The organism is Dactylosporangium sp. NPDC050588 (genome assembly GCF_040654975.1).
Taxonomy (GTDB): domain Bacteria; phylum Actinomycetota; class Actinomycetes; order Mycobacteriales; family Micromonosporaceae; genus Dactylosporangium; species Dactylosporangium maewongense.
The window spans coordinates 1-50,127 of sequence record NZ_JBFAJA010000002.1 but is presented as its reverse complement, the minus strand read 5'-3'; the positions used below and the strand labels follow the sequence as shown (position 1 = coordinate 50,127).

Sequence of the window (50,127 nt, the reverse complement as noted above, 5' to 3'; positions counted from 1 at the left end):
CGTCGCGCTGTCTGGCCCCGCGTCGCGCTGTCCGGCCCGCGTCGCGCTGTCCGGCCCGCGTCGCGCTGTCCGGCCCGCGTCGCGCTGTCCGGCCCCGCGGGGAGGGGCTATCGGGTGACTGGTGTGCGGTCGGGTGACGGCCGGACGGCTGGGGCGAGGGCGGCGACGCCGGCGGCCAGCACCGCCAGGGTCAGCAGCGCCCGGCCCATGCCGACCACGTCGGCGAGCGCGCCGATCAGCGGCGGGCCGATCAGGATCGAGCCGTAGCCGATGGTGGTGACGAGCGCGATCGACTCGGCCGGCCGGTCGGTCTCGCCGGCGGCGCTCACGGCGGCCGGGAACACCAGGCACACCCCGGCGCCCCACAGCAGCGCGCCGGCGTAGGTCAGCGGCACCCACGGCGACAGGACGGTGATGAGCACACCGGCGATGCCGAGGAGGCCGCCCGCCCGGACCGCGCCGGCCCTTCCGAGTCTCGCCGCGGCAGGTGTACCGGCGAACCGCACGACCGTCATCGCGGTGGCGAAGACCGAGTAGCCGAGCGCGGCCGACGCCTCCGACAGCCCGCGCCCCGTGTGCAGGTACAGCGCCAGCCAGTCGCCGGCGGCGCCCTCGATGACGGTGGCGCACAGCGTGAGCGCCCCGATGAGCAGCAGCGCCCGGTTCCTGACCGGCGGGCCGGCCGGCCGCGCAACGGACTCCTCAGAGGAAGGGGCGGGGGAGACGCGCTCGTCCACGTACCGCAGCAGGCCCGCGAACGTCACGGCGGTCGCGCAGCAGGCGGCCACGGCGAAGTGCAGCGCGATCCCGGTGCCGCCGCGGGCCGCGAGGGAGCCGGCCGCCGCGCCGAGGATCGAGCCGAGGCTCCAGCACGCGTGGTACCGCGGCATCCACTCGCGCCCCGCCAGCTGGTCGACGGCGCTGCCCTGCACGTTCATGGCGACGTCCCACGAGCCGTACACCATGCCGAGCGCGAACAGGGCCACCGACAGCCACACCAGGTCGGGCGCCAGCCCCGTGCAGCTGAGGACCACCGCCGCCGCCACCGACATGCACGCGACCCAGGTGCGGCTGCCCAGCCGCCGGCAGACGTGCCCGGTCAGCGGCATCGACAGCAGCGAGCCGATGCCGAGCGCGAGCAGCGCCCGCCCGAGCTCGCCGGCGGTGACGTCGAGCTTGGCGACGACCGCCGGGATCCGCGACACCCACGTGCCGAGCAGCGTGCCGCTCGCGGTGAAGACGAGGGCCGTGCCGAGCGCGGCCGATCGCATCGATGAGGTCCGCTCGCTGCGCATCGCACCATCCTGCCCGATCCGGGCGGGAGCGGCACGGGTCAGAGGTCGTTGGGCCGGCGCATGAGGATGGTCTGGTCGTTGTTCCCCGGCGCCGGCGGACCCGACGGCGGACCAGGAGGACCCGGCGGGAACGGAGGACCGGGAGGACCGGGTGGCGGAGCCGCGGGCGAGCCGTAGACGGTGGACCCGCCCTGATACGGAGGGATCACCGAGGTCGGGTTGTCGCCGCCGGCATTCGGCAGCTGGAACACGCCGGTCTCCGGCTCGAGGCGGTCCTTGCGGCGGAAGTAGAAGAGGCTGCCGACCAGGCCGAGGGCCGCGACGATGGCCACCACGCCGATCCAGAAGCCGAACGACAGGCCGCCCTCGTCCTTGACCGGGGTGGTCTTCGGCTCTTCGCGCGGGATCGCGCCGTTGCCGGCCTCCGGCGGGGCGATCTCCTCGGTGGAGGTGGCGGCCGGGTCGGCAGAGGCGCTGCGCGAGGACTTCACGGACTTCGACGGGGTCGGGCTGGCGCCGGTGACCTTGACCTTGAACTTGGCGTCGTTGTTGCCCGGCTTCGGGTCGCTGACCCTCTGGTTGGCGGCGATCCGGGCGACGATGCTGCCCTCGCCGTCGCCGCCGGTGCGCAGCACGAGCTGGATCGTGCCGTTGATCTTCTGCTTGCCCTTGAGGGTGCCCTGGCAGGTGGCTGCGGTGCGGTTGGGCACGACCTTGCAGGGGTTGGCGGACTCGATCTGGGCGTTGGAGGGGGCGCGGATCGTCACGACGACCACCACGTCGGCGTCGTCGTGGTTCTCCACCTCGAAGCCGACGCTCGCCTTCTCACCGGCCTTGCCCTGGGCGCTGCCGTCGGCCCTGGCCTCGATGTCGGCCTCGGCGGGCGCGGCCTGCGCGGGCCCGGTGACGGCGAGCGCGCCGAACATCCCGGCGCCGACGGCGACGGCCAGCGCGGCAGCCGAGATCCGGCGTCGCGCGCGCATCCGCCGCGTCGAGCGTCCCGCGACGCGTGTCGTCGTGCTCATGTCACCCCCAAGCCGGCCCTCGGCGGACAGTAGCAGGATCCATCAAGGACACCACGCGCGCGGCCCGCGGCGGAGGCGGCCGGACGTGGCGAGCGTCACCCCGCGATCACGCCGGGGGCGGTGCGCTGACGCTCGCCAGGGCCATCAGCAGCGCGATCGCCGCGAATCCGAGGTACGCGAAGCGCCGCCGCCGGACCGTCTCGTAGGCGTGCCACCACGCGATCGCCGCCTCGCACACCGGCCCGGCGACGAACACGGTGCTCCTGCGCCGCGGCACGAGCATCGGGGCGAGGCGGACGGCGTTGCTCACGTACACGCGGCGCGCCGGCGAGGGCTCGTCCGGATGCCAGGCGGTCACCTGGATCTCGTGGTCGTCGTCGCCGGCCCCGTCCTCGCCGAGGAACCAGCGCTCGGACCGGCGGGCGAAGACCCGGCCGAGGAAGTCGTCGGCGGCGCCCTCGTGCCCGAGCCGGGTGCGCTGCAGCTCCAGCCAGCTCCACCGGGCCGCGACGTCGGTGAGGACGTCGCCGTACAGATGATCCGCGTCCGCCTCGGCGCCGACGACGCGCACGGCGTCGCGCCGCAGCGGCTCCAGGTGCCGCGACACGAACGCGACGTACTCGACCGGCGGCTCCGACGTCATCCGCATCACACCATCGTCGCCGCCCACACCGCGGAGCGCCACCCTGTCGGCCTGCCGGCCCATGCCGTGGAGTGCCACCCTGCCGGCCCACGCCGTGGAGCGCCACCCTCACCACCAGCGACGTTCCTGAGGCGCCGAGCGCCGCCCGCCGTTCGCGCAAGGTCAACTGTTGCGTGCGGATGCGATGATCGGCCCCGTGGGCTCCGCGTTACCCGTCGGCCGGGAGGTCCTCATCCCCCGGCAGCTGTCGGTCGCCATCGACGAGGGTGGCATCCGCACGGCTTCCGGCATGCTGCCCGCACTGCTCTACACGACCGAGGGCCTGGAGCGGCACGGCCAGCGGGAGATGGTGTTCGCCGTGGTCCGCACCGGGGCGCCCGCCCCCGGCTACCCGCTGTCGATGGCGCGCACCGTCCACCGGCTCGCCGCCGAGGGCAGGCTCGTGGAGGCCGGCGACGTCAGCGTCTTCAACCAGCCCGGCATCGACATCGACGGCCGGGTCACCGGGTTCGTGTACGCCGCCGCCCCCGAGGACATCCCGTCGACCGTGACCTTCGAGCGCCCGCCGCTGGTCGCGCTGCCGCTGCTGGCCGGCGAGACCGCGGTCGTGCAGCGCTTCGGCCACGCACGGGTCCTGTCGCTGCTCGGCGCGCAGGAGCGGTACTACCCGCACCCGTGGTGGTTCCGCCCCGGCCGCGCCCCGGTCGTCGACGACGCCGAGTTCCGGGCCGCGACGATGCTGTCGAAGGCGCCCGCCTACAACCTGCCGTTCCTGCGGGTCGTGCACATCGGCGACCGGCTCGAGCTGACGATCACCGCGGGCGACCCGACCTCCTACATCGGCGGCGCCGACGAGGAGCTGGAGGCGTTCGAGGAGGCGCTGCGCGAGGCCGACGACGTGTGCGCGTTCCTGCCCGGCCTCGCCGACGCCCCGCAGACCTACGTGTGGACCCCCGGCCAGCGCGGCCCGGCCGCGATCGTGGCGCCCGGCGGCGAGCGCTCGACCCGCATCGGCTGCAACTTCCTGCTCCTGGTCCGCGGCACCGCCGCGCCGACCGCCCGCCAGGTCGAGGACGGCTTCGCGGTGCTGCTGACCGGCGCGATGTACGCCCGGCTGCGGCAGGCGGTCGAGGCGGGCCGCTCGATCGAGATCGGCCTGCCCGCCGGCGCGGTCAGCACCCTCGCGCTGCGGCTGGCGCCCCGCCCCGGCCCCGCGACGCGTCAGGTGGCCGAGGTGCGGCCCGGCCCCGGCGGCCACTGGCCCTCCGGCAATGGAGGCGACGGAGGCGACGGAGGCAACGGAGGCAACGGAGGCGGTGACGGCGGCGACCACAAGGCCGGTGAGCGGTACCGCACCGGCGAGCTCACCATCTACCACCCGCCGCGCGCCGAGGAGGCGGCTCCGGCCACCGCCGACGGCCGGACGCTGCGGCACGTCGACCGGGGCAAAATCGTGCTGCTCACGCCGGAGGAGCAGCTGCGGCAGGCGACGACGGCGGCGGAGCTCGGCGACTTCATCGACCGGGCGAGGGGCATCGTCGACCGCGCGTTCACCGGGGTCCGGCACGGCACCGAGGAGCTCATGGTCGAGTTCCGCCTGGGCCCGTCGCGGCCGGTCGGCGTGCGGATCATGGCCCGGCCGGAGGCGCCGCCGCGCGAGCTGCAGGTGGTCCTGGAGCGCCAGCTGCTGGCCCTGCGCCCGCCGACGATCCGGTTCACCGAGGTCGCCTTCCAGCTGCACCTGCGCCTGTACCGCTAAGCCCGCCGCAGCCGTGCCGCTAAGCCCGCCGCAGCCGGTGCAGCACGTGCGGGGCCAGCGGGTGGTCCGGCGCCAGGCTCGGGTGCAGGAAGTCGTCCGCCGGGTCGCGGGTCATCCCGATCCGCCGCATCACCGCCTGCGAGGGCTCGTTGGTCCGGGTGGTGATGGACACGATCTCGTCCATGCCGGCCTCACCGAACGCGTAGTCGCGCGCCGCGACGGCCGCCTCCGTCGCGTAGCCCTGCCCCCAGGCGTGCCGGGCCAGCCGCCAGCCGATCTCCAACGCCGGCGTGAAGTGCGCCGGGAACCGCTGCCACGCCAGCCCGACGAACCCGATGAAGGTGCCGGCCGCGTCGACGGCCCACAACCCGTAGCCGTGCTCGTCGAACGCGGCCTCGATCCGGTCGGCGAACTCGTCGCTCTCGGCCCGGGTCAGCGGCCGCGGGAAGAACCGCATGACCTCGGGGTCGGCGTTGAGCGCCGCGAACGGCACCCGGTCCTCGTCGCGCCAGCGGCGCAGCACCAGCCGTGCGGTTGTCATCACCCTGCTACTGAGTACGCGATTCCCGGGCCACCTTCAACCCCCACAGGACCAGCGGCACCTGCAGCGGCAGCCGGCCGTAGGCGATCGCACGGCGGGCCGGCGGCGCCTTGCGCCAGTCGACCGCCATCTTCACGTTGGCCGGGAACACCGCCGCGAAGAAGCCGGCGGCGGCGAGCCCGGCCGCCCGGCGGGTGCGCGGGTGGACGAGCCCGGCCGCGAGCGCGAGCTCCGCGACCCCGCTCACGGACGTGTAGGTCCGCGGCGACCCGGGCAGCGACCGCGGCACGATCCGGTCGTAGGGCTCCGGATTCACCAGGTGCGTGACCCCGGCCGCGGCAAGGAGCCCGGCGAGCGCGTACGCGGACCGTCGCGCCCGCCGGCCGTGCCCCAGTGCCGCGACCAAAGGCCGGCTCACGTGAGCCGGACGATCATCTTGCCCAGGTTCTCGCCGCGGAGCATGCCGAGGAACCCGTCGACGGCGTGGTCGATCCCGTCGACGAACGTCTCCGCGACCTTGACCTTGCCCTCGCGCAGCCAGCCGGACATCTCGTCGACGAACTCCTGCCGCCGCCCCCAGTGGTCCAGCACCAGGAACCCCTGCATGGTGATCCGCTTGCTGATCAGCAGCGTCAGGTTGCGGATGCCGGTCGCGTCGGGGTTGTTGTACTGCGAGATCGCGCCGCAGATCGCGACCCGGCCGTGCAGGTTCATCCGGAAGAGCGCCGCCTCCAGCTGCTCGCCGCCGACGTTGTCGAAGAAGACGTCGATGCCGTCGGGCGTCAGCTGCTTCAGCTGGGTGCGGATCGAGCCGTCCTTGTAGTTGAACGCGGCGTCGAAGCCGAGGTCGTCGACGAGGTAGCGCACCTTCTCCGCCGACCCCGCGGACCCGATCACCAGCCGCGCGCCCCGCAGCCGCGCGATCTGCCCGACCAGCGTGCCGACGGCCCCCGCGGCGCCGGAGACGAAGACCGTCTCGTCGGGCCGCATCCTCGCGACGTCGAGGAGTCCGGCGTACGCCGTGAGCCCCGGCATGCCGAGCACGCCCAGGTACGCCGAGGCGGGCGCGATCGCGGTGTCCACGACCCGCGTGTGCTTCGCGTCGAGCAGCGCGTGCTCCCGCCAGCCGAGCCCGTGCAGCACGCTGTCGCCGACGGCGACGTCCGGGCTCTCCGAGGCGATGACGGTGCCGACCGCGCCGCCGTCGAGGGCCGCGTCGACCTGGAACGGTGCCACGTAGGACGGCACGTCGTTCATCCGGCCGCGCATCGCGGGGTCGACCGACATCACGTCGTTGCGCACGAGCACCTGGCCGGGACCGGGCGCGGGCAGCTCCTCCGTGACGAGGCGGAAGTCCTCGGGCGTCGGGAAGCCGGTCGGCCGGGCGGCGAGCTGCCACACCTTGCTGCTGGTCGTCATGCGAGCTCCAGCTTGACGTCGATGTTGCCGCGGGTCGCGTTGGAATACGGGCAGACCTGGTGCGCCGCCTCGACCAGCTGCCACGCGGCGTCCCGCTCGACGCCGGGCAGGGTGACGGTGAGGGTGACGTCGAGCCCGAAGCCGCCGTTGCCGTTGGGTCCGATGCCGACCCGGGCGTTGACCTCGCTGCCGTCGACGGACGCCTTGGCGCGGCGGGCGACGACCCGCAGCGCGCTGTGGAAGCAGGCCGCATAGCCGGCCGCGAACAGCTGCTCGGGGTTGGTCGCGCCGCCGGCGCCGCCCATCTCCTTCGGCACCGCGACGTCCACGTCGATGATGCCGTCGGTGCTGGTGACGTGGCCGTCGCGGCCGTCGCCGGTGGCGGTGACCTCAGCGGTGTACAGGACTGCCATCAGGAGGGCCTCCTTGCAGGTCGGTGAGCGCGCCGGTGAGGCGCACCAGGGTTTCGCGGAGCTCGTCGAGCTCGTCGATGCCGAGCCCGCCCTCGCAGACGAGCCTGCCCGGGACGTCCCGGGCCCGCTCGCGCAGCGCGGTGCCGGCCGCGGTGAGCTGGATGGTGACGGACCGCTCGTCGTCGGCGCGCCGCGCCCGCGTGACGAGGCCGGCCGCCTCCAGGCGCTTGAGCAGCGGCGACAGGGTGCTGGAGTCGAGCCGCAGGGCGGCGCCGATCTCCTTGACGGTCCGCTGGTCCTGCTCCCAGAGCACGAGTAGGACCAGGTACTGCGGGTACGTGATGCCCAGCTCGTCGAGCAGCGGCCGGTATCGCGCGGTGACGGCCCGCGAGGCCGTGTACAGCGCGAAGCAGACCTGCTGGTCGAGTGCCAGAACATCCCTCACGTCCAGAACGGTAGCACGCGATTAAGTCGTGCACGACTTGAGTGACCCATTGACACTTTTGTTTATCCGGGGCAAAGTTCTGGCAGAAGCAACGGAAGGTGCGTTCGGCGCGCTCCTCCCTCCCCGCGATCGCGACGGTCCCGCACAGGCCCGCGATCCATCCGGAAGGAGCACGTCCTGTGCGTATACCTGTTCGGAAACTGATCGCGGCCGCCGCCGTCGCGGCCCTCCTCGCCGCGGGTGGTGCGGCCACCCCCGCGTCCGCCGCCCCGGCGTACAAGGTCCTCGTCTTCTCCAAGACGGCAGGCTTCCGCCACAGCTCGATCCCCAACGGCATCGCCGCCGTCCAGGCCCTCGGCGGCGCGAACAACTTCGCCGTCGACGCGACCGAGGACGCCGCCGCGTTCACGACCGCGAACCTGGCCCAGTACAAGGCGGTCGTGTGGCTGTCGACCACCGGTGACGTGCTCGACGCCACCCAGCAGGCCGCGTTCGAGTCCTACATCCGCGCCGGCGGCGGCTACGTCGGCGTGCACGCCGCGGCCGACACCGAGTACGCCTGGCCCTGGTACGGCAACCTCGTCGGCGCCTGGTTCGCCTCGCACCCGGCGCAGCAGCAGGCGACGATCAGGGTCGAGGACCGCGCGAACCCGGCGACCGCGCACCTGCCGCAGACCTGGACCCGCACCGACGAGTGGTACAACTACCAGACCAACCCCCGCAGCACCGCCAAGGTCCTCATGAGCCTCGACGAGGGCAGCTACAGCGGCGGGTCGATGGCCGGCGACCACCCCATCTCGTGGTGCAAGCAGTTCGACGGCGGCCGTAGCTGGTACACCGGACTCGGCCACACCGAGGCGTCCTACACCGAGGCGAACTTCACCACCCACCTCCTCGGCGGCATCAAGTGGGCCGCGGGGCAGGTCCAGGCGGACTGCCGCCCCGAGACCGGCTACCAGGCGCTGTTCGACGGCAGCCAGGCGAGCCTCAACCAGTGGCGGCAGGCCGGCCCCGGCGGGTTCACGCTCGCCGACGGCACGCTCACCTCGTTCGGCGGCATGGGGCTGCTCTGGTATCCGATGAGCCAGTTCTCCAACTACTCGCTGAAGGTCGACTGGCAGATGCCCGGCGACGACAACGGCGGCGTCTTCATCGGCTTCCCCGACCCTAACGGTGACCCGTGGGGCCCCGTGAACGCCGGCCACGAGATCCAGATCGACGCCACCGACGCCGACCCGTCCCGCACCACCGGCAGCGTGTACAGCTTCAAGGCCCCCGACGCCGCCCTGCGCGCCGCCGCCCTCAACCCGCCCGGGCAGTGGAACACCTACGAGGTCGGCGTGCACGGCCAGCGGGTCGAGATCTGGCTCAACGGCGTGAAGATCAACGACTACACGAGCACCCGGGCGATCCAGTCCGGCTACATCGGCGTGCAGAACGACGGCGCCGGCGCCGACATCTTCTACCGCAACATCCGCATCAAGACCGACGGCAGCCAGCCGGCCACCGACATCGCCCGCGGCAAGACCGCGACCGCGTCGTCGGTCGAGCCCAACAGCACGCTCGTCGCGGCGAACGCGGTCGACGGCAACAGCACGACCCGCTGGGGCAGCGTCCACGCCGACCCGCAGTGGCTGCAGGTCGACCTCGGCGCCTCGTACAACCTCAACCGGGTCCGGATCAACTGGGAGGCCGCCTACGCGAAGGCGTACCAGATCCAGACCTCGCCGGACGGGTCCACCTGGACCAACGTCTACACCACGATCACCGGCGACGGCGGCGTGGACGACGTCACCCTCACCGGCACGGGCCGCTACGTCCGGGTGAACCAGACCCAGCGCGGCACGCAGTGGGGCTACTCGATCTGGGATCTCAGCGTGTACGGCACGCCGGCCGGCACCGGTCCGCAGTCGCTGTGCCGCAACTGCCCGGTGACGGTGTCGTCCGTCGAGTCCGGCAGCCCGCACGCCGGCGCCAACGCCGTCGACGGCAACACCGCGACCCGCTGGGGCAGCGCCTACAGCGACCCGCAGTGGATCCGGCTCGACCTCGGCGCCACCCGCACGATCACGCGGGTGCGGCTCAACTGGGAGACGGCGTACGGCAAGGCGTACCAGATCCAGACCTCGCCGGACGGCAACACCTGGACGAACATCTACACCACGACGACCGGCGACGGCGGCATCGACGACGTGACCGTCAACGGCTCCGGCCGCTACCTGCGGGTCAACGGCACCCAGCGCGGCACGCAGTGGGGCTACTCGCTGTGGGAGCTGGAGGCCTTCGGCTCCTGACCCGCCATACTTCGAAGATGCGCGATCCGGTGCGGTGGTCCGCGGTGGTCTCCTCGGCCACCGCACCGGTCCTGCTCATCGGCGGCTGGAGCGTCGCCGCGGCGCTCCAGCCATCCTTCGACCCGCTCCGCGACACGATCAGCGCCCTGGCCGGCCTCGGCGCCACCGACCGGTGGGTGATGACGGTGGCGCTGCTCGGGGTCGGGATCTGCCACGTCGTCACCGCCCACGGCCTGCGCCCCGTCGCCACGCAGGCCCGGGTCATGCTCGCCGCGGGCGGGGTCGCCACGGTCCTGGTGGCCGCGTTCCCGCTGCCCCGGGCCGGCTCGTCGGGCGCGCATCAGGCGGCGGCGACCATCGCGTTCGCCTGCCTGGCCATCTGGCCGGCCCTGAGCCGCGTCCCGCTCGCGCGGGTGGCCACCGGGGTGCTGGTCACGCTCGTCGTGCTGTTCTCGATCGCGCTCGCCACGGGTGTACTGGTAGGACTCGCCGAACGCCTGGCCGCGGGCGCTCAGGCACTCTGGCCGCTCGCGGCCGTGCTCCTCCTGCGCCGGCTCACCGTCCGGCGGTGATCAGGTCGGCGGCCTTCTCCGCGATCATGTAGACCGGTGCCATGGTGTGGCCGAACCTGTCCCGCTGTGTGCGCGTGCTCCCTACGCTCGTCAGCCTTCCTGGCGGCGAATCACGACATCGAGAATGTTGGGCGAGGAGCGCCAGGAGCTGCTGGACGAGCCCTTCCTCCTCGGCTGCGCACTGATCCCTGACCACTTCGGCGAAGTCTTGGGGAACCTGACATGGGGTGGCAGGAATGGGGGCCAGGATGGGGGCATGACTGGATTTGCCACGCTCATCATGGTGAACATCGATTGTGCCGAGCCGCCGGTGCTGGCGGAGTTCTACAGCGAGATGCTCGGGTGGGAGGTGACGCACACGCAGGCGGAGTACGCGATGGTCAGTGACGGGAAGACGTCGATCGGGTTCGGGCAGATCGGGAGCTACGAGAAGCCGACGTGGCCCGAGGGGCCGGTGCCGAAGCAGTTCCACCTGGACTTCTACGTCGACGATCTCGCGGACGCCGAGGAGCGGGCGGTGAAGCTCGGGGCCACCAGGGCCGAGTTCCAGCCGGCGCCGGAGCGGTACCTGGTGCTCGTCGACCCGGCGGGGCACCCGTTCTGCGCCTGCCTGCGGTCGTAGCGCGCGACGGTCAGCGGGTCAGGGTCGAGGACGAGACCGACGGGGGGCGGGCGCCGAGGAAGTAGATGCCGGGGAAGCCCTGCGTCTCGAAGCCGGCGCTCGGGTTCTTGCGCAGCGTGGAGCTCTCGATGGACATGGTGCCGGAGCGGTCGTTGCTGACGAAGAAGACGGCGCCGCCGCCCTCGTTGGCCTTGTTCTGCTCGACGAGGGTGCCGGCGAGGCGGACGGTGAACTGGTTGCCGTCGCAGTAGATGGCGCCGCCGCTGCCGCCGCCGGGGGTGCCGGGGCGGGCGGGGTTGGCGCCCTTGCCGACGGCGGAGTTGTAGGACAGGACGCTGTTGAGGACGACCCAGGACACGCCGATGCTGCTCAGGGCGCCGCCGTTCGCGCAGACGCCGCCCTGGCCGGCGGCGCCGCCGAAGGTGCTGCTCACGATGTAGACGGGCTGGTTGTGGTACTGGCTGAGCACCCGGATCGCGGCGCCGCCGAGGTCCGGGCCGGTCTGGTCGCAGCGGTTGCGGACGAAGCGGGCGTTGACGACCTTGAACCGGCCGCCGCGGACGAAGATCGCGCCGCCTCCGCCGCCCTCCGTGGTGTCGCCGGTGGAGTTGCCGTCGGCGAAGGTCAGGTTCTGCACGGTCAGCGACGGGTGGTCCTGGTCCTGGCAGTGCGAGGTGGTCCAGCCCTGGTTCTTGTCGCACGTGTTCATGTAGAGGATGCGCCGCTTGCCCTCGCCGCTGAGGGTGACCTTGCCGCCGCCGTCGAGCACGATCTTCGCGCCCTGCACGTTCTTGATCTTCGCGGTGGCCTTCATCGTGATGGTGACGGGCTGCGGGCCGCAGTTGAACGTGATGACTCCGCCGGCGCCGACCGCCGACACGACCGCCTCGGACGTGCAGCTCGCGGGGGTGCCGTTGCCGATGACACGGGTGGGTTTCGACGTGTCGGCGGCGCGGGCCTCGGCCGGCACGGCGGCCCGGCCGTTCGGGTTGCCGTTCGCCTGCGGGGACGGCGGCGCGGCGGAGGTGCTGCCGGGTGCGCTTGACGTCGCCGGTACCGACGATGCCGCCGCGACCGGGGAGGAAGGCACGGGCGAAGCGGGAGCGGCGACATCGCGGGGCGACCCGCCGCACCCGGCGAGGGCGAGAACGACCGTCGTCAGTGCCGCTGCCAGGGCGCGTCGTCGCATCCGGCGATCCTACTCAGCCGAGTCCGCGCTCCCAGTCCACGGCGGCGGCCTCCAGGGCCTGCGGGTCGAGGTCGAGCGTGATCGGGTAGTCGTAGGTGCGCATCCGCTCCTCGCCGAGCCAGGGCGGCGCCGCGGCCAGGGAGAACCCGACCGTGACCCGCGGCTGGAGGTGGTCGTGCTCCTCGAGCGTGAAGGTCAGGTCCGGCGCCGCGAACGCCAGCCGGTCCGGCAGCTCCAGCCGCCCCTTCGCGGCCCGCAGGAGCCACTGGCCGAGCGCCGCCGCCTCCGCCTCGGTCAGGCAGGCGTCGCGGAAGGTCCACGCCCGCCCGTCGCCGGCGTCGACGACCCCCTCGACGACGAGCAGCTCGCCGGTGCGGTCCGCCACGCTGAGCGCGACGGCGACACCGCCGGGTCCTTCCAGCAGCATGCGATCAGCATCGCAAAGCGGGGCGCGCCGGCGCACCGGACGTTCGGGCGGACCGCAGGCCCGCTACGGTGGCGAAATGACGACGCGACCACGACTGGCGGAGCTGCTGGACATGGCGCCGCACCCCGAGGGCGGCTGGTTCCGGGAGACCTGGCGCTCGCCGGTGGCGTTCTCGCCGGAGGGGTACGACGGGCCGCGCAACGCGGCGACCGCGATCTACTTCCTGCTGCACCCGGGCGAGGAGTCGGCGTGGCACGTGGTCCGCTCCGACGAGCTGTGGTTCTGGCACTCGGGCGGCCCCCTCGCGCTGCGCCTCGGCGGCTCCGGCGAAGCGCCCGGCGAGGGCCCGACCACGCTCCTGGGCGGGGACGTCGCGGCGGGGCAGCGCCCGCAGGTGCTGATCCCCGCCGGCGTCTGGCAGGCCGCCGTCCCGACCGGCACCGAGCCGGTCCTGGTCAGCTGCGTCGTCGCCCCGGGCTTCGACTTCGCCGACTTCCGCCTGCACGACAAGGCCTGACGGTCCACATCGGACTGTGATGGTGTCCGATGTGGACCGTCCCGGCGTCAGGCGACCCGGCGGGCGAAGCTGAACGCGTAGATCGGCGAGAGCTTCACGCCGCCGCGTTCGGTGGAGGCGTGCACCATCCGGCCGCCGCCGACGTAGATGCCGACGTGCCCGGAGGCCGGGAACACCAGGTCGCCGGGGCGCAGCTCGCCGCGCCCGACCGGCCGGCCGACCCTGGCGAGCCCTCCGGTCTGGTGCGGCAGCGAGATGCCGATCCGCTGGAACGCGGCGGCGACGAGGCCCGAGCAGTCGAACCGGTCGGGGCCGGCCGACCCGAACCCGTAGCCCTTGCCGACCTGGGCGAGCGCGAACCCGACCACCCCGCCGCCGGCCGCCGGCGTCCAGGTGGGGGGCGGGGGCGCCCACGTCCTCGGGGCGCGACGGGTGACCGGTGGGCGCTGCCGGCCCGGTCCGGTGCGCGGCGCGGTCGAAGCCCGGGTCCGCGGTGCCGGCCGGCTCCGGCTGGCCGGCCGCTGCCGGGTGACCGCCCCCGCGACGGTCACCGCCTCGGCCCGCGCCGTCGCGGAAGCCTCCGCGGCGGCGTCAGCGGCGGCCTGCGCCGCGGCGGCCTGCTGGGCGAGCCGCGCTCGCTGGGCGTCCCGGCTCGCGGCGCGCACCTCGCGGAGCTCGGCGCGGGCATCGGTCGTGCCGCCCTCGTAGTACCAGACGGACCTGACGCCGACCGGTGGCGTCGTCGTGCTGATCCGTGCGGCCGGCGACGTGTCGGCTGGGGCGCCGTGGGCCGGCGCGCTCCCGGCCACCCCGCACAGCACCACGCAGAGCGCGGTGCCGAGGTTGATGCGCAACGTGCGTGCCGTCCTGCGGGGACGGCGTAACGGATGTGTGGACAGTGCGACTCCCCGCTCGGCCCGGGGCTCTCCTGCGCTCTCCGGCTGCCCTGCCGTCACGGAGTCGTCACGGTCGGGCGGTGCCTCCCAGCGGTCGGAACCGCCGGGACGCGTGTGCCGGAAACCCGGGCAATGATGGTTGCCAGTGCCACATTCCCACAGATCACGAACAAGTCTGGCATTTTGCGCAAATTGCCATTGGCGCGCGCATTTCCACTCGTACCGACGGGGAAAAGCGCGAATCGATCAGGCTTCCGGCTCGGACACGTCGGCGACCGCCGCCCCCAGCGCCTCGATCGCGGCACCGGCGTCGACGGCGAGCGCCACGCCGTGCCGGCCGGCGCCGAGCGTGATCTCCCGTCCGAGGATCCGCTCGTCGGCGACCACCGGCCAGGCCGTCGACGAGCCGAACGGCGTGATCGTCCCGCGCTCGTAACCGGTCGCGTCGCGGGCGGTCGCGGCGTCCGGCATCGACAGCCGGTTGACGCCGAGGAGGGCGCGCAGCTTCGGCCACGAGATGACCCGGTCGCCGGGCACCAGCACGAACCGGTAGTCCCCGTCGCCGACCCGCACCACGATCGTCTTCACGACGTCCGGCACCTCGACCCCGCGCGCCGCGGCGGCCTCGGCGAGGCTGCGCACCGGACCGTGCTCGACGATCCGGAACGCGATCCCGCTCGCCTCTGCCGCCGCGACGGCTGGATTCTCGGCCATGCTCGCCACGGTACCGCCGGAGCTACGCCACCAGCGGCCGCACCCGCTCCGCCACGAACCGCATGAACCCCTCCGGATCCGGGTCGTCGGGCGTCGGCTGGAGCACCACGGTGTCGGCACCGGCGTCCGCCCACCGCGCGACGGCGTCGGCGACGGCGTGCGCGTCCCCGGCGACGGTCACGTCCTGCCCGTCGTGGTAGCCCCAGCGCACCCGCTCCGCCGCCATCCGCGCCTCGGCGTCGGCGCCGGTCGCGGCGTGCAGGTAGACGACGACGGGGTGCGGATCCGTGCGGCCCGCCGCCTGCCGCCCCTCGTCGATGCGCTGCCGCGCCGCCCGGACCGCTTCGACGCCGGTGCCGCCGGTGAGGATCGTGCCGTCGGCGACCTCCCCGGCGAGCCGCAGCGTGCGCTGCCCGGTGGCGCCCACGTAGACGGGCGCGCCGGAAGGCGGCCAGTCGAGCGCGACGCCGTCGAGGTGGACGTACCGGCCGTCGACGGTGATCCGCTCGCCGGCGAGCAGGGCGCGCAGCGCCGTCACGTACTCGCGCAGCAGCGTGATCGGCGACTCGGCCCGCGCGCCGACCTGCGCCATCCAGTCCTGCACGCCGTGCCCGACGCCGATGATGGCCCGGCCCGGGAACAGCCGGTGCAGCGTCGCCAGCTCCATCGCGGTCACCGCCACGTTGCGGAACGGCACGGGCAGCAGCCCCACCGCGATCCGCACCCGCTCGGACCAGGCGAGCGCCGCCGCGGCGGTCGCGACCCCGCTCTCCAGGAAACAGTCCTCCCACAACCACAGCTCTTCCAGGCCGCTCTCGTCGGCGGCACGGACCACGGACCGCAGCCGCTCCGGCGGAAGCTGCGGCACGAACACGGCACCCAGCGTCGTCATGCGGACAATGCTGCCAGGATCGCCCGCACCCTGGCGGCCCGTCCGGCGGCGGTGCGCAGCTTCACCAGGTTGAGGATCAGCCCGTACCGCTCGGTCGCCGGCAACGCGTCGAACCGCTCCTTCGCCCGCTCGTCGCCGCCCAGCGCCTCGGCGAGGTCGGGCGGCACGGTGGCGTTGCGCTGCGACGGGTACGCCGCGGCCCACCGCCCGTCGGCCCGCGCCCTCTCGACCTCGGCCAGCCCGGCGGGCCGCATCCTGCCGGCCGCCGTCAGCGCTTCGACCTTCGCCACGTTGACCTGCGACCAGGTGCTGCGGGGGCGGCGCGGCACGTACCGCTGCAGGAAGTGCCGATCGTCGAAGCTCTTGCGCTGCCCGTCGATCCACCCGAAGCACAGCGCCGCGTCCAGGGCCTCCTGCACGGAGATGCTGGTGATCCCGCTGCCCTTCTTGCCGACGAGGATCCAGATCTCGCCCTCTTGGCCGTGGTACGACTCGAGCCACCGCTCGAACGCCGCCGTGTCGGCGAACAGGACCGGTTCCATCAGGCCATCTCCAGGTAGTGCCGGTTGTGCATGATCGCGACGATGTTGCCGAACGGGTCGGTGACCGCGGCGGTGACGAAGCCCGGCCCGCGCTCGGTGACCGGCTGCAGCGGCGCCGCCCCCAGCGCGAGCAGCCGTTGCAGGGTCCCGTCGAGGTCGTCGACGTGCCAGTACATGAACGCGCCCGCGGGCGTGCCGGTGTCGTGCGGCGCGTACCGGCTGTCGACGATGCCGAACTCGGCCTGCCGGTCGCCGACGCGGAACTCGGCGTAGCCGGGCCGCTCGAAGTACGGCTCGACGCCGAACAGCTCCGCATACCACCGCTTGGCCGCGTCATGGTCCTCGGCGAACACGTTCAGCGTCGCGAAACCCCGGAATGTCGTCATGCGGACCACGCTATCGGGCATTGCGGAAAGGTACGTTCCGCAATGTCTGACAGACTTGGCCGATGCTGGAGACCTCGGCGCGGCTGCTGCGGCTGCTGTCGCTGCTGCAGAGCCGGCGGGACTGGTCGGGCGCGGCCCTCGCCGAGCGGCTCGCCGTCACCACCCGCACCGTGCGCAACGACATCGAGCGGCTGCGCAGCCTCGGGTATCACATCGACTCCAGCACCGGGATCACCGGCGGCTACCGGCTCGGGGCGGGTGCCGCGACGCCGCCGCTGCTGCTCGACGACGAGGAGGCCGTCGCGGTCGCGGTCGGGCTGCGCGCGGCGGCCGCCGGGTCCGTCACCGGGCTGGAGGACCCGGCGCTGCGGGCGCTGATCAAGCTCGAGCAGACGCTGCCGCCGCGGCTGCGCCGCCGGGTCGACGCGCTGCGGTCCGCGACGGTCTCCGCGGCCGGCGGCGGCCCGACGGTCGACGCGTCGCTGCTCACCGCGCTCGCCGCGGCGACCCGGGACCACGAGCGGATCAGCTTTGACTACAAGGACCGGCGCCGCCGCGCGGAGCCGCACCGGCTCGTCTACACCGGCCGGCGCTGGTACCTGCTCGCGTGGGACCTCGACCGGGCGGACTGGCGCACGTTCCGGGCGGACCTCGTGGCGCTGCACCCGCCGACGGGCGTCCGGTTCGAGCCCCGCGAACCGCCCGGCGGCGACGCCGTCGCCCACGTGATGCGAGGGGTGTCGTCGGCGGCGTGGCGGGTGCCGGCCCGGGTGCGGGTGCACGCGCCGATCGCGGCGGTGACGGCGCGCCTGGCGTCGACGGCCGGGGTGCTGACCCCGACCGGCGAGGCCACCTGCGAGCTGGAGACCGGCGCCGACAAGCTCATGGACCTGGCCGGGTTCCTGGGCACGATCGGCTTTCCCTTCACCGTGCTGGACCCGCCGGAGCTGCGCGACCTGCTCCGCGACCTCGCCGCCCGCTATCAGGCGGCTCTATAGCCGCCGTTCAGCTTCATAGCCGCCGCTCAGTGGACGGCCGTCGTGGACCGTTCGATCAGGCGGGTCGGGAGGATCACGCGCCGGGCGGGGCCGTCGTCGCCTTCCAGGCGGGCGAGCAGCAGGCGCGCCGCGTGCCGGCCCATCTCCTCCGGGTCGTGCGCGACCACCGTCACCCCGAGCACGTCACCGAGGTCCAGCTCGTCGAACCCGATCAGCGCCTTGTCCCGGTTGCCGCTCGCGCGCAACGCCCGCAGCGCACCCGTCGTGATCCGGTTGTTGGTGGTGAACACGGCCGTCGGCGCCGGGTCGCGGGCGAGCAGCGAGTGCACGGCGCGCTCGGCCTTGTCGACGTCGTGCGCGTCCTCCAGGAGGTAGTCGCGCCAGCCGGTGATCCCGGCCGCCTCCATCGCCTCCGCGAACCCCTCGACCCGGTCCTGGTGCGTGGTGAGCCGCGACAGGTCCCCGACGATGCCGATCCGCCGGTGCCCGCGCTCCAGGAGGTGCTCGGCGGCGCTCTTCGCCCCGCCCCGGTTGTCGAGCAGCACCGCGTCCGCGGTCAGGTCCACCGGCGGCCGGTCCACGAACACGAACGGGCTCCCGTGCCGCCGCTCAGCCGCCAGATGCCCGTGCTCCGCCATCGTCGAGACGACGACGAGCCCCCTGACCCTGCGCTCCAGCAGCGAGTCCGTCAGCCGCCGCTCCCACTCCGGGTTCTCGTCGGTGCTGGCGGTGATCAGCTGCAGCCCGTGCATGCGCAGCTCCCGCTCCAGCCCGCTGGCGAGCCGCGAGTAGAACGGGTTGGCCAGGTCCCCGCTCAGCAGCCCCACCAGCGTCGAGGTGTTGCCGCCGCGCCGCAGCTCCCGGGCGGTCCGGTTCAGCCGGTACCCCAGCTCGTCCGCCGCGTTCTGCACCCGCGCCTTGGTCTCGACCGCGACATACCCCTCGCCGCTCAACGCCCGCGACGCCGTCTTGACCGACACGCCCGACAACGCCGCCACCTGTGCGAGGCTCGGCCGGCTACTCATCGCTGGATTATGGCAGCCTTCCGCCGCCCGCTCGCACACTGTTGCCGTCGCCGCCTACCGTGACACTCATGGCGCACGAGCTGTGGGCGAAGGGCGACGCCTACGAGGCGTACGTGGGCCGCTGGAGCCGCCCGGTCGCCGCCCGCTTCCTGACCTGGCTGGCAGTCCCACCCGGCCGCCGCTGGCTCGACGCCGGCTGCGGCACCGGCGCCCTCACCGGCACCATCCTCACCACCGCCACCCCCGCCCAGCTCACCGGCCTCGACCCGTCGACCGCCTTCCTCACAACAGCCTCGTCCCGCCTCACACCCCCTCCCGCCACCTCACCGACAAGCACGGCCCTGGACCGCGGCGGCCCGGAGGCGGGTTCGAGCGCCGCCTCGGGGGCGAGCCCGGGCGTCGGTTCGGACGCGGACGCAGTTTCGGGCGCTGCCCTGGGCCGTGCCGGCTCGGAGGCGGGTTCGGGCGCCGCCTCGGGGGCGAGCCCGGGCGTCGGTTTGGACACGGGCACGGTTCCGGGCGCTGCCTTGGGCCGTGCCGGTTCGGGTGCCGCCTTGAATTCTGCCGGCTCAGGGGCCGGTGGGGGTTCGGACACTGCCCTGGGCCCTGCCGGCGCGGGCGCGCGACCGGGCGTTGCCTCAAGCGCCGGCGCGGGTCCGGAGGCGGCCTTCGGTCCTGCCGGCGTGGGACCGGGTTCGGGGGCTGCCTGGGGCGCGGCCCCAGGTGCGCGGTTCGTCGCGGGGGACGCCCAGGCGCTGCCGCTGGCGGACGCGGCCGTCGACGTCGTCGTCAGCGGCCTCGCCCTCAACTTCGTGCCGTCGCCCGCGGCGGCCGTCGCCGAGTTCGCCAGGGTGACAGCGCCTGGGGGGACCGTCGCGGCGTACGTCTGGGACTACGCCGACGGCATGGCCATGATGCGCCACTTCTGGGAAGCCGCCGCGACCCTCGACCCGGCCGCCGCCGAGCTCGACGAGGGCCGCCGCATGTCCATCTGCTCCCCGACCGCCCTCAGCGCCCTGTGGTCCGCCGCCGGCCTGACCGCCGTCACGACCCGCCCGATCGACACCACCGCGGTCTTCGCCGACTTCGACGACTACTGGACCCCGTTCCTCGGCGGCACCGGCCCGGCACCCAGCTACGTCGCCTCCCTCCCCAGCGACCACCGCGACGCCCTGCGCGACCTGCTCCGCGCCCGCCTCCCACACACCGCCGACGGTTCGATCCCCCTCCTGGCCCGCGCCCTGGCCATCCGCGGGACCGCCCGCTGACGCCCCTGACCCGGCAGCCTCACCAGCACCGGCGCAGACACCCGGCACCCTCGTCCCGTCAGCCTCACCGGCACGGGCGTAGACACCCAACACCCGGCACCCTCGTCCCGTCAGCCTCACCGGCACGGGCGTAGACACCCAACACCCGGCACCCTCGCCCCATCAGCCTCACCGGCACGGGCGCAGACAGCCACCGTCGCACCCGACGCGTGCGCCGCCCACGCCACCACCGTCTGACAGGCGCCTCCGCCGGCACGGCGAACGCAGCTCACGCCGCGGCAGCTCGTACCGACGCCGCCGACGCCAGACCGAGGGCAGGTCAGGACGTGTGTAAGCGCCATTCGGTCAGGAGCGTGGTCTCCTGGTCGGCAGTGAGGCGCTCGGACGGGGGTGGGAGCGGGTCGAGCAGGGCCGACTCACAGGTCTCGCGGATCGTCTGGCGCAGCGGGCGGGGGGACAGGCCCGCCGCGAACGCCGCCGACGGGTCCGCGGCGTCCAGGGCGGCCTCGGCGTCGAACGGGTGCCACAACGGCAGGCGCTCCTCGTCGATGCCGCGCGTGCGGAGGAAGTCGGCGTCGACCCAGGTCAGCGTCGTCCCGGGCGGCCCGACCTCGGCGCGCATCGCCTCCAGCAGCTGCTCGAACGAGAACGGCGGGGCGGGACTCACCGCATGGAACACGCCGCCGCCGGGGCGGTCCAGCAGGCGGATCGTCCAGTCGGCCATGTCGCGGGCGTCGATGACCTGGATCGCCGCGTCCCGCGGGCCGGGCGCGAGGACCTCGCCGCCGCGGGCGACCCGCTCGACCCACCACGTGAACCGCGACAAGTGGTCGTGCGGGCCCACCACGTACGTCGGCCGGATGATCACCGTCGAGGTGCCGAACCGCTCCTCGGCGACGCGCTCGCACGCGGCCTTCAGCGGCCCGTAGGTCTCGTTGGTGATCTCCTCGACGGTCGGGTCGTCGAGCTTGAGCAGCGGCGAGTCCTCGGCGAACCCGGGCCCCGCCGGCACGTCGTAGACCGACACGCTGGAGATGTACACGTAGCGCCCGCCGCGCTCCCCGATCGCGTCGGCGAGCCCGTGCACCTGCCGCGGCAGATACGCACTGACGTCGATCGTCGCGTCCCAGCCCTCGTGCCCCGCGAAGAGCCCGTCGGGCAGCGCGTTGCGGTCGGCGTGCAGATGGGTGGCCGCCGCGAACAGGTCAGCGCCGGTCTGCCCCCGGTGCAGGAGCGTGACGTCATGACCCGCCGCGAGCGCGGCCTCGGTGATGTGCCGCCCCACGAACCTGGTGCCCCCGACGATCAGGATCCGCATGCCCTCCAGCTTAGTGGCGCATCCCGACCCCGTCCGCCACCATCACCGTGAGATCGCAATCCCTGCACATTCCGTCAACACCAACAGTGGGCAACAACGGATCCTTCAAAGTTTGGCTGCGAGCCGCCGCCGGCCTGGAGATGCCGGCGCTACCATGACGAACTCAGCCGGCGAACTCGTCGCCCAACTCTTGGATCTTCTCAGCACCGACGGCACGCCGAAGCCACGTGTCCAGTTGCGCGTCCTCAGTGCAACCGGCAATGAGTGCACGGTGCTCGTCAGTGACCATCAGGCCTCGGGTGGCAAGCACCGTCAGCAAGGCCTCAGCCTTTCCTGCGGCCATTCCTTCTACTCTGCCCGAGTTGTAGAAACCTTTGGCAAAGTCACTTCTGTACTGATGGCCCGTGGTGGTCATGAAATCCTCCAAGAGGCGCCGGGCACCGGGACGTGCAGCTGGTCGTCGAGAGTCTCGGCGGCCAGCACGGGTCTGACCCGGAACATCTCGATGAGGACCTCGGTCATGAGGGGCGGGGCATTGACGGGGACCAGCGGATGGGCTGGGTGCCGGTTGCGGTGAGTGCGGCGTTGATCCGGCTGAACGGGCGGCTGCCCAGGAAGCCGGTCGGGTTCATCGGGCTGGGGTGGCCCGCCCGCAGGACGACGTGGCGGTCGTTCGTCACCAGGTGGGCCTTGGCCTTGGCCGCCGCGCCCCAGAGGACGAAGACGACGCGGTCGGTCTTGGCGTTCAGGGCCTGGATCGTGGCGTCGGTGACGTTCTCCCAGCCGCGGCCCTTGTGGGAGTTGGAGGTGCCGGCGCGGACGGTCAGGACGGCGTTGAGCAGCATGACGCCCTGGCGGCACCAGGGGGTGAGGTCGCCGGAAGGGGGTGGGGTGACGCCCAGGTCGTCGCGCATCTCGCGGTACACGTTCTCCAGCGACGGCGGGACCCGGACGCCCTGCGGCACGCTGAAGCTCAGGCCGTGCGCCTGGCCGGGCTTGATGTAGGGGTCCTGGCCGAGGATGAGCACCCGGGTCGACGCGAGCGGGCTCAGCCGGTACGCGGCGTAGATGTCCTGCTTGCGGGGGTACACCGGGCCCGCCTTGTACTCCTCGACGACGAACGACGACAGTGCCGCGACGGTGGTGGGGTCGACGTACGGCGTGACCGCCTCGCGCCAGTCGTCGGGCATGAAGTCCAGCAGGTACACAGGCTTCGCCGATGCGTTCATGGCCGGCAATCTATCGCCAGGCCGCGTCAGGAGGCGGTCGGGGCGGACCAGTTGCGGCGGAGGGCGACCATGCGCAGGACGAAGACGAGGACCGCGGCGAGGGCGATGCTCACCGGGCGCTGCGCGTGCAGGGCGTCCAGGGCGGCGACCGAGACACAGCCGAGCAGGCCGGCGACGGCGTAGATCTCGCGGCGCAGGACGGTGGGGATCTCGCCGGTGAGCAGGTCGCGGATGAGGCCGCCGCCGATGCCGGTGATCATGCCGATGATGCAGGCGCCGAGGGGTGGGATGCCGGCGTCGAGGGCCTTGAGAGTGCCGGTGACGGTGAAGAGGCCCAGGCCGGCGGCGTCGAGGACGAGGACGGTCCAGTGCAGGCGGCTGACGGCCGGGTGGAGCCAGAACGTGGCCGCGGAGGTGATGGCGGCGACGGTCGCGTAGCGCCAGTCGACGAAGGCGAACGGCTGCACGTTGACGAACACGTCGCGCATGATGCCGCCGCCGAGGGCCGCCACGAAGCCGACGAACACGACGCCGAACAGGTCCAGCCGTTTCGCCACGCCGGCGGTCGCGCCCGAGGCGGCGAACACGGCGATGCCGACGAGGTCGCCGACGAGCAGCGGACTGAGCTCTGACACGGTTGTGCTCCAGCGGTACAGACGAACAAGAACGGGCGCGGGTGCCGGTCGGCACCGCGCCCGTCCTGTATACGGCACAGCAGGGTTCAGATGTTGTTGATGATCGCCATGTTGGTCTCGTGCTGCATGGCCAGCATGTCGGAGACGGCCGCGGCGTCGTAGTAGCCGCCGGTGCTCGAACCGGTGTCGGCGGCGGTGTCGTCGGTGTCGTCCGCGCTGCCGGAGACGGTGCCCTCGGCGGTGTTCATGCCGCCGCTGACGTCGCCGTCGAGGTTGCCGCCCGAGCCGTCGTAGTCGGCGTTGTCGTACTGGGCGATGTCGCCGTCCAGGTTGCCGCCCTCGCCGTCGTAGTCGGCGGTGTCGGCCACGTCGCCGGCGGTCAGGTCGGTGTACTCGTCGGTCAGGGCGTTGTAGGACTTCTCGTAGACGCCGTTGCCGTCCTCGTCGAGGGCGGCGAAGTCGGCCTGCCCGTCGCCGTCGATGTCACCGACGATGACGTTGGCGCCGTCCTCGGTCGTGTAGATGACGGCCTGGTCCTCGACGCCGTCGCCGTCGAGGTCGGCGCTGAACGGGGTGTAGTCGTCGCTCATATCTGGTGGCTCCTTCAATTGCTGTTCAAACGATCAGTGCAACGAGAGGAACCGTACGAGCAGGCCGAGGCCCTTGACTCCCCTATTGCTGCCAACCGGACAGCGGTGAGGATCACCGGAGACGGGTTTGCGTCACAGGGGGCACGGGGTATCCAACCGTCGATTCGAAGTAGACGAGTACGTCGGATAGATGGAGGCACTCCCGTGGGCAGAGGATCCGGAATCGGCGGGGTCATCCTCGTCATCTGGCTGATCATCGGTGTCATCGCGGCCGGTCAGCGCGGCTACTTCGACAGCGAGGACACGAACTGCGCGAAGACCGGCACGATCCTCGTGACGATCGTCGCCGGCCCGCTGAACTACATCGGCGTCAACCCCAAGATCAACTGCGACCTGCCCGAACCCTCGAAGTAGGCGAGCCCCCGATTGGAGCCGGCGAACGCCGGCTCCAATCGTCATACAGCGAAAGGCCTCAGCGCCTACAGATCGTGGGTCTGGGACCGCTCGATCTCGGTGAACGCCGCCTGCAGGTACCGCGGAAACGACCGCCGCTGGAGCAGGTCGGCGAGCAGCAGCGGGGCGTGCCGCGCCAAGGCCTGCGGTGACGGGCGGCCCTCGCCGTCGTTGTCGTCCTGGACGCCGAGCGCGCCGACGAGCAGCACCACCATCACCTGCGGGTCGACCTCCTGCCACTCGGCCGCGGACCGCACCGCCTGCTCCAGCGCGGCGCGCACGTCGTCGCCGTCGAGCCCGTCGGGGTGCAGGTCCTCCAGCAGCGCGCGGACGACGACGCCGAGGACGAGCCCGGACTGCTCCGGATCGAGGCCGGCGAGCTGCTCGACCGCCGCGTCGAACGCCTCCTTGTCACGCGCCTGGGCGGCCTCGACGGCGGCGCTGGCGGCGGTCGCGATGGCCCGGGCCGGCGGCGGCAGGTGTCGCCAGCCTGACGGGGTGCGGGTGGTGTCCACACCGTCCGACCCTAGTGCCCGCACGATCGGCCGCGGGTCGTGGAGGGGGCAGTGGCACAGGACACAGCCGCAACTGTCACGAACCGCCGGGCGGGGCCGTCATCTCATCATGAAGCAACGAATGTCGCTCAGCGAGATCAACCCCGACGCGTACCAGGCCGTCCTCGGACTCGAGAAGTACATCAGGGCACACGTCGACCCGGCACTGCTCCACCTGCTCAAGCTCCGTGCGTCGATCCTGAACGGCTGCTCCTTCTGCGTGGACATGCACACCACCGAGGCGCTCGCCGAGGGCGAGGACAGCCGGAAGCTGTTCGCCGTCTCGGCGTGGCGGGAGGGCCCGTTCTTCGACGAGAAGGAGCGGGCCGCGCTCGACCTCACCGACCACGTCACCCGGCTGGGTGAGCACGGCGTCCCGGACGAGGTGTGGGACACGGCCGTGGAGCACTACGGCACCGAGGGGGTTGCCGACCTCCTCATGGTCATTGCGACGATCAACGTGTGGAACCGACTCGCCGTGTCGACCAGGACCCAGCCGCCGACGACGTGAGCGAGGAGTTCCTCGCGCACCGGCGGATGCTGCTCGGGATGGCCTACCGGCTGCTCGGGACGCTGTACGACGCCGAGGACGTCCTCCAGGAGGCCTACCTGCGCTGGACGCGCGCGGACAGGTCCGAGGTCGCCGAGCCGCGCCGCTACCTGACCAGGGTGGTGGCGCGGCTCGCCGTCGACGCGCTCCGGGCCAGGCAGGCGCGCCGGGAGGACTACATCGGCACCTGGCTGCCGGAGCCGCTCCGGACCGCGGACCACCAGCAGAGCCTGATCGACACCGAGGACCTGTCGATGGCGATGCTGCATCTGATGGAGCGCCTGACCCCGCCGCAGCGGGCCGTCTACGTGCTGCGCAACGCGTTCGAGCTGCCGTACGCCGAGATCGCCGGCATCCTCGACCGCACCGAGGACGACTGCCGCCAGCTGCACCGCCGGGCCGCCGCCGCGCTCGCCGGGCGGGCCAGGTTCAGCACCGACCCGGCCGAGCACGCGAGGCTCCTCGAAGGGTTCGTGGCCGCCGCCCGTACCGGCGACGTCGAACGCCTCGAAGCGCTCCTCCACGAGGACGTCGTGGCGTGGAACGACGGCGGCGGCAAGGTCCGCACCGGACCCAACCCGATCCGCGGCCGGGCCAAGGTGGTGCGCTTCTTCACCGCCGTGATGCGCAGGCACGACCCGAGCACCACGAGGACCGGGGTCAACGGCGGCGCCGCGCTGCTGGTCGAGGCCAACTACCGGTACACCATGTGCCTCTGCGTCGTCGACGGCAAGATCCACGACCTGTTCCGGGTCGCCAATCCCGCGAAGCTCTCAACCTTCGACGCCCAGGGCTCGTACTAAGGGGTATGCGCGACTTCGACGACTTCGCCACGGCGGCGACCCAGCCGCTGCTCCGGCTCGGCTGGCTGCTGACCGGCGACGCCGAACAGGCGCAGGACCTCGCCCAGCAGACGCTGATCCGCACATTCGGCGCCTGGCACCGGGTCAGGCACGACGACGCGCTCAGCTACGCGCGGCGGGTCATGGTCAACCTGCACACGGACTGGCTGCGCCGGCGGCCGTGGCGGGAGCAGGCGCGCGCCGAGGTGCCCGACACCGGCGCGCACGACGGCGGGCACGGCGCCGTCGAGGACCGGGCCGCGCTCGTCGCGGCGCTGCAGTCGCTGACCCGGCGGGAGCGGGCCGCGCTCGTGCTCCGCTACTACGTCGACCTGTCGGAGCAGCAGACGGCGCAGACCCTCGGCGTCAGCGTCGGCACGGTCAAGTCGGTCTGCTCGCGCGCCCTCGCCAAGCTGCGCACCAGCCCTGCGCTGCGCGGGGAACACCCCTTCGTCCGAACGGCTCAGGGAGAGCACGCATGAACACAGAGTTGGAGCTCGGCGAGCGGCTCACCGACGCCGCCGCGGCCGCACCGGACCAGCTGGGGGTCAGCGTCGAGGAGCTGCGCCGCCGGGGCGCGCGGCGGCAGCGGACCCGGATCGCGGTCACGTCGGCGGTGGCCGTCCTCGCCGTCGCCGCGGGCGCTCTTGTCGGCATTTCCGGCGTCGGTACAGGCAGCGCCGGCGACGACGGCATGACCACGGTCGGCGCCCCGCCGACGGTCGCCCAGTCCGCCGAACCGGTCCAGGGCGACGAGGCAGGCGACCCGGCGATCCAGCCGACGGCGACGATCGACACGGGCGAGGCCTTCGACGGCGGCACGCTGACGTTCTGGTTCGCGGTGCGCCAGAACCGGTTCCTCCAGGCGGTCGGGCGGCGCACGCCGGACGGGAAGCTCAGCCTGTACGGCGTCACCAACGACCCCGACGTGACCGGCGCCGGCCCGGGCGACCCCGGGTTCCACGCCGGTTGGGAGTTCGGCAACGGACAGGACCGGTTCCTCACCGGGTACGTCGTCGGCGACGTCGCCAAGGTGACCCTCACGGTCGACGGGACACCCCGCGAGGCGAGGACCGCCGCCTGGGCCGGCAACCCCACGGTCCACGTCTGGTGGGTCCGGGCGCCCGAGGTGCCGGGTGCGCCCTACCAGCAGGCCCAGGTCCGCGACCTGACCGCCCTCAACGCGAACGGCAAGCCCCTGGCCACGCACAAGGAAGGCGGCGTCGGCGTCGGCTGACACCGCGGCCGGGCCGTCCAGGCGGTGTTCAGCTGACCGTGTTGACCGCTGGCCTCGGCCGGGTGTCGACGGTGAGGCTGAAGATGTCGGGTCGGTGGTAGTGGCCGGTCGGGTCGAAGAGCCGGCGGGACTCGGTCACCTGCGACAGGTCGATCGTCGCGGTGAGGATCCCCTCCTGGTGGCGCAGCGGCCCGGCGACCACCTGCCCGTCGGGGTCGCAGATCACGCTGTTGCCGGGCTCGATCCAGTCGCCGTCGCCAGGCTCGGGGGCGGGTGCGATCCGTTCCCGGTCGGGCAGACCGGGCGGGATCTGGTCGACTCGCAGGCAGGGGTTCACGCCCACGACCCAGACCCGGCCCTCGCGGGCGATGTGCCGCATGGTCGCCACCCAGCCGTCGCCGCGGGCGAGTGTCGGGGCCAGCCACACGTCCACGCCCTGCGCGTACTGGTGGAACCGGGCCAGGGGCATGTAGTTCTCCCAGCAGATGAGTCCGCCCAGGCGGCCGAGCGGCGTCGGCACGACGTCCAGCGTCGAGCCGTCCCCCTGGCCCCATACGGTGCGTTCGGATCCGGTGGGCATGAGCTTGCGGTGCTTGTGCAGCAGCCGGCCGTCAGCGCCGAAGTAGAGAACGGTGTTGTAGATGGTGGCGCCGTGCGGCTCGCGCTCCTGTACGCCGATGACCAGGTGGACCCGGTGGCGTCGCGCGATCGTGCCGAGCGTCGCGGTCACCGGGCCGGGCACGATGACGGCCTGCTCGACGAGTCTCGAATACCACGGGCCGTCGCCGTCCCAGATCGGTCGGCCGTCGATCCACAGCGGAGTTCCGGGGATGAAGGCCTCCGGAAGCACCACCAGCTCGGCGCCCAGCTCCGCGGCTTCGGCAACCTGCTCGGCGACGCGCGCCACGGTCGCGTCCCGGTCGAGCAGCACGTAGGCGGCCTGGACGGCGGCCACGGTGAAGGACCCGTTCATCGTGACCCCGAGATGACGTGCAGCTCGCAGGGGCCGACGAACCCGGCCTCGGTCTCGTACTCCCGCAGCGCCGCCTCGATGTCGGCCCAGACCCGCTCGCGTTCGCCCGCTTCGACCCCCGACAGCATCTGGTGCAGCGCTCCGAAGGACTCGCGTTCGAACCGCAGGCAGTCGGCGGCCGAGGGCAGCAGCAGCGGCGCGTCCATGGTCTCGACCCGCACGTCACGGAACCCGGCGTCGCGCAGTGCGTCTCGCGCCGACGCCGGGTCGCTCAGGCTGAACGGCCCAGGCTGCCCGGGCAGCGGCGCGGGAAGCCCGGCCCGGGCCCGGATCAAGGCGACCGGCACCGAGAAGAACGCGTTGCGTTCGGCGGTCGAGTAGACGACGGCGGCGAACCGGCCACCCTCACGCAGACTGGACCGGATACCGCGCAGCGCCTTGCCTCGGTCGGGGAAGTAGATGACCCCCAGCCGCGAGATCGCCGCGTCGAACTCCCCTGACCATCTGCCGCCGATCTCCTCCCCGTCGACCTCGAGCGTGGAGACCTGCCGCAGGCCGCTCTCGTCCGCGGCCCGCTGCGCGTACGCCAGGATCGCCGGCGACACGTCGGTGACCACCACACTGCCTTCCGGCCCGGTCCGCCGCGCCGCGACCATCGCCTGCCCACCAGCACCACCCGCCACATCCAGCACCCGCGACCCGCGCCCGACACCGGCAGCGTCGAGCATCACCTCCGTCGCCACGCCGAGCCATTCCTCCAGCGTCGGCCCCCACCGATGCCACGCTTCCGCGGCGTCCTGCCACTGCTGCCTCGTCGTCGCCTTGTACGCGACCGCGTCGAACGTCATGGATCCTCCTCAGGTCGGCAGCGCTGAGCTGCTGTGCCGTCAGTGTGGTTCCGGGCGCCGCCCCACCACATCCGTGGCCACCACGGATCCGGTCCCGGTGGTGCGGCACCGTGCTGGCCAAGGGCGGACGGGCACGCGACACTGTGACGGGTGACGACCTCGAGGGCGCCGGGATCGGCCGTGACCGAGCGGGAACGCGACGTCCTCGGCCTGGTCGCCGGGCACCTGACGAACCTCGAGATCGCTGAGCGGCTCTCGTTGTCGGTGCGCACCGTCGAGTCCCATGTCTCCTCCCTCATCCGCAAGCTCGGGGTGTCCGACCGCCGCGGCCTGGCCCGGCGGGCTGACGAGCTCGACCTGCTGCGTCCGAAGCGCCGCCACGCATGGCCCAGCCCGGCCGACCCGTTCGTGGGTCGTGACCGCGAGACCGCCGCGTTGCACGTCCGCCTGAAGGATCACCGTCTGGTGACGGTCACCGGGCCCGGCGGGGTCGGCAAGACCCGGTTGACGACCCATGCGGTGCGGCAGGTCGCGCGGGATCGTCCCGACGGCGCCTGGTTCGTCGATCTGAGCCAGGTGGCGACCCCGCAGGCGGCGGTGCCCGCCATCGCCACGGCCGTGGGGGTGGCCGAGCAGCCCGGGCAGTTCCTCGACGACACGCTGTCGGAGGCGTTGAGCCGGGCCGACGGCGTCCTGGTCCTCGACAACTGCGAGCATCTCCTGCCGGAGCTGGAGACCAGCGTGGCACGGCTCGTCGGCGGCTGCCCGCGGCTCACCATCGTCGCGACCAGTCGCGCGCCGCTTCGCGCACCGTACGAGTGGGTCTACGAGCTGCCCGGCCTCTCGGAGGACGATGCGGTCCGGCTCTTCCGCAGCCGCGCCGAGGCCGCGGGCGGCGTCGTGCCCGACGACCCCCGGGTGGCCGAGCTGTGCCACCGGCTCGGGGGGATGGCGCTGGCGATCGAGCTGGCGGCGGCCCGGTATCCGCTGCTCGGCCTGGACGGTCTGGCGGCGGCGCTCGGCGACCCGCTGCGGCTGCTGGGCTCATCGGAGGGTGCACGCCAGCGTTCGCTGCGAGCCACCATCGGCTGGAGTGTCGACCTGCTCGACGACCAGGCCCGCGCGATGTTCGCCGCCCTTTGCGTCTTCGCCGCGCCGTTCACGGTCGCCGCCGCGCACGCGGTCGCCGGCCCGCAGCACACGGCCGCCGCCGCGGCGCACGTGCTCGCGACGCTGGCCGACCAGCACCTGCTGTACGTCGAGATCGGCGACCCGACGACGTACCACTTCCAGGAAGTCGTGCGCCAGTTCGCCGCGGAACTGCTGGCCGACGCCGCCGGTGAGGTGCAACGGCGCCACGCACGGTGGACGGCCGCCGAGCTGACGTCGCTGGCATCCGCCGAGCACGACGACACCTGGTGCGCCAGGTTCGACCTGCTCGCGGTCGAGGTGCGCGCGGCGCTCGCCCGTCCGGTCGACGGCAGGGAGCTGGGCGAGTCCTTCGCCGAGGAGCTCGTGCGGCGCGGCCGCCTGGAGGAGGCGCAGCACCGCTTCGAAACCCTCGCGGCCACCGAGGCCACGGACGCCCACGACCGGATCCACCTGCTCCGCCAGGGCGCCGCCGCGGCGGCGGCCCGGCTGGTGGGAGACGACGCGCTCCGGCTGCTCGACGAGGCCGCCGAAGCCGCCACGGTGGCAGCGGATCCGGGCGCGGCCGCGGACGCGCTCGGCTGGTCCGTGATCTACGCGGCGTTCCACTCGGGGATCATGGCCGACCCGCCCGAGCGGATCGACATCGAGCGTCGTCTCGCCGAGGCGCGGCGCCTGGCGCCGACGGGTTCGGCCGCCGAGGCGACCGTCGCCGCGGCGAGCGCCATATGCCTGCCCCATGACCATCCCGGGTCGGCGACAGCGGGCCGCCTCGCCGCCGACCAGGCGATCGCGGCCGGGCTGCCCGTCGTCGCCTCCGCCGCCCTCGACCAGGTCTGCGCCAGCCGGCTGCACCGCGGCGACCACGCCGGCGCGCTCGCCGCGGTGCGGGCCCGTGGCGTCCTCATGGATCCGCAGGCGTTGCGCGCCGCCACCGCCTACGCCTTCAACGACTACCTGCTGATGGGCTGCGAGGTCTCACTGGCTGCCGGCGATCTCCGCGGCGCGAAGGACTACGCCGAGCGCCTGGCCGTGCTCCCGTGCTACCGCGAGTACGTCCACCCAGCGCTGGCCCGCCGGCTCCAGGTCGACGCGCTCACCGGCGACCTGACCGGCGCGGCCGAACGAGGCGAGCGCTTCCTGGTCTCCTGGGAGCGGGCGGGCAGCCATCGTGCCTCGACCCTCGCCGTCGGTGCCTACGCGCTCGCCCTGATCCACGGGCTCCTGGGCGACGACCACCGGCGTGAGGTCTGGCAGAGCGTCACCGAACACCTCCTCGACCGGCCGCCGACGCCGGCGGACGGCCCGGCCGTCGGATGGGCTCCGACCTTCGACGCCTGGCTGCTGCTGCACCGCGACCAACCACACGAGGCGTTGGCGCACCTGTCCGCCGACCTGCACGACGCGACCTGGAGCTCGAGCCCCACCTTCCTCGTGTGGCGGCCGTGGTACGCCGCCGCCTGGGCGGAAGCGGCAGCACTCACCGCGGCCCCGGACCTGGAGCAGTGCCTGGCGTCGGCCACCGTCGCGACCCGCGGCAACCCCGTGGCCGCGGCCCTCGTCCGCCGCGCCGGCGCCCTCGCGCGAGGCGACACCGAGGAGGTGGCCGCGCTCGCGGCGACCTTCGAGGACCTCGGCGCCCTCTACCAGCGAGACCGCAGCCGCCAACTCAGCCGGTGACGGCGGCGCTTGACGGGGTTCGAGGACACCACGACGACCGGGCAGTGACCGCCCTGATCGTGGCCCACGGTCGGATCGAGTTCGGCGAGCCAGATCTCCCCGGTGCGGGCGATGGTCCATGGTTGGTGGCAGAGCCGCTCGTCCACAGGTTGCTCAGTGGTGCCTCGCCGGGCAGGTCGGCGGAGCCGTCAGCGACCAGCCGTGACGAGTATGCGCGGCGGGTGACTTCCGGCGGCATGCCCGTCGCGCTGCGGCGTCCGCCTGGCCGGTCACGTTCGCGCTGGTTCAGCAACTACCTGGACCTGGTGATCGAGCGTGACGTGATCGAGCTGAGTCGGGTGCGGCAGCGGGAGATGCTTCCTCGCCTGCTGAATCAGCTTGCGGCGAGGTCGGGACGGGTGCTCAACATCGCGGCGACGGCACAGGCGGTCGGCGTGGAGAAGAGCAGCGCCGAAAACTACCTCCGGCTGTTGGAAGCGGTGTTCCTGGTTCACCGGCTTCCTGCCTGGGGCACGACGCTGGGCTCGCGGGTCGCCCGTCAGCCTAAGGTGCACCTGGTCGACTCGGGTGTCATGGCGTGGCTGCTCGGGCTGACGCCCGAGAAGATCGCGAAGTCTGATCCAGCGGTGCTGACCGGGTACGGACACCTGCTCAAGACGTTCGTCGTCGGCGAGATCCTCAAGCAGGTCAGCTGGTGGGACGCGCCAGTCTCGGTCGGGCACTTCCGGACGCCGGCCGCCGACGAGGTGGATCTCGTGCTTGAGCGAGACGACGGAGACGTCATCGCGTTCGAGATCAAGTCCGGAACGCGGGTCCATGGCGAGGACCTACGCGGAATGCGGGCGCTTCGGGCTCGGCTCGGCGACCGCTTGACGGCAGGGCTCGTGCTGTACACGGGTCCCCTCGCCTACACCCGTGATGACGGCACGCACGTCATGCCCATCGACGCCCTCTGGACATAGGTCTACCAGCCGCGGGCGCGCCACTCGGGGAGGGAAGGGCGCTCGGCGCCGAGGGTGGAGTCCTTGCCGTGGCCGGGGTGGAACTCGGTGTCGTCGGGGTAGCGGTCGAAGAGCTTCGTGGTCACGTCGTTGATGAGGGACTCGAAGTCGGCCTGGTTGCCGTGGGTGTTGCCGACGCCGCCGGGGAAGAGTGAGTCGCCGGTCCAGAGGTGGCCGTCGTGGTATAGGGCGATCGAGCCGGGGGTGTGGCCGACGAGGTGGATGACGGTCAGGTCGCAGTCGCCGAGGGGGATGGTGTCGCCGTCGTTGAGGGTGCCGGTGGCGGTCGGGATCTCGGGGGCGTCGGCGGGGTGGGCCAGGGAGGCGGCGCCGGTGGCCTCGATGACGTCTTCGAGGGCGAACCAGTGGTCCTGGTGGCGGTGGGTGGTCACCACGGTGGAGATGCCGGACGGGGTGGTGGCGATCAGCTGGAGCAGGCGTTCGGCGTCGTTGGCGGCGTCGATGAGCAGGCTGTCGCCGGTGGCGGTGCAGGTGAGCAGGTAGGCGTTGTTGTCCATCGGGCCGACGGAGAGCTTGGTGAAGGTCAGACCGCTCATTTCCAGGCCTCCAGGGAAGGAAGGTCGCCGGTGAGGCCGGTGCCGTCGCCGCGGCCGGTGAGCCAGGCGGCGAGGAGGTGGGCCGGGCCGGTGACGACGGGGGCGTCCGCGACGGTCAGCAGCTTGGTGCCGTCGTCGGAGACGAGAGTCGCCACGCGTGGGGTGGCGGGGTCGTGCAGGATGCGCAGGGCGAAGGAGGCGGGCCAGTCGGCCGGGCCGTAGCCGGCGTCGAGGTCGACGTGGTGCAGCTCGACCTCGCAGATGCGGGCCCAGACGACGCGGGCGGCGGGGGTGGGGCCGGTGCTGCCCCACTCGACGAGCGCGGTCCAGCCCTCGGCGGGCATCGTCTCCATCGACTCGCGCAGCAGGTCGCAGGCGTTGATGAGGTCGGCGAGCTGCTCTTCGTGCGGGCGGGGGGCGCCGGCGGCGATGCCTGCCTCGCGGGCCTCGCGGCTGGCATAGGCGGGGGTCTTCTCGCCGGTGCGGGCCCAGTGCAGCAGGTTGCGGTAGGCGTCGGCGTTGCGGGCGAGGTGGGTCACGACGTGGCCGCGGGTCCAGCCGTCGCAGCGGGAAGGGGCGACCAGACCATTGCCGTCGAGGGTGCGGACCGTGTCGAGGAGGCGGGCGGTGGCGCGGTCGAGCTCCGCGCTCAGCACGAGTGGATCAGCCGTCACCGCCCAACCCTACCGCCCCCCACCGACAAGACTCACCGACAAAAGCCACCGGCAAGATCCGCCGGAGCCGACCGTGGACGGTGACGGGGCTCAGCTCGTACACCACCTGCAAACGCGGAAAAGATCAGCGTTGGCGGACGCCGACGGCCGGTGGCAGGTCGCCGGCGGCCCAGTGCAGCTCGTCCTCCCAGTCGGCGACGCTGAGGTCGACGTGCTCGAAGCTGAGCCGGGCGCCGATGGGTTTGCCCAGGTAGCCGGCGTACAGGTCGTGCACGGCCACGAGGCGCTGCCCGACCGCGGCGGCGGCTGGGTCGCGAGGGGCGGCGGCCCTGACCTCGAGCCGGCCGTAGACGCCCATGTCGGCGTCGGTGCCGCGCTCCTCCACGATGACGTCGAGGATCTCGTCCTCGGCGCCGACGTGGAAGCCATACGAGACGCCGGCGAACGTCAGCCAGAAGCGCATGAGCGAGTCGTCCTGGCCGGGTGAGACGTGCCACTGGACATCGGCCCGGTCCAGGCGCAGTCCGACGGCGCTGGCCAGCACATGCGAGGGGAGCACGCACCCGACGATAGCCCCGATATTCGGTTTCGCGGTGTGGACGCGCTACCTACCGTGGATTTCCGAACACGGGTTCGCAAAGGATGTTCATGATTATTGACCTGTCAGCTCTGGGCTGGGACGACGCGTATGCCGCGCTGTACTCCGGCCGGTTCGACCTGCCCGGTTTCCGGCCGGCGCGGGTCAGCCGCGTCGACCGCGGCGTGTGTACGGCGATCGCGTCCGACGGCCCGCTCCGCGCGAGCCTGTCGGGGGGCCTGCTGGCGCGTGCCGCCGCCGATCCCGGGTCGCTGCCGTGCGCGGGGGACTGGCTCGTCGTGCGGACGTGGCCGGACGGCCGGCTGACGGCCGAGGCGGTGCTGCCCAGGCGCACCGCGATCATCAGGGCCGTCGCCGGTGAGGAGTCGTTCGGGCAGGTCCTGGCCGCCAACGTGGACGCGGTGGCGGTCGTGGAGCCGGTCGACCCGTCGCCGGACCTCGGGCGCATCGAGCGGCTGCTCGCCCTGGCGTGGGAGTCGGGGGCGCGGCCGGTGCTGGTCCTGACGAAATGCGACCTGGCCGCGGATCCGGAGGCGCTCGCCGGGCAGATGCCGGACGGGGTCGAGGTCCATGCGGTCAGCTCCCGCACGGGGCTGGGGCTCGACGCGTTGCGGCCGCTCGTGGCGTACGGGCGGACGCTCGGCCTCCTGGGGCAGTCCGGTGCCGGGAAGTCGAGTCTCGTCAACGCCCTCGCCGGGGCGCCGGTGATGCAGACGCAGGCGTTGCGCGGCGACGGACGCGGGCGGCACACCACCACATATCGGGCATTGATCCCCATGCCGGGCGGCGGTGCGGTTCTCGACACGCCCGGGGTGCGGCTCGTCGGCATGTTCGACACCGCGGCGGGCCTGGACCGGGCGTTCGCCGACGTGACGCAGCTCGCGACGCTGTGCCGGTTCGACGACTGCCGGCACGGTGAGGAGCCCGGCTGCGCGGTCCGGGCCGCGGTCGAGGACGGCGAGCTCAGCCCCCGCCGCTTCGCGAGTTGGCAGAAACTGCAGAAAGAGCAGAAGCTGGCATCGGTACGGCGGCTCAAGCGCGAGAGCCGCGACCGGCGACGGCTGGCACGCCCGTAGCGGGGGTTCCCTCGTTCGGGCGCGGAAAATTGTCATACCCCCTGGCTAGAGTTGTCGGCTGGCACCGTGACGGTGTCCGAACCGGACAAAATCACCGCTGCCGGACTCTTTGCCGCTGCTGGCGGACATATTCACTGCCAAGGGGAAGCATGTCGGATCGTCTGATCATCCGTGGCGCTCGGGAGCACAACCTCCGCGACGTCAGTCTCGACCTGCCGCGCGACGCGATGATCGTGTTCACCGGGCTCTCGGGCTCCGGCAAGTCGAGCCTCGCGTTCGACACGATCTTCGCCGAGGGGCAGCGGCGGTATGTGGAGTCGCTGTCGTCCTACGCACGCCAGTTCCTCGGCCAGATGGACAAGCCCGACGTCGACTTCATCGAGGGGTTGTCGCCGGCGGTCTCCATCGACCAGAAGTCGACCTCGCGCAACCCGCGCTCGACGGTCGGCACGATCACCGAGGTGTATGACTACCTGCGGCTGCTGTATGCGCGCATCGGCGAGCCGCACTGCCCCGTCTGCGGCGAGCTGATCACGCGGCAGACGCCGCAGCAGATCGTCGACCGGGTCCTCGCGATGGAGGAGGGCACCCGCTTCCAGGTGCTCGCCCCGGTCGTGCGCGGCCGCAAGGGGGAGTACCTCGACCTGTTCCAGGAGCTGCAGTCGAAGGGGTATGCGCGGGCCCGCATCGACGGTGTCGTGCACCCGCTGACCGAGCCGCCGAAGCTCAAGAAGCAGGAGAAGCACACCATCGAGGTCGTCGTCGACCGGCTCTCGGTGAAGGCGTCGTCCAAGCAGCGGCTCACCGACTCGGTCGAGACCGCGCTGAAGCTCGCCGCCGGCATCGTCATCCTCGAGTTCGTCGACGTGCCTGAGGACGACGAGCACCGCGAGCGGCTCTTCTCCGAGCACCTCGCCTGCCCCAACGAGCACCCGCTGTCGATCGAGGACCTCGAGCCCCGCTCGTTCTCGTTCAACGCGCCCTACGGCGCCTGCCCCGACTGCACCGGCATCGGCACCAAGAAGGAGGTCGACCCGGAGCTGATCGTGCCCGACCCGGAGCAGACGCTCCGCGGCGGCGCGATCGCGCCCTGGGCCACCGGCCACACCCTCGAATACTTCCTCCGCCTGCTGGAGGCCCTGGGTGCGGAGGCCGGCTTCACGCTGGACACGCCCTGGCGCGCGCTGTCGTCGCGGGCGCAGAAGGCGATCATGTACGGGTCGGAGGACCAGGTCCACGTCCGGTACCGCAACAAGTACGGCCGCGAGCGCTCCTACTACACCGGCTTCGAGGGCGTGGTGCAGTGGATCGAGCGCCGGCACGCCGACACCGAGAGCGACTGGTCCCGCGACAAGTACGAGGGATACATGCGCGACGTGCCCTGCGGCACCTGCGGCGGGTCCCGGCTCAAGCCCGAGATCCTCGCGGTCACCATCGCCGGGCACAGCATCGCCGACATCTGCAACCTGTCCGTCGGTGACTGCGCGGAGCTGCTCGGCGCGATGACCCTCACCGACCGGCAGAAGCTCATCGCCGAGCGGGTCCTGAAGGAGATCAACGCCCGGCTGCGGTTCCTCGTCGACGTCGGCCTCGACTACCTGTCCCTGGACCGGGCCTCCGGCACCCTGTCCGGCGGCGAGGCGCAGCGCATCCGGCTCGCGACCCAGATCGGCTCCGGTCTCGTCGGCGTCCTGTACGTGCTGGACGAGCCCAGCATCGGCCTGCACCAGCGGGACAACCACCGGCTCATCGAGACCCTGACGCGGCTCAAGCGGCTCGGCAACACGCTGATCGTGGTCGAGCACGACGAGGACACGATCCGCACCGCCGACTGGATCGTCGACATCGGCCCCGGCGCCGGCGAGCACGGCGGCCGGGTCGTGCACAGCGGGCCGTATGAGGAGCTGATCACCGCCGAGGAGTCGGTGACCGGCGCCTACCTGGCGGGTCGGCGCAGCATCCCGACGCCGGAGATCCGCCGGCCCCGCACGCCCGGCCGCGAGCTGGTCGTCGTCGGCGCCCGCGAGCACAACCTGCAGAACCTGACCGTCCCGTTCCCGCTCGGGCAGTTCGTGGCGGTGACCGGCGTGTCCGGGTCCGGCAAGTCGACCCTGGTCAACGACATCCTCCACGCGGTCCTCGCGAATGTCGTCAACGGCGCCCGCCTGGCGCCCGGCCGGCACACCCGCATCTCGGGGCTCGAGCAGGTCGACAAGGTCGTCGGCGTCGACCAGTCACCGATCGGCCGCACCCCCAGGTCCAACCCGGCCACCTACACGGGCGTGTTCGACAACGTCCGGAAGCTCTTCGCCGAGACCACCGAGGCGAAGGTGCGCGGCTACGGTCCGGGACGCTTCTCGTTCAACGTGAAGGGCGGGCGCTGCGAGGCGTGCGCCGGCGACGGCACGATCAAGATCGAGATGAACTTCCTGCCCGACGTGTACGTGCCGTGCGAGGTCTGCAAGGGTGCGCGGTACAACCGCGAGACCCTCGAGGTGCACTACAAGGGCCGCACGATCGCGGAGATCCTCGACATGCCGATCGAGGAGGCCGCGGGCTTCTTCGAGGCCATCCCCGCCATCCACCGGCACCTGAAGACGCTCAACGACGTGGGCCTGGGCTACGTGCGCCTCGGCCAGCCCGCGCCGACGCTCTCCGGCGGCGAGGCGCAGCGGGTCAAGCTCGCGTCGGAGCTGCAGAAGCGGTCCACCGGCCGCACTGTGTACGTGCTGGACGAGCCGACGACCGGCCTGCACTTCGAGGACATCCGCAAGCTGCTCATCGTGCTGCAGAGCCTCGTCGACAAGGGCAACACCGTCATCGTCATCGAGCACAACCTCGACGTCATCAAGTCGGCGGACTGGCTCATCGACATGGGCCCCGAGGGCGGTCACAAGGGCGGCACGGTGGTCGCGGTGGGCACGCCGGAGGAGGTCGCGGAGATCGCCGACAGCCACACGGGCAAGTTCCTGCGGCCGGTGCTGGGCCTGAAGGGCGACGTCAGCGGCGACACCGCGGCCCGCGACCGGGCGGTCAAGGCCAACGGCGCGGTGTCCGCACCGGCCCGGGCCGGCCGGAAGGCAGCGGCGCCGCGGACCCGGGCGGCGGTCACGACCGTGGAGCCCGACGACCTCCCGGCGGCGGAGCCGGCCCGGACCGCGGCCGCGCGGCCCGCCAAGGCGACGGGCACCCGCGCGAAGGCGGCCAAGGCGGCACCCGCGAAGCGCGCCCCGGCGAAGAAGGCGGCGGCGAAGGGCTGAGCGGGTCACCACCTGCGCCGGTCGATCTTCGGCGTGCGCGTCGGGCGCGGAGCTGATCGACCGGCGTCTGGCTGTGCTCCGTTCCGCCGGAGTTTTCTGGTCCGGCCGGCAGCGGTCGTACCAGCGAAAATGCCGAAACGGGGACGAGGTGTCGCCTGCTGGCGGATGTGGCGACCGGGGGACGGTGTGGATCTGGCGCTGCTACGGTGGCCGCTGGCAAGGCCCCCACCCCAGGAGGACAAGACGTGCCGGTTCAGGACGTGTTCAACCCCTGCTCGGCCCGCCGGGCACTGCTGCTGGGCGCGGGCGCGCTCGGCGTGACGGTGCTGGCGGGCTGCGGCGGCGACGAGGAGACCCCGGCGGCCGCGGGCAGCCAGCCGCCTGCCTCCGCCGCGCCGACGACCGCGGCCAACCCGTTCGACAACACCGCGCCCGCGACGGGTGCCAGCGACGCGGCGCCGCCGGCGGGTGCGCTGGTCGCCGTGAAGGACGTGCCCGTCGGTGGCGGTGTGATCGCCAAGGACACGATTCTCGTGGTGCAGGCGAAGCAGGGGACGTTCAAGGCGTACCAGGCGAGCTGCCCCCACCAGGGCGTCGCCGTGGAGCCTCCGTCGCCCGGAGCGACGACGATCATGTGCCCGGGGCACAACTCGCAGTTCAAGATCGCGGACGGCAGCCTCGCGCGGGGCCCGGCGACGCGCGGGTTGAACGCCGTGCCCGTGAAGGTGCAGGCCGGGTACGTCGTCGAGGCGTAGTCGCTTAGCCTCCCGTGAATGTCACGGGCAGGTAACGGATTTTCAGAGTTTGTTGAGCATTGAACCGTACGCTCCATGATCTACGTAGTTCCTGGCGTAGCCAGCAGGCCAACGACCTTGGAGGAGCCTATGAGTGACACGACTCGCCGCGCGGTGCTCGCCGGAGCGGCCGGAATCACGGCCGTGACGGCACTCGCCGCCTGTGGAGACGACAGTGACGACAGCGGCAAGACCGGCGACAGCAGCACCGGCGGTGCCGCCTCAGGCGTCCTGGCGACCAAGGCCGACATCCCTGTCGGCGGCGGCAAGATCTTCAAGGACGGCGGCGGCGTTGTCGTCACCCAGCCGGAGGCCGGGCAGTTCAAGGCGTTCAGCTCGATCTGCACCCACCAGTCGTGCGTCGTCTCCGACGTCTCGGCCGGCGCGATCAACTGCCGGTGCCACGGCAGCGTCTTCTCCGCGGCCGACGGCTCCGTGAAGAACGGCCCGGCCACCAAGGGCCTGGCCGAGAAGACCCTGAAGATCGACGGGGACAACATCTCCCTGGCATGAGCGCGCTTCCGGGGGGTCGGCGTTTTGTCGTACCCCCCGGATAGTCTCGAAGAGTGCCAGATCCGTCCACGTATCGACCCGCACCCGGGACCATTCCCGACACGCCGGGGGTCTACCGGTTCCGCGACCCGTCGGGCCGCGTCATCTACGTGGGCAAGGCCAAGAGCCTGCGGCAGCGGCTCAACTCCTACTTCGCCGACGTGTGGACCCTGCACGCGCGCACCCAGCAGATGGTCACCACCGCGGCCAAGGTCGACTGGGTCACGGTCGGCACCGAGGTCGAGGCGCTCCAGCTCGAATACAACTGGATCAAGGAGTATGACCCCAGGTTCAACGTCCGCTACCGGGACGACAAGAGCTACCCGTATCTGGCGGTCACGCTCGACGAGGCCTATCCGCGCCTGCAGGTGATGCGCGGCGCCAAGCGCAAGGGCGTGCGCTACTTCGGCCCCTATGCGCACGCCTGGGCGATCCGCGAGACCCTCGACCTGCTGATGCGCGTGTTCCCGGCGCGGACCTGCTCGTCCGGCGTGTTCAAGCGCGCCGGCCAGATCGGCCGCCCCTGCCTGCTGGGCTATATCGGCAAGTGCTCCGCGCCGTGCGTCGACCGGGTCAGCGAGGAGGAGCACCGCCGCATCGTCGACGACTTCTGCGACTTCATGGCCGGCAAGACCGACACGATGGTCAAACGGCTCGAGCGGGAGATGTTCGCCGCCTCCGACGAGCTGGACTTCGAGCGCGCCGCCCGCATCCGCGACGACCTGGGCGCGCTGCGCCGGGCGGTGGAGAAGCAGGCGGTCGTGCTCGGCGACGGCACCGACGCCGATGTGGTCGCGTTCGCCGACGACCCCCTGGAAGCGGCCGTCCAGGTGTTCCACGTGCGCGGCGGCCGGGTCCGCGGCCAGCGCGGCTGGGTCGTGGAGAAGACCGAGGACCTCAGCGCCGGCGACCTCGTCCACCATTTCTGCAGCCAGATCTACGGCGCCGAGGCCGGCACCGACCCCGCCGACCTGCCCAAGGAGCTGCTCGTCCCCGAGCTGCCCGCCGACGTCGACGCGCTCGCCGACTGGCTGAGCAAGCTGCGCGGCAGCCGGGTCGCGATCCGCGTGCCGCAGCGCGGCGACAAGAAGGCCCTCGCCGAGACCGTCGCGCGCAACGCCGAGCAGGCCCTCCAGCAGCACAAGCTGCGCCGCGCCGGCGACCTGAGCACCCGCAGCAAGGCCCTGGAGGAGATCGCCGAGGCGCTCGGCATGCAGACCGCCCCGCTGCGCATCGAGTGCTACGACATCTCCCAGATCCAGGGCACCGACGTCGTCGCCAGCATGGTCGTCTTCGAGGACGGCCTGTCCCGCAAGAGCGAATACCGGCGCTTCGCCATCAACGGCGCCACCGACGACGTCTCCGCCATCTCCGAGGTCCTGCGGCGGCGCTTCGCCCGCTACCTGGACGCCAAGGTCGAGCTCGACTCGCTGGCCGAGGAGGACGCCGACCCGTCCCGCCCCGGCATCGACCCGACGACCGGCCGGCCCCGCAAGTTCGCCTACCCGCCCCAGCTCGTCGTCGTGGACGGCGGCCAGCCCCAGGTCAACGCCGCCGCCCAGGTCCTGCTCGACCTCGGCATCGACGACATCACCATCTGCGGCCTGGCCAAGCGGCTGGAGGAGGTCTGGCTCCCCGACGACGAGTTCCCCGTCATCCTGCCCCGCGCCTCCGAGGGCCTCTACCTCCTGCAGCGCGCCCGCGACGAGGCCCACCGCTTCGCCATCACCTACCACCGCCAGAAGCGCTCCAAGCGCATGACCGAATCGACCCTCGACAACGTCCCCGGCCTCGGCGAAATCCGCCGCAAAGCGCTGCTGCGCCATTTCGGCTCATTGAAGCGTCTCAAGGCGGCCAGCATCGACGAGATCGCCGAGGTGCCGGGCATCGGCCGCCGGACGGCGGAGGCGATTCTGGTCGCTGTGAACGGCCCACCTTCGCCCGCGCCGGCTGCGCCCTCTTCACCGGCTGCATCGTTGGCGCCGGCTCCTGCCTCCTTACCGCCGGTGATCGACCCGACCTCTTCGTCCTCCGACTCCTAACCAACCGCAGACCTCACCCACGGTCCGGGCCTCTTCCCGACCTCTTCCCGGCGGATCGATCGCGGTCATAGCCGTCGTGACCGAAGTCGTTCTTGGATCATGGCGGTGGCCGGCTTTGTTTGAGGGATCCGCCTGCGGGTCGGCTGCCGTTGCGTCGCTGTCCGCGTGCGGGTTCGCCGATCTCTGTGGGTAACCGGTCAGGCCAGCACGGAGGTGGGGTTCTTTTTCCGCCCGGCTGGGGCGGGCGCCAGGTGGCGCGGTCGCGGTGATGTTCCTTGACCGCCGTCCTCACATGGTCCAGCGCCGTCGTGGTTACAACCGGTGCTGTCCCATTCGCGGGCGGTCTTGGTGGTCGGTGGGGTGGTCGTGGTGGTGGGCGTCGTGATCGATGTCGTGTGGTGGTTGTCCGGGCGGCCAGGGGCGTCCTTCGATCATGGTGGTGGCCGGGTTTCGGTTGAGGGATCTGCCCGCGGGTCGGCTGCCGTCCTCACGTGATCTAGCGCCGTTGACGGCGTTTAGTTGGAGCTTCCTCGCCGGCGTTGACTTTCGCGACCAGTGTGCGTCGCGCCGATCGCCGACGGTGACCTTGCCGCCGCCGTGGGTTCGCGACCAGCGCTGCCTCACTCTGATCGCCGAACTCGCGGGGGCCTGGTGGCCAGCGGGGGCGGTTGTGGTGGTGGGCGTCGTGATCGATGTCATGTGGTGGTCGTCTGGGCGGCCAGGGGCGTTCTTCGATCATGGTGGTGGCTGGGTTTCGGTTGAGGGATGCGGGTGTGGGTCGGCTGCCGTTTTCGGATGGTTCGGTGCGGTCGGGGGTGTCGTTCGGTGCTTTCGTGCCGTCGTTGGCTTCACGCGGAGTGATCGAAGTCGCGTGGTGGTTGTCCGGGCGGCCAGGGGCGTCCTTCGATCATCGTGGTGGCCGGTTGTCGGCTGAGGGATCCGCTTGCGGTACGCCGGTCGCTGTGGGAGTGGCAGGGCAGGTCGGCGTGGTGGAGGAGACCTGCCCGCATGGGCGTGGGCGTGCGTTCAGTGGTGTGGTCGCGCTGATCGGCCTGGCTCCGTTCCCGTGCAGGTTCAGTGCTGTGGAGGGCGTCATGCGTGCTTCCCGGCTGGGCTGGGGGACCCTGAAAAGGTACAAACCGACCGAGCCGCCGGACGGGCGGACGGCACGGCATAAACTCGTCGGCGTGGTGAGCGAAGAAGCGTCGGGGGTGCCTGACCGCACGGCGACCGACCTGGTCATCGTGACGGGGGTGTCCGGCGGAGGGCGGAGCACGGTCGCCCGGGCGCTGGAGAACGTCGGGTATTACGTCGTGGACAACCTGCCGCAGGCGCTGCTGCTCGACATGGCGGAGCTGGCGTTCGCGGCGCGGGGGGCGGCGCGGCGCACGGCGATGGTGCTCGACGTGCGCAGCCACGCGTTCTCCACCGATCTGCCGGGCGCGGTGAAGTCGTTGCGGGAGCGGGGGTTCAACCCGCGGATGGTGTTCGTCGACGCCGACGACGAGGTGCTGATCCGGCGGTTCGAGAGTGTGCGCCGGTCGCATCCGTTGCAGGGCGGCGGGCGGCTGTCGGACGGCATCGCCGCCGAGCGGAAGCTGCTCCAGGAGGCCCGCGAGCAGGCGGACGTGCTGATCGACACCAGCCACCTCAACGTCAACCAGCTCCGCGGGCGCATCGAGGAGATGTTCGGCGAGGAGGACACGACCCAGATCAGGGTCACGGTGCTGTCGTTCGGCTTCAAGTACGGCCTGCCGCCCGACGCCGACTTCGTCCTCGACGCGAGGTTCCTGCCGAACCCGTACTGGGTGCCGGAGCTGCGCGAGCACACGGGACGCGAGACCGACGTGAGCCGGTACGTGCTCGGGCAGCGCGGCGCGGTCACGTTCGTGGAGACGTACGCCCGGCTGATCAACGCGACCGCTCCAGGCTTCGAGCGGGAGGGCAAGCGCTACCTCACGATCGCCGTCGGGTGCACGGGTGGCAAGCACCGCAGCGTCGCGATCGCCGAGGAGCTCGCCCGGCGGCTGCGCGAGATGCGCCTGGCCGCCGCGCCGCAGCACCGCGACCTGGGGCGCGAATGAGCGCAGCGGAGGTGATGGCGTGAGCGGTGTGAGGGTCGTCGCCTTCGGTGGTGGGCACGGGCTGTCCGCGTCCCTGCGGGCGCTGCGGCGGATCCACCTGGACACGCCGCTGGACATCACCGCCGTGGTCACGGTCGCCGACGACGGGGGGTCCAGCGGGCGGCTGCGCGCGACCCGCGACATCCTGCCGCCCGGGGACCTGCGCCAGGCGCTCGCCGCGCTCGCCGACGAGGAGGCGATGGCGGAGGTGTTCCAGCACAGGTTCGCCGGCAACGACGACCTCGCCGGGCACCCGGTCGGCAACCTCGTCCTGTGCGCTCTGATGGAGCTCGCCGGCGACCCAGTCGTCGCGCTGGACCAGGCGGCGCACATGCTGCGCTGCGACGGGCGGGTGCTGCCCATGTCGCGGCAGCCGCTGCACATCGAGGCGGACCTGTCCGAGTGTGGTGAAGTGGTGACGGTGCGCGGTCAGCATGCCGTCGCGGTCACCCCGAAGCGGATCGACCGGGTCCGGCTCGTGCCGGTCGCACCGGAGGCCTGCTCGGAAGCCGTACATGCGACGAAGAACGCGGACTGGTTGCTGTTCGGACCAGGATCGTGGTTCACCAGCGTGATCCCGCATCTGCTGGTGCCCGAACTGGCCGCAGCGATCTCCATGAGTCCCGCGAAGCGCCTGGTCACGCTCAATCTGGCGCCCGACAGCGAGACGGCCGGCCTGACCTTGCCGGAACACCTTGCCGCCCTGCGTCGTTACCTACCTGGGTTACATGTCGATGTAGTTCTTGCCGACGGGAAAGCCGTAGGCGACCCCGAACCGGTCCATCGTGCGGCAGAATCGCTGGGTGCACGTCTGGTGCTCGCGCCGATGGCTGTCGCTGACGGAGCACCGCTGCACGACCCGCACGCGCTGGCCACAGCCTTGAAACCACTGCTGAGCAGCACCACCGACAGTTCGATTGAGCCCCGCGAGGTGACGACAGAATGGCGATGACCGCTGCGGTCAAGGACGAGCTGAGCAGGGTGGATGTAGCGAAACCCTGCTGCCGGCGCGCCGAGATGGCCGCGCTGCTCCGCTTCGCGGGCGGGTTGCACATCGTCTCCGGCCGGGTGGTCGTCGAGGCCGAGCTCGACACCAACGCCGCCGCCCGCCGGCTCCGGCGGGAGGTTTCGGAGGTGTACGGGTACCAGAGCGAGATCCACGTCCTCGCGTCCGGCGGCCTGCGGAAGGCCAGCCACTTCATCGTGCGCGTGGTCAAGGACGGCGAGGCGCTCGCGCGGCAGACGGGACTGCTCGACGTCCGTGGACGGCCGGTCCGGGGCCTGCCGCCGCACGTCGTGTCGGCCAACATGTGCTGCGCCGTCGCGGCGTGGCGGGGCGCGTTCCTGGCGCACGGCTCGCTGACCGAGCCGGGCCGCAGCTGCGCCCTGGAGATCACCTGCCCCGGTCCGGAGGCCGCGCTCGCGCTCGTCGGCGCCGCCCGGCGCATCGGGATCACCGCCAAGGCCCGCGAGGTCCGCGGCGTCGACCGCGTCGTGGTCAAGGACGGCGACGCGATCGCCGCGCTGCTCACCCGTATCGGCGCGCACCAGAGCGTCCTCACCTGGGAGGAGCGCCGGGTCCGCCGCGAGGTCAGGGCCACCGCCAACCGCCTCGCCAACTTCGACGACGCCAACCTGCGCCGCTCCGCCCGCGCCGCCGTGGCCGCCGCCGCCCGGGTCGCGCGCGCGATGGAGATCCTCGCCGACAACGCCCCCGAGCACCTCTTCAGCGCCGGCACCCTGCGCCTCGAGCACCGGCAGGCGTCCCTGGAGGAGCTCGGCGCGCTCGCTGACCCGCCGCTCACGAAGGACGCGATCGCCGGGCGCATAAGGCGTCTGCTCGCCCTCGCCGACAAGCGCGCCCGCGACCTCGGAATTCCCGACACCGAGTCCGCCGTCACGCCGGAGATGCTGGTCAGTTAGCTCATCCGTGCGGACTCCGGTCCTTGGCGGCCGCGACCGCCTCGGGGCGGGACGTGTCGCGGGCTGAGCTGTGCACATTGTCCGGAGTCCCGTGTGCCCCAGCGCCACACGAACTCTTCCGGATCACGAGGGGCAGGTGGTTCCCGTGATCCGGAAGAGGTTGTGCACCGTGGGCTGCGCAAGGTCTTCCGGATCATGGGCGAGGGCGCGCCGCGTGGACGACCGGCCGTAGGCCCGCCGCGGGATGCCTCGATCGCGCCCGTTTTTGTCGTACCCCGGCGAGACAATGTCCCCAACGTCGACGCACGGGGCACGGGACCATCCCGCACCCCGCCGAGGGAGGGTGAAAACCGTGATCGGGCTGTGTGCTCAGACACCCCCGCGGGAGTTCGGCGCTGTGCAGGCGATAGGGTTTTCCTGTTCGGCGACGAAGCCGTCCGTATGCCGCTCTACGCGGCCGCTCCCCGCTCATGGGCCTCACCGATTAGGGCCACGACCGGGCGAGCCATGATCACTCACGGGCGACCGGCATCGGCAACGGCCGGCCGCGACGAGGCGAGGAGATGTGTCGAAGTGACCATCCGGGTTGGCATCAACGGCTTCGGCCGCATCGGCCGCAACTTCTTCCGTGCGGCGCTGGCCAAGGGCGCTGACATCGAAATTGTGGGCGTCAATGACCTCACTGACAACGCGACGCTGGCGCACCTGCTCAAGTACGACAGCATCCTGGGCCGCCTGCCCTACGAGGTGAAGGCGACCTCCGACGAGATCACCGTCAACGGCAAGACGTTCAAGGCGCTCGCTGAGCGCGACCCGTCGAAGCTGCCGTGGGCCGACCTGGGCGCCGACGTCGTGATCGAGTCGACCGGCATCTTCACCGACGCCGAGAAGGCCAAGGTCCACGTCGCCGCGGGCGCGAAGAAGGTCATCATCTCGGCGCCGGCCAAGGGCGAGGACGTCACGGTCGTCCTGGGCGTCAACGAGGACAAGTACGACGCCGCGAACCACACCATCATCTCCAACGCGTCGTGCACCACGAACTGCCTCGCGCCGATGGCCAAGGTCATCAACGACACGTTCGGCATCGAGCGTGGCCTCATGACCACGATCCACGCGTACACGCAGGACCAGAACCTGCAGGACGCCCCGCACAAGGACCTGCGTCGCGCCCGCGCCGCCGCCCTGAACATCGTGCCGACCTCGACCGGTGCCGCCAAGGCGGTCTCGCTGGTCCTGCCCGAGCTCAAGGGCAAGCTGGACGGCTACGCGCTGCGTGTGCCGATCCCGACCGGCTCGGCCACCGACCTGACCGTCACCGTGGGTCGCGAGACCACGGTCGACGAGGTCAACGCCGCCATGAAGGCCGCCGCCGACGGTCCGCTCAAGGGCATCCTGACCTACACCGAGGACCCGATCGTCTCCAGCGACATCGTCACCGACCCGGCCTCGTGCATCTTCGACGCGGGCCTGACCAAGGTCATCGGCAACCAGGTCAAGGTCGTCGGCTGGTACGACAACGAGTGGGGCTACAGCAACCGCCTCGTCGACCTCGTCACGCTGGTGGGCACCGGCCTGTGAAGACGCTCGACGACCTCCTGAGCGAGGGCGTCAAGGGTCGGCGCGTGCTCCTGCGCGCCGACCTGAACGTTCCGCTCGACGGAGACAAGATCACCGACGACGGGCGCATCCGGGCGGTCCTGCCGACGCTCAACGCGCTGCGTGAGGCCGGCGCGCGGGTCACCGTGGTGTCGCACCTGGGCCGTCCGAAGGGCGAGCCCGACCCGAAGTACACGCTGCAGCCGGTCGCGCACCGGCTCGGCGAGCTGCTGGGCAAGCCGGTCGCGTTCGCCACCGACACGGTGGGGGAGTCGGCGCGGGCCGCGGTCGCCGGGCTCGGCGACGGTGACGTGGCGCTGCTGGAGAACCTGCGGTTCAACAAGGGTGAGACCAGCAAGGACGAGGCGGAGCGGGGCGGGTTCGCCGCGCAGCTCGCCGAGTTCGCCGACGTGTATGTCGACGACGCCTTCGGTGCGGTCCACCGCAAGCACGCGAGCGTGTTCGACGTGGCGGCGCTGCTTCCGCGGTACACGGGCGGCCTCGTGCAGCGCGAGCTGGACGTGCTGTCGAAGCTCACCGGCGACCCCGAGCGGCCGTATGTGGTCATCCTCGGCGGCTCGAAGGTCTCCGACAAGCTCGCCGTGATCGAGGCGCTGCTGCCGAAGGTCGACAAGCTGCTCATCGGCGGCGGCATGTGCTTCACCTTCCTCAAGGCCCAGGGCCACGAGGTCGGCAAGAGCCTGCTGCAGGACGAGATGGTCGCCACCTGCGCCGACCTGCTCGCCCGTGGTGGCGGCAAGATCGTGCTGCCGGTCGACGTGGTGACGGCGGACAAGTTCGCGGCCGACGCGAAGACCCAGGTCGTCGCCGCGGACGCGATCCCGGCCGAGGAGCTCGGCCTGGACATCGGACCGGAGTCGGTGACGCTGTTCGCGCAGGCCGTCGAGTCCGCGAAGACCGTGTTCTGGAACGGGCCGATGGGCGTCTTCGAGCTGGCGCCGTTCGCGGCCGGCACGCGGGGCGTCGCCGAGGCGATCACCAAGATCGACGGCTTCAGCGTCGTCGGCGGCGGTGACTCGGCCGCGGCCGTGCGCGCGCTCGGCATCCCGGAAGACGGGTTCAGCCACATCTCGACCGGTGGTGGCGCGTCCCTGGAGTACCTCGAGGGCAAGGCGCTGCCCGGCATCACGGCACTGGAGGCCTGAGCGATGGCAGAAGCAACCGGCCGCCGGCCGCTCATGGCCGGCAACTGGAAGATGAACCTCAACCACCTCGAGGCCATCGCCCTGGTGCAGAAGCTGGCGTTCAGCCTCAACGAGCAGCAGCTCAACGACGTCGAGGTGGTCGTGCTGCCGCCGTTCGTCGACATCCGCAGCGTGCAGACGCTGGTCGACGGCGACAAGCTGCTCATCGGCTACGGCGCTCAGGACCTGTCGCAACACTCGTCGGGTGCGTACACGGGCGAGATCTCCGGCGCGATGCTGGCGAAGCTCGGCTGCCAGTACGTCGTCGTCGGGCACTCGGAGCGCCGCCAGTACCACGGCGAGGACGACGCGCTCGTCAACGCCAAGGTGAAGGCCGCGCTCGCGAACGGCATCGCCCCGATCCTGTGCGTCGGCGAGGGCCTGGCGGTCCGTGAGGCCGGCGAGCACGTCGGTTACACGCTCGCCCAGCTCGACGCCGGCCTCGAGAAGATCAAGACCGACGAGGTCGAGAAGATCGTCGTGGCGTACGAGCCGGTGTGGGCGATCGGGACCGGCAAGGTCGCGACGCCGCAGGACGCGCAGGAGGTCATCGGCGCGATCCGGACCCGCCTCGCGGAGAAGTACACCGGCGGCACCGCCGACCGGGTGCGGATCCTCTACGGCGGCTCGGTCAAGCACGACAACGTGGCGTCGATCATCGAGCAGCCCGACATCGACGGTGCGCTCGTCGGTGGCGCCAGCATCGATGCGGAGGGTTTTGTCCGCATCTGCCGCCTCGGCAAGTAACCAGCTCAGAACGCAGCGTCGCGCGGCCCGGACCCGGGC

52 protein-coding genes and 1 pseudogene are annotated in these 50,127 nt (G+C 72.1%); 25 read left to right on the top strand and 28 right to left on the bottom strand.

All coding sequences use genetic code 11. The features are described 5' to 3' along the window. Positions 1-107: 107 nt before the first annotated feature. The 3 genes from AB0I21_RS01450 to AB0I21_RS01440 form a co-directional block, all read right to left on the bottom strand. Positions 108-1,295 carry an MFS transporter gene (locus AB0I21_RS01450; protein ID WP_360558203.1) on the bottom strand — a complete coding sequence of 396 codons (1,188 nt, stop codon included), beginning with the start codon at positions 1,293-1,295 and terminating at the stop codon, positions 108-110. Between the two features lie 38 nt (positions 1,296-1,333). Continuing rightward, entirely contained in the window at positions 1,334-2,320 is a 987-nt protein-coding gene (locus tag AB0I21_RS01445) for a hypothetical protein (protein WP_360558202.1), read from the bottom strand. Between the two features lie 106 nt (positions 2,321-2,426). Beyond that, entirely contained in the window at positions 2,427-2,969 is a 543-nt protein-coding gene (locus AB0I21_RS01440) for a hypothetical protein (protein ID WP_360558200.1), read from the bottom strand. 190 nt (positions 2,970-3,159) lie between these two features. Between AB0I21_RS01440 and AB0I21_RS01435 the strand changes: the two genes are divergently transcribed. Then, positions 3,160-4,722 (top strand): hypothetical protein, encoded by a 1,563-nt coding sequence (locus AB0I21_RS01435; protein ID WP_360558199.1) that lies wholly within the window; start codon positions 3,160-3,162, stop codon positions 4,720-4,722. Positions 4,723-4,741: 19 nt separating this feature from the next. Here the strand turns inward: AB0I21_RS01435 and AB0I21_RS01430 are convergent, their stop codons facing one another. Genes AB0I21_RS01430 through AB0I21_RS01410 form a run of 5 tightly spaced genes read right to left on the bottom strand, consistent with a single transcriptional unit; the run spans position 4,742 to position 7,540 of the window. Next, positions 4,742-5,263, bottom strand: a complete 522-nt coding sequence (locus AB0I21_RS01430; protein ID WP_360558198.1) for a GNAT family N-acetyltransferase — start codon at positions 5,261-5,263, stop codon at positions 4,742-4,744. 7 nt (positions 5,264-5,270) lie between these two features. Beyond that, positions 5,271-5,681 carry a hypothetical protein gene (locus tag AB0I21_RS01425; RefSeq protein ID WP_360558197.1) on the bottom strand — a complete coding sequence of 137 codons (411 nt, stop codon included), beginning with the start codon at positions 5,679-5,681 and terminating at the stop codon, positions 5,271-5,273. Further along, entirely contained in the window at positions 5,678-6,682 is a 1,005-nt protein-coding gene (locus AB0I21_RS01420; protein WP_344503057.1) for an NADP-dependent oxidoreductase, read from the bottom strand. Before AB0I21_RS01420 ends, AB0I21_RS01425 begins: the two co-directional genes overlap by 4 nt. After that, a complete protein-coding gene (locus AB0I21_RS01415; RefSeq protein ID WP_344503056.1) occupies positions 6,679-7,095 on the bottom strand; it encodes an organic hydroperoxide resistance protein in 417 nt (138 codons plus the stop codon). The genes AB0I21_RS01420 and AB0I21_RS01415 overlap by 4 nt, the downstream gene beginning before the upstream one ends. After that, positions 7,073-7,540 carry a MarR family transcriptional regulator gene (locus AB0I21_RS01410; protein WP_360558195.1) on the bottom strand — a complete coding sequence of 156 codons (468 nt, stop codon included), beginning with the start codon at positions 7,538-7,540 and terminating at the stop codon, positions 7,073-7,075. The genes AB0I21_RS01415 and AB0I21_RS01410 overlap by 23 nt, the downstream gene beginning before the upstream one ends. A gap of 179 nt (positions 7,541-7,719) precedes the next feature. Here AB0I21_RS01410 and AB0I21_RS01405 point away from each other — a divergent pair, with 179 nt between their 5' ends. The 3 genes from AB0I21_RS01405 (at position 7,720) to AB0I21_RS01395 (ending at position 11,028) form a co-directional block, all read left to right on the top strand. After that, a complete protein-coding gene (locus tag AB0I21_RS01405) occupies positions 7,720-9,834 on the top strand; it encodes a ThuA domain-containing protein (protein ID WP_360558193.1) in 2,115 nt (704 codons plus the stop codon). A 17-nt stretch (positions 9,835-9,851) separates the two neighbouring features. Next, a complete protein-coding gene (locus AB0I21_RS01400) occupies positions 9,852-10,406 on the top strand; it encodes a DUF998 domain-containing protein (RefSeq protein WP_360558192.1) in 555 nt (184 codons plus the stop codon). A 256-nt stretch (positions 10,407-10,662) separates the two neighbouring features. After that, positions 10,663-11,028 carry a VOC family protein gene (locus AB0I21_RS01395; protein WP_360558190.1) on the top strand — a complete coding sequence of 122 codons (366 nt, stop codon included), beginning with the start codon at positions 10,663-10,665 and terminating at the stop codon, positions 11,026-11,028. A gap of 10 nt (positions 11,029-11,038) precedes the next feature. Here AB0I21_RS01395 and AB0I21_RS01390 read toward each other — a convergent pair whose 3' ends face one another. Both AB0I21_RS01390 and AB0I21_RS01385 read right to left on the bottom strand, forming a co-directional pair. Beyond that, the gene (locus tag AB0I21_RS01390) at positions 11,039-12,217 is read right to left on the bottom strand and encodes a hypothetical protein (RefSeq protein WP_360558188.1); all 1,179 of its coding nucleotides are present in this window, start codon (positions 12,215-12,217) and stop codon (positions 11,039-11,041) included. A gap of 13 nt (positions 12,218-12,230) precedes the next feature. Beyond that, entirely contained in the window at positions 12,231-12,644 is a 414-nt protein-coding gene (locus tag AB0I21_RS01385) for a hypothetical protein (RefSeq protein WP_360558186.1), read from the bottom strand. Positions 12,645-12,720: 76 nt separating this feature from the next. On the opposite strand from AB0I21_RS01385, the gene AB0I21_RS01380 reads away from it, so the two are divergent. After that, positions 12,721-13,161 carry a cupin domain-containing protein gene (locus tag AB0I21_RS01380; RefSeq protein ID WP_360558184.1) on the top strand — a complete coding sequence of 147 codons (441 nt, stop codon included), beginning with the start codon at positions 12,721-12,723 and terminating at the stop codon, positions 13,159-13,161. A gap of 47 nt (positions 13,162-13,208) precedes the next feature. Here AB0I21_RS01380 and AB0I21_RS01375 read toward each other — a convergent pair whose 3' ends face one another. The 5 genes from AB0I21_RS01375 to AB0I21_RS01355 all read right to left on the bottom strand — a co-directional run bounded on the left by AB0I21_RS01375 (position 13,209) and on the right by AB0I21_RS01355 (position 16,591). After that, positions 13,209-14,015 (bottom strand): C40 family peptidase, encoded by an 807-nt coding sequence (locus tag AB0I21_RS01375; RefSeq protein WP_360558182.1) that lies wholly within the window; start codon positions 14,013-14,015, stop codon positions 13,209-13,211. Positions 14,016-14,303: 288 nt separating this feature from the next. Then, positions 14,304-14,771 carry a YbaK/EbsC family protein gene (locus AB0I21_RS01370; protein WP_344503044.1) on the bottom strand — a complete coding sequence of 156 codons (468 nt, stop codon included), beginning with the start codon at positions 14,769-14,771 and terminating at the stop codon, positions 14,304-14,306. 22 nt (positions 14,772-14,793) lie between these two features. Next, entirely contained in the window at positions 14,794-15,663 is an 870-nt protein-coding gene (locus AB0I21_RS01365; protein WP_360558181.1) for an LLM class flavin-dependent oxidoreductase, read from the bottom strand. Further along, entirely contained in the window at positions 15,660-16,205 is a 546-nt protein-coding gene (locus tag AB0I21_RS01360; protein WP_360558179.1) for a YdeI/OmpD-associated family protein, read from the bottom strand. The genes AB0I21_RS01365 and AB0I21_RS01360 overlap by 4 nt, the downstream gene beginning before the upstream one ends. Next, on the bottom strand, positions 16,205-16,591 hold the full coding sequence (locus AB0I21_RS01355) for a VOC family protein (RefSeq protein WP_354888236.1): 387 nt from the start codon (positions 16,589-16,591) through the stop codon (positions 16,205-16,207). The genes AB0I21_RS01360 and AB0I21_RS01355 overlap by 1 nt, the downstream gene beginning before the upstream one ends. Before the next feature lie 62 nt (positions 16,592-16,653). Here AB0I21_RS01355 and AB0I21_RS01350 point away from each other — a divergent pair, with 62 nt between their 5' ends. Further along, complete coding sequence (locus tag AB0I21_RS01350) at positions 16,654-17,589, top strand: WYL domain-containing protein (protein WP_360558178.1); 936 nt, start codon at positions 16,654-16,656, stop codon at positions 17,587-17,589. A 26-nt stretch (positions 17,590-17,615) separates the two neighbouring features. Here AB0I21_RS01350 and AB0I21_RS01345 read toward each other — a convergent pair whose 3' ends face one another. Next, on the bottom strand, positions 17,616-18,614 hold the full coding sequence (locus AB0I21_RS01345) for a LacI family DNA-binding transcriptional regulator (protein ID WP_354888233.1): 999 nt from the start codon (positions 18,612-18,614) through the stop codon (positions 17,616-17,618). A gap of 68 nt (positions 18,615-18,682) precedes the next feature. Here AB0I21_RS01345 and AB0I21_RS01340 point away from each other — a divergent pair, with 68 nt between their 5' ends. Continuing rightward, positions 18,683-19,882 (top strand): methyltransferase domain-containing protein, encoded by a 1,200-nt coding sequence (locus tag AB0I21_RS01340; protein WP_360558175.1) that lies wholly within the window; start codon positions 18,683-18,685, stop codon positions 19,880-19,882. A gap of 319 nt (positions 19,883-20,201) precedes the next feature. Here AB0I21_RS01340 and AB0I21_RS01335 read toward each other — a convergent pair whose 3' ends face one another. The 5 genes from AB0I21_RS01335 to AB0I21_RS01315 all read right to left on the bottom strand — a co-directional run bounded on the left by AB0I21_RS01335 (position 20,202) and on the right by AB0I21_RS01315 (position 23,654). After that, the gene (locus AB0I21_RS01335; RefSeq protein ID WP_360558173.1) at positions 20,202-21,200 is read right to left on the bottom strand and encodes an NAD-dependent epimerase/dehydratase family protein; all 999 of its coding nucleotides are present in this window, start codon (positions 21,198-21,200) and stop codon (positions 20,202-20,204) included. Between the two features lie 163 nt (positions 21,201-21,363). Continuing rightward, positions 21,364-21,615, bottom strand: coding sequence for a hypothetical protein (locus tag AB0I21_RS01330; RefSeq protein WP_360558171.1), 252 nt, complete (start codon positions 21,613-21,615; stop codon positions 21,364-21,366). Between the two features lie 103 nt (positions 21,616-21,718). Beyond that, on the bottom strand, positions 21,719-22,429 hold the full coding sequence (locus tag AB0I21_RS01325) for a uracil-DNA glycosylase (protein WP_360558169.1): 711 nt from the start codon (positions 22,427-22,429) through the stop codon (positions 21,719-21,721). 26 nt (positions 22,430-22,455) lie between these two features. Continuing rightward, positions 22,456-23,064, bottom strand: coding sequence for a trimeric intracellular cation channel family protein (locus AB0I21_RS01320; RefSeq protein WP_360558167.1), 609 nt, complete (start codon positions 23,062-23,064; stop codon positions 22,456-22,458). A gap of 86 nt (positions 23,065-23,150) precedes the next feature. Further along, a complete protein-coding gene (locus tag AB0I21_RS01315; protein WP_360558165.1) occupies positions 23,151-23,654 on the bottom strand; it encodes a hypothetical protein in 504 nt (167 codons plus the stop codon). A gap of 204 nt (positions 23,655-23,858) precedes the next feature. Between AB0I21_RS01315 and AB0I21_RS01310 the strand changes: the two genes are divergently transcribed. Beyond that, the gene (locus AB0I21_RS01310; protein ID WP_360558163.1) at positions 23,859-24,068 is read left to right on the top strand and encodes a hypothetical protein; all 210 of its coding nucleotides are present in this window, start codon (positions 23,859-23,861) and stop codon (positions 24,066-24,068) included. Between the two features lie 65 nt (positions 24,069-24,133). On the opposite strand, the gene AB0I21_RS01305 is transcribed toward AB0I21_RS01310, so the two are convergent. Then, the gene (locus tag AB0I21_RS01305; protein ID WP_360558161.1) at positions 24,134-24,622 is read right to left on the bottom strand and encodes a hypothetical protein; all 489 of its coding nucleotides are present in this window, start codon (positions 24,620-24,622) and stop codon (positions 24,134-24,136) included. A gap of 109 nt (positions 24,623-24,731) precedes the next feature. Here AB0I21_RS01305 and AB0I21_RS01300 point away from each other — a divergent pair, with 109 nt between their 5' ends. Genes AB0I21_RS01300 through AB0I21_RS01285 form a run of 4 tightly spaced genes read left to right on the top strand, consistent with a single transcriptional unit; the run spans position 24,732 to position 27,290 of the window. Continuing rightward, positions 24,732-25,172 (top strand): carboxymuconolactone decarboxylase family protein, encoded by a 441-nt coding sequence (locus AB0I21_RS01300; RefSeq protein WP_360558159.1) that lies wholly within the window; start codon positions 24,732-24,734, stop codon positions 25,170-25,172. Then, positions 25,124-26,014: an RNA polymerase sigma factor SigJ gene (sigJ, locus tag AB0I21_RS01295; RefSeq protein ID WP_360558157.1), complete on the top strand. Its 891-nt coding sequence runs from the start codon at positions 25,124-25,126 to the stop codon at positions 26,012-26,014. Before AB0I21_RS01300 ends, sigJ begins: the two co-directional genes overlap by 49 nt. A gap of 5 nt (positions 26,015-26,019) precedes the next feature. Further along, positions 26,020-26,535 carry a SigE family RNA polymerase sigma factor gene (locus AB0I21_RS01290; protein WP_360558156.1) on the top strand — a complete coding sequence of 172 codons (516 nt, stop codon included), beginning with the start codon at positions 26,020-26,022 and terminating at the stop codon, positions 26,533-26,535. Then, positions 26,532-27,290 carry a hypothetical protein gene (locus AB0I21_RS01285; RefSeq protein WP_360558155.1) on the top strand — a complete coding sequence of 253 codons (759 nt, stop codon included), beginning with the start codon at positions 26,532-26,534 and terminating at the stop codon, positions 27,288-27,290. Before AB0I21_RS01290 ends, AB0I21_RS01285 begins: the two co-directional genes overlap by 4 nt. Positions 27,291-27,318: 28 nt before the next feature. Here AB0I21_RS01285 and AB0I21_RS01280 read toward each other — a convergent pair whose 3' ends face one another. Both AB0I21_RS01280 and AB0I21_RS01275 read right to left on the bottom strand, forming a co-directional pair. Further along, positions 27,319-28,263, bottom strand: coding sequence for a carbon-nitrogen hydrolase family protein (locus tag AB0I21_RS01280; RefSeq protein WP_360558154.1), 945 nt, complete (start codon positions 28,261-28,263; stop codon positions 27,319-27,321). Next, the gene (locus AB0I21_RS01275) at positions 28,260-29,111 is read right to left on the bottom strand and encodes a class I SAM-dependent methyltransferase (protein ID WP_360558152.1); all 852 of its coding nucleotides are present in this window, start codon (positions 29,109-29,111) and stop codon (positions 28,260-28,262) included. Before AB0I21_RS01275 ends, AB0I21_RS01280 begins: the two co-directional genes overlap by 4 nt. Before the next feature lie 150 nt (positions 29,112-29,261). On the opposite strand from AB0I21_RS01275, the gene AB0I21_RS01270 reads away from it, so the two are divergent. Then, positions 29,262-31,940 carry a LuxR C-terminal-related transcriptional regulator gene (locus AB0I21_RS01270; RefSeq protein ID WP_360558150.1) on the top strand — a complete coding sequence of 893 codons (2,679 nt, stop codon included), beginning with the start codon at positions 29,262-29,264 and terminating at the stop codon, positions 31,938-31,940. Here the strand turns inward: AB0I21_RS01270 and AB0I21_RS01265 are convergent. Then, positions 31,904-32,008 (bottom strand): hypothetical protein, encoded by a 105-nt coding sequence (locus AB0I21_RS01265; protein WP_360558149.1) that lies wholly within the window; start codon positions 32,006-32,008, stop codon positions 31,904-31,906. The two genes, AB0I21_RS01270 and AB0I21_RS01265, sit on opposite strands and share 37 nt — an antisense overlap. Here AB0I21_RS01265 and AB0I21_RS01260 point away from each other — a divergent pair. Beyond that, entirely contained in the window at positions 31,985-32,902 is a 918-nt protein-coding gene (locus AB0I21_RS01260) for a DUF4143 domain-containing protein (RefSeq protein ID WP_360558147.1), read from the top strand. The genes AB0I21_RS01265 and AB0I21_RS01260 overlap by 24 nt on opposite strands. Before the next feature lie 2 nt (positions 32,903-32,904). On the opposite strand, the gene AB0I21_RS01255 is transcribed toward AB0I21_RS01260, so the two are convergent. The 3 genes from AB0I21_RS01255 to AB0I21_RS01245 all read right to left on the bottom strand — a co-directional run bounded on the left by AB0I21_RS01255 (position 32,905) and on the right by AB0I21_RS01245 (position 34,731). Further along, positions 32,905-33,498: an MBL fold metallo-hydrolase gene (locus AB0I21_RS01255; RefSeq protein WP_360558146.1), complete on the bottom strand. Its 594-nt coding sequence runs from the start codon at positions 33,496-33,498 to the stop codon at positions 32,905-32,907. Then, a complete protein-coding gene (locus AB0I21_RS01250) occupies positions 33,495-34,172 on the bottom strand; it encodes a maleylpyruvate isomerase family mycothiol-dependent enzyme (protein ID WP_360558144.1) in 678 nt (225 codons plus the stop codon). The genes AB0I21_RS01255 and AB0I21_RS01250 overlap by 4 nt, the downstream gene beginning before the upstream one ends. A gap of 124 nt (positions 34,173-34,296) precedes the next feature. Next, positions 34,297-34,731 carry a hypothetical protein gene (locus AB0I21_RS01245; RefSeq protein WP_360558142.1) on the bottom strand — a complete coding sequence of 145 codons (435 nt, stop codon included), beginning with the start codon at positions 34,729-34,731 and terminating at the stop codon, positions 34,297-34,299. Between the two features lie 89 nt (positions 34,732-34,820). On the opposite strand from AB0I21_RS01245, the gene rsgA reads away from it, so the two are divergent. The 11 genes and pseudogenes from rsgA (at position 34,821) to tpiA (ending at position 50,088) form a co-directional block, all read left to right on the top strand. Beyond that, on the top strand, positions 34,821-35,846 hold the full coding sequence (gene rsgA, locus AB0I21_RS01240; RefSeq protein ID WP_360558141.1) for a ribosome small subunit-dependent GTPase A: 1,026 nt from the start codon (positions 34,821-34,823) through the stop codon (positions 35,844-35,846). A gap of 149 nt (positions 35,847-35,995) precedes the next feature. Then, positions 35,996-38,893 (top strand): annotated as a pseudogene (gene uvrA, locus AB0I21_RS01235) (excinuclease ABC subunit UvrA); the annotation flags it as partial. Positions 38,894-39,351: 458 nt separating this feature from the next. Continuing rightward, a complete protein-coding gene (locus tag AB0I21_RS01230; RefSeq protein WP_360558139.1) occupies positions 39,352-39,861 on the top strand; it encodes a Rieske (2Fe-2S) protein in 510 nt (169 codons plus the stop codon). A gap of 129 nt (positions 39,862-39,990) precedes the next feature. Continuing rightward, entirely contained in the window at positions 39,991-40,413 is a 423-nt protein-coding gene (locus AB0I21_RS01225) for a Rieske (2Fe-2S) protein (protein ID WP_360558137.1), read from the top strand. 53 nt (positions 40,414-40,466) lie between these two features. Then, positions 40,467-42,494: an excinuclease ABC subunit UvrC gene (uvrC, locus tag AB0I21_RS01220; RefSeq protein ID WP_360558135.1), complete on the top strand. Its 2,028-nt coding sequence runs from the start codon at positions 40,467-40,469 to the stop codon at positions 42,492-42,494. A 1,187-nt stretch (positions 42,495-43,681) separates the two neighbouring features. Then, positions 43,682-44,578 carry an RNase adapter RapZ gene (gene rapZ / locus AB0I21_RS01215; RefSeq protein WP_354888173.1) on the top strand — a complete coding sequence of 299 codons (897 nt, stop codon included), beginning with the start codon at positions 43,682-43,684 and terminating at the stop codon, positions 44,576-44,578. Positions 44,579-44,597: 19 nt separating this feature from the next. Continuing rightward, entirely contained in the window at positions 44,598-45,569 is a 972-nt protein-coding gene (yvcK, locus tag AB0I21_RS01210; RefSeq protein WP_360558133.1) for a uridine diphosphate-N-acetylglucosamine-binding protein YvcK, read from the top strand. Beyond that, positions 45,560-46,540 carry a DNA-binding protein WhiA gene (gene whiA, locus AB0I21_RS01205; RefSeq protein ID WP_033359740.1) on the top strand — a complete coding sequence of 327 codons (981 nt, stop codon included), beginning with the start codon at positions 45,560-45,562 and terminating at the stop codon, positions 46,538-46,540. Before yvcK ends, whiA begins: the two co-directional genes overlap by 10 nt. A gap of 573 nt (positions 46,541-47,113) precedes the next feature. Then, a complete protein-coding gene (gene gap, locus AB0I21_RS01200) occupies positions 47,114-48,118 on the top strand; it encodes a type I glyceraldehyde-3-phosphate dehydrogenase (protein WP_344503013.1) in 1,005 nt (334 codons plus the stop codon). After that, positions 48,115-49,302: a phosphoglycerate kinase gene (locus tag AB0I21_RS01195; RefSeq protein ID WP_360558131.1), complete on the top strand. Its 1,188-nt coding sequence runs from the start codon at positions 48,115-48,117 to the stop codon at positions 49,300-49,302. The genes gap and AB0I21_RS01195 overlap by 4 nt, the downstream gene beginning before the upstream one ends. A 3-nt stretch (positions 49,303-49,305) precedes the next feature. Beyond that, entirely contained in the window at positions 49,306-50,088 is a 783-nt protein-coding gene (tpiA, locus tag AB0I21_RS01190; protein ID WP_360558129.1) for a triose-phosphate isomerase, read from the top strand. Positions 50,089-50,127 lie beyond the last annotated feature (39 nt).

Bases quoted from the DNA above. Each gene is read 5' to 3' on its own strand.
- AB0I21_RS01390 (WP_360558188.1), bottom strand. From the start codon at position 12,217: ATGCGACGACGCGCCCTGGCAGCGGCACTGACGACGGTCGTTCTCGCC.
- AB0I21_RS01365 (WP_360558181.1), bottom strand. From the start codon at position 15,663: ATGACGACGCTGGGTGCCGTGTTCGTGCCGCAGCTTCCGCCGGAGCGG.
- AB0I21_RS01285 (WP_360558155.1), top strand. From the start codon at position 26,532: ATGAACACAGAGTTGGAGCTCGGCGAGCGGCTCACCGACGCCGCCGCG.
- AB0I21_RS01415 (WP_344503056.1), bottom strand. From the start codon at position 7,095: ATGGCAGTCCTGTACACCGCTGAGGTCACCGCCACCGGCGACGGCCGC.
- AB0I21_RS01420 (WP_344503057.1), bottom strand. From the start codon at position 6,682: ATGACGACCAGCAGCAAGGTGTGGCAGCTCGCCGCCCGGCCGACCGGC.
- AB0I21_RS01400 (WP_360558192.1), top strand. From the start codon at position 9,852: ATGCGCGATCCGGTGCGGTGGTCCGCGGTGGTCTCCTCGGCCACCGCA.
- AB0I21_RS01445 (WP_360558202.1), bottom strand. From the start codon at position 2,320: ATGAGCACGACGACACGCGTCGCGGGACGCTCGACGCGGCGGATGCGC.
- AB0I21_RS01380 (WP_360558184.1), top strand. From the start codon at position 12,721: ATGACGACGCGACCACGACTGGCGGAGCTGCTGGACATGGCGCCGCAC.
- AB0I21_RS01255 (WP_360558146.1), bottom strand. From the start codon at position 33,498: ATGAGCGGTCTGACCTTCACCAAGCTCTCCGTCGGCCCGATGGACAAC.
- AB0I21_RS01450 (WP_360558203.1), bottom strand. From the start codon at position 1,295: ATGCGCAGCGAGCGGACCTCATCGATGCGATCGGCCGCGCTCGGCACG.
- AB0I21_RS01345 (WP_354888233.1), bottom strand. From the start codon at position 18,614: ATGAGTAGCCGGCCGAGCCTCGCACAGGTGGCGGCGTTGTCGGGCGTG.
- rsgA (WP_360558141.1), top strand. From the start codon at position 34,821: ATGATTATTGACCTGTCAGCTCTGGGCTGGGACGACGCGTATGCCGCG.
- AB0I21_RS01430 (WP_360558198.1), bottom strand. From the start codon at position 5,263: ATGACAACCGCACGGCTGGTGCTGCGCCGCTGGCGCGACGAGGACCGG.
- AB0I21_RS01225 (WP_360558137.1), top strand. From the start codon at position 39,991: ATGAGTGACACGACTCGCCGCGCGGTGCTCGCCGGAGCGGCCGGAATC.
- AB0I21_RS01315 (WP_360558165.1), bottom strand. From the start codon at position 23,654: ATGAGCGACGACTACACCCCGTTCAGCGCCGACCTCGACGGCGACGGC.
- AB0I21_RS01335 (WP_360558173.1), bottom strand. From the start codon at position 21,200: ATGCGGATCCTGATCGTCGGGGGCACCAGGTTCGTGGGGCGGCACATC.
- AB0I21_RS01360 (WP_360558179.1), bottom strand. From the start codon at position 16,205: ATGGAACCGGTCCTGTTCGCCGACACGGCGGCGTTCGAGCGGTGGCTC.
- AB0I21_RS01350 (WP_360558178.1), top strand. From the start codon at position 16,654: ATGCTGGAGACCTCGGCGCGGCTGCTGCGGCTGCTGTCGCTGCTGCAG.
- AB0I21_RS01325 (WP_360558169.1), bottom strand. From the start codon at position 22,429: ATGAACGCATCGGCGAAGCCTGTGTACCTGCTGGACTTCATGCCCGAC.
- AB0I21_RS01355 (WP_354888236.1), bottom strand. From the start codon at position 16,591: ATGACGACATTCCGGGGTTTCGCGACGCTGAACGTGTTCGCCGAGGAC.
- AB0I21_RS01370 (WP_344503044.1), bottom strand. From the start codon at position 14,771: ATGGCCGAGAATCCAGCCGTCGCGGCGGCAGAGGCGAGCGGGATCGCG.
- AB0I21_RS01385 (WP_360558186.1), bottom strand. From the start codon at position 12,644: ATGCTGCTGGAAGGACCCGGCGGTGTCGCCGTCGCGCTCAGCGTGGCG.
- AB0I21_RS01395 (WP_360558190.1), top strand. From the start codon at position 10,663: ATGACTGGATTTGCCACGCTCATCATGGTGAACATCGATTGTGCCGAG.
- AB0I21_RS01440 (WP_360558200.1), bottom strand. From the start codon at position 2,969: ATGCGGATGACGTCGGAGCCGCCGGTCGAGTACGTCGCGTTCGTGTCG.
- whiA (WP_033359740.1), top strand. From the start codon at position 45,560: ATGGCGATGACCGCTGCGGTCAAGGACGAGCTGAGCAGGGTGGATGTA.
- AB0I21_RS01290 (WP_360558156.1), top strand. From the start codon at position 26,020: ATGCGCGACTTCGACGACTTCGCCACGGCGGCGACCCAGCCGCTGCTC.
- tpiA (WP_360558129.1), top strand. From the start codon at position 49,306: ATGGCAGAAGCAACCGGCCGCCGGCCGCTCATGGCCGGCAACTGGAAG.
- AB0I21_RS01275 (WP_360558152.1), bottom strand. From the start codon at position 29,111: ATGACGTTCGACGCGGTCGCGTACAAGGCGACGACGAGGCAGCAGTGG.
- AB0I21_RS01330 (WP_360558171.1), bottom strand. From the start codon at position 21,615: ATGACCACCACGGGCCATCAGTACAGAAGTGACTTTGCCAAAGGTTTC.
- AB0I21_RS01340 (WP_360558175.1), top strand. From the start codon at position 18,683: ATGGCGCACGAGCTGTGGGCGAAGGGCGACGCCTACGAGGCGTACGTG.
- AB0I21_RS01300 (WP_360558159.1), top strand. From the start codon at position 24,732: ATGAAGCAACGAATGTCGCTCAGCGAGATCAACCCCGACGCGTACCAG.
- AB0I21_RS01280 (WP_360558154.1), bottom strand. From the start codon at position 28,263: ATGAACGGGTCCTTCACCGTGGCCGCCGTCCAGGCCGCCTACGTGCTG.